This is a genomic window from Streptomyces sp. NPDC094448 (genome assembly GCF_044763775.1).
GTDB lineage: Bacteria > Actinomycetota > Actinomycetes > Streptomycetales > Streptomycetaceae > Streptomyces.
In genome coordinates this window covers 342,991-400,661 of sequence record NZ_JBIWGU010000007.1, presented here as the reverse complement: position 1 = coordinate 400,661, position 57,671 = coordinate 342,991, and the positions used below count along the sequence as shown (strand labels likewise).

Annotated in this window: 39 protein-coding genes and 1 other RNA gene (2 of these 40 only partly in view); 28 read left to right on the top strand and 12 right to left on the bottom strand. The window is 70.9% G+C overall.

What is annotated here, in order from left to right:
- Nucleotides 1–317: the end of a preprotein translocase subunit SecA gene (secA, locus tag ACIQ9E_RS16465; RefSeq protein ID WP_403707368.1), read on the top strand. It extends 2,512 nt beyond the left edge of the window; the window shows 317 of its 2,829 coding nt (coding positions 2,513–2,829); its start codon lies beyond the left edge, outside the window; its stop codon occupies nt 315–317.
- A 261-nt stretch (nt 318–578) separates the two neighbouring features.
- Here the strand turns inward: secA and ACIQ9E_RS16460 are convergent, their stop codons facing one another.
- Nucleotides 579–983, bottom strand: a complete 405-nt coding sequence (locus ACIQ9E_RS16460; protein ID WP_403707366.1) for an Rv3235 family protein — start codon at nt 981–983, stop codon at nt 579–581.
- Nucleotides 984–1,595: 612 nt separating this feature from the next.
- On the opposite strand from ACIQ9E_RS16460, the gene ACIQ9E_RS16455 reads away from it, so the two are divergent.
- Both ACIQ9E_RS16455 and ACIQ9E_RS16450 read left to right on the top strand, forming a co-directional pair.
- Entirely contained in the window at nt 1,596–2,108 is a 513-nt protein-coding gene (locus tag ACIQ9E_RS16455) for a DUF6912 family protein (RefSeq protein ID WP_403707364.1), read from the top strand.
- Nucleotides 2,109–2,181: 73 nt separating this feature from the next.
- Complete coding sequence (locus tag ACIQ9E_RS16450; protein WP_403707362.1) at nt 2,182–2,877, top strand: HAD family hydrolase; 696 nt, start codon at nt 2,182–2,184, stop codon at nt 2,875–2,877.
- A 287-nt stretch (nt 2,878–3,164) separates the two neighbouring features.
- Here ACIQ9E_RS16450 and ACIQ9E_RS16445 read toward each other — a convergent pair whose 3' ends face one another.
- Both ACIQ9E_RS16445 and ACIQ9E_RS16440 read right to left on the bottom strand, forming a co-directional pair.
- Entirely contained in the window at nt 3,165–3,395 is a 231-nt protein-coding gene (locus ACIQ9E_RS16445; RefSeq protein ID WP_403707360.1) for a hypothetical protein, read from the bottom strand.
- A 134-nt stretch (nt 3,396–3,529) separates the two neighbouring features.
- Entirely contained in the window at nt 3,530–4,087 is a 558-nt protein-coding gene (locus ACIQ9E_RS16440) for a DJ-1/PfpI family protein (protein WP_403707358.1), read from the bottom strand.
- Between the two features lie 422 nt (nt 4,088–4,509).
- Between ACIQ9E_RS16440 and ACIQ9E_RS16435 the strand changes: the two genes are divergently transcribed.
- Nucleotides 4,510–9,486: an NAD-glutamate dehydrogenase gene (locus ACIQ9E_RS16435; protein ID WP_403707356.1), complete on the top strand. Its 4,977-nt coding sequence runs from the start codon at nt 4,510–4,512 to the stop codon at nt 9,484–9,486.
- A 197-nt stretch (nt 9,487–9,683) separates the two neighbouring features.
- Here the strand turns inward: ACIQ9E_RS16435 and ACIQ9E_RS16430 are convergent, their stop codons facing one another.
- The 3 genes from ACIQ9E_RS16430 to ACIQ9E_RS16420 all read right to left on the bottom strand — a co-directional run bounded on the left by ACIQ9E_RS16430 (nt 9,684) and on the right by ACIQ9E_RS16420 (nt 12,884).
- Nucleotides 9,684–10,919, bottom strand: coding sequence for a glycosyltransferase 87 family protein (locus ACIQ9E_RS16430; protein WP_403707354.1), 1,236 nt, complete (start codon nt 10,917–10,919; stop codon nt 9,684–9,686).
- Nucleotides 10,920–11,134: 215 nt separating this feature from the next.
- A complete protein-coding gene (locus ACIQ9E_RS16425) occupies nt 11,135–11,971 on the bottom strand; it encodes an ABC transporter ATP-binding protein (RefSeq protein WP_403707434.1) in 837 nt (278 codons plus the stop codon).
- Nucleotides 11,972–11,978: 7 nt separating this feature from the next.
- A complete protein-coding gene (locus tag ACIQ9E_RS16420; RefSeq protein ID WP_366260822.1) occupies nt 11,979–12,884 on the bottom strand; it encodes an ABC transporter permease in 906 nt (301 codons plus the stop codon).
- A gap of 299 nt (nt 12,885–13,183) precedes the next feature.
- On the opposite strand from ACIQ9E_RS16420, the gene ACIQ9E_RS16415 reads away from it, so the two are divergent.
- Nucleotides 13,184–13,807 carry a TetR/AcrR family transcriptional regulator gene (locus ACIQ9E_RS16415; protein ID WP_403707352.1) on the top strand — a complete coding sequence of 208 codons (624 nt, stop codon included), beginning with the start codon at nt 13,184–13,186 and terminating at the stop codon, nt 13,805–13,807.
- A 55-nt stretch (nt 13,808–13,862) separates the two neighbouring features.
- On the opposite strand, the gene ACIQ9E_RS16410 is transcribed toward ACIQ9E_RS16415, so the two are convergent.
- From ACIQ9E_RS16410 to ACIQ9E_RS16395, 4 genes are all read right to left on the bottom strand, one after another.
- The gene (locus tag ACIQ9E_RS16410; RefSeq protein WP_403707350.1) at nt 13,863–14,768 is read right to left on the bottom strand and encodes a carbohydrate ABC transporter permease; all 906 of its coding nucleotides are present in this window, start codon (nt 14,766–14,768) and stop codon (nt 13,863–13,865) included.
- Entirely contained in the window at nt 14,765–16,117 is a 1,353-nt protein-coding gene (locus ACIQ9E_RS16405) for a carbohydrate ABC transporter permease (protein ID WP_403707348.1), read from the bottom strand. Before ACIQ9E_RS16405 ends, ACIQ9E_RS16410 begins: the two co-directional genes overlap by 4 nt.
- Nucleotides 16,118–16,123: 6 nt before the next feature.
- Nucleotides 16,124–17,473: an ABC transporter substrate-binding protein gene (locus tag ACIQ9E_RS16400; RefSeq protein ID WP_403707346.1), complete on the bottom strand. Its 1,350-nt coding sequence runs from the start codon at nt 17,471–17,473 to the stop codon at nt 16,124–16,126.
- A 380-nt stretch (nt 17,474–17,853) separates the two neighbouring features.
- On the bottom strand, nt 17,854–20,901 hold the full coding sequence (locus tag ACIQ9E_RS16395; protein ID WP_403707344.1) for an FHA domain-containing protein: 3,048 nt from the start codon (nt 20,899–20,901) through the stop codon (nt 17,854–17,856).
- Nucleotides 20,902–21,894: 993 nt separating this feature from the next.
- Between ACIQ9E_RS16395 and ACIQ9E_RS16390 the strand changes: the two genes are divergently transcribed.
- The 7 genes from ACIQ9E_RS16390 to ACIQ9E_RS16360 all read left to right on the top strand — a co-directional run bounded on the left by ACIQ9E_RS16390 (nt 21,895) and on the right by ACIQ9E_RS16360 (nt 38,833).
- Nucleotides 21,895–23,631, top strand: a complete 1,737-nt coding sequence (locus ACIQ9E_RS16390) for a serine/threonine-protein kinase (protein ID WP_403707342.1) — start codon at nt 21,895–21,897, stop codon at nt 23,629–23,631.
- A 239-nt stretch (nt 23,632–23,870) separates the two neighbouring features.
- Entirely contained in the window at nt 23,871–25,133 is a 1,263-nt protein-coding gene (locus tag ACIQ9E_RS16385; protein WP_403707340.1) for a serine/threonine-protein kinase, read from the top strand.
- A gap of 147 nt (nt 25,134–25,280) precedes the next feature.
- Nucleotides 25,281–26,387, top strand: coding sequence for a peptide chain release factor 2 (gene prfB / locus ACIQ9E_RS16380; protein WP_403707338.1), 1,107 nt, complete (start codon nt 25,281–25,283; stop codon nt 26,385–26,387).
- 351 nt (nt 26,388–26,738) lie between these two features.
- Nucleotides 26,739–30,383 (top strand): LamG-like jellyroll fold domain-containing protein, encoded by a 3,645-nt coding sequence (locus ACIQ9E_RS16375; protein WP_403707336.1) that lies wholly within the window; start codon nt 26,739–26,741, stop codon nt 30,381–30,383.
- Between the two features lie 330 nt (nt 30,384–30,713).
- A complete protein-coding gene (locus tag ACIQ9E_RS16370; RefSeq protein ID WP_403707334.1) occupies nt 30,714–37,028 on the top strand; it encodes an RHS repeat-associated core domain-containing protein in 6,315 nt (2,104 codons plus the stop codon).
- Entirely contained in the window at nt 37,025–37,615 is a 591-nt protein-coding gene (locus ACIQ9E_RS16365) for a hypothetical protein (protein ID WP_403707332.1), read from the top strand. Before ACIQ9E_RS16370 ends, ACIQ9E_RS16365 begins: the two co-directional genes overlap by 4 nt.
- A gap of 360 nt (nt 37,616–37,975) precedes the next feature.
- On the top strand, nt 37,976–38,833 hold the full coding sequence (locus tag ACIQ9E_RS16360; protein ID WP_403707330.1) for a hypothetical protein: 858 nt from the start codon (nt 37,976–37,978) through the stop codon (nt 38,831–38,833).
- A gap of 97 nt (nt 38,834–38,930) precedes the next feature.
- On the opposite strand, the gene ACIQ9E_RS16355 is transcribed toward ACIQ9E_RS16360, so the two are convergent.
- Nucleotides 38,931–39,122, bottom strand: coding sequence for a hypothetical protein (locus ACIQ9E_RS16355; protein ID WP_006349024.1), 192 nt, complete (start codon nt 39,120–39,122; stop codon nt 38,931–38,933).
- Nucleotides 39,123–39,399: 277 nt separating this feature from the next.
- On the opposite strand from ACIQ9E_RS16355, the gene ftsE reads away from it, so the two are divergent.
- The 12 genes from ftsE (at nt 39,400) to ACIQ9E_RS16295 (ending at nt 52,812) form a co-directional block, all read left to right on the top strand.
- Nucleotides 39,400–40,089, top strand: a complete 690-nt coding sequence (ftsE, locus tag ACIQ9E_RS16350) for a cell division ATP-binding protein FtsE (protein WP_146480273.1) — start codon at nt 39,400–39,402, stop codon at nt 40,087–40,089.
- Between the two features lie 50 nt (nt 40,090–40,139).
- A complete protein-coding gene (gene ftsX / locus ACIQ9E_RS16345; RefSeq protein WP_403707328.1) occupies nt 40,140–41,057 on the top strand; it encodes a permease-like cell division protein FtsX in 918 nt (305 codons plus the stop codon).
- A 67-nt stretch (nt 41,058–41,124) separates the two neighbouring features.
- Entirely contained in the window at nt 41,125–42,297 is a 1,173-nt protein-coding gene (locus tag ACIQ9E_RS16340) for a S41 family peptidase (RefSeq protein WP_403707326.1), read from the top strand.
- 18 nt (nt 42,298–42,315) lie between these two features.
- Nucleotides 42,316–42,795 (top strand): SsrA-binding protein SmpB, encoded by a 480-nt coding sequence (gene smpB / locus ACIQ9E_RS16335; protein ID WP_006349028.1) that lies wholly within the window; start codon nt 42,316–42,318, stop codon nt 42,793–42,795.
- A gap of 191 nt (nt 42,796–42,986) precedes the next feature.
- Nucleotides 42,987–43,381, top strand: a transfer-messenger RNA (tmRNA) gene (ssrA, locus tag ACIQ9E_RS16330).
- Between the two features lie 373 nt (nt 43,382–43,754).
- Nucleotides 43,755–45,095 carry a serine hydrolase domain-containing protein gene (locus ACIQ9E_RS16325; protein WP_403707324.1) on the top strand — a complete coding sequence of 447 codons (1,341 nt, stop codon included), beginning with the start codon at nt 43,755–43,757 and terminating at the stop codon, nt 45,093–45,095.
- A gap of 182 nt (nt 45,096–45,277) precedes the next feature.
- The gene (locus tag ACIQ9E_RS16320) at nt 45,278–45,946 is read left to right on the top strand and encodes a CGNR zinc finger domain-containing protein (protein ID WP_403707322.1); all 669 of its coding nucleotides are present in this window, start codon (nt 45,278–45,280) and stop codon (nt 45,944–45,946) included.
- Between the two features lie 396 nt (nt 45,947–46,342).
- Nucleotides 46,343–46,936, top strand: coding sequence for a sigma-70 family RNA polymerase sigma factor (locus ACIQ9E_RS16315; RefSeq protein WP_078902341.1), 594 nt, complete (start codon nt 46,343–46,345; stop codon nt 46,934–46,936).
- Nucleotides 46,933–47,754 (top strand): zf-HC2 domain-containing protein, encoded by an 822-nt coding sequence (locus ACIQ9E_RS16310; protein WP_403707320.1) that lies wholly within the window; start codon nt 46,933–46,935, stop codon nt 47,752–47,754. Before ACIQ9E_RS16315 ends, ACIQ9E_RS16310 begins: the two co-directional genes overlap by 4 nt.
- 135 nt (nt 47,755–47,889) lie before the next feature.
- Nucleotides 47,890–50,295: a HelD family protein gene (locus tag ACIQ9E_RS16305; protein ID WP_403707432.1), complete on the top strand. Its 2,406-nt coding sequence runs from the start codon at nt 47,890–47,892 to the stop codon at nt 50,293–50,295.
- A 459-nt stretch (nt 50,296–50,754) separates the two neighbouring features.
- A complete protein-coding gene (locus ACIQ9E_RS16300) occupies nt 50,755–52,188 on the top strand; it encodes an NAD-dependent malic enzyme (protein ID WP_006349038.1) in 1,434 nt (477 codons plus the stop codon).
- Between the two features lie 342 nt (nt 52,189–52,530).
- The gene (locus ACIQ9E_RS16295; RefSeq protein ID WP_004571953.1) at nt 52,531–52,812 is read left to right on the top strand and encodes an HU family DNA-binding protein; all 282 of its coding nucleotides are present in this window, start codon (nt 52,531–52,533) and stop codon (nt 52,810–52,812) included.
- Between the two features lie 371 nt (nt 52,813–53,183).
- Here the strand turns inward: ACIQ9E_RS16295 and murA are convergent, their stop codons facing one another.
- Entirely contained in the window at nt 53,184–54,527 is a 1,344-nt protein-coding gene (murA, locus tag ACIQ9E_RS16290; protein ID WP_403707317.1) for a UDP-N-acetylglucosamine 1-carboxyvinyltransferase, read from the bottom strand.
- A gap of 194 nt (nt 54,528–54,721) precedes the next feature.
- On the opposite strand from murA, the gene ACIQ9E_RS16285 reads away from it, so the two are divergent.
- The 4 genes from ACIQ9E_RS16285 to ACIQ9E_RS16270 form a co-directional block, all read left to right on the top strand.
- Nucleotides 54,722–55,282, top strand: coding sequence for a YqgE/AlgH family protein (locus ACIQ9E_RS16285; RefSeq protein WP_403707315.1), 561 nt, complete (start codon nt 54,722–54,724; stop codon nt 55,280–55,282).
- A 97-nt stretch (nt 55,283–55,379) separates the two neighbouring features.
- Nucleotides 55,380–55,661, top strand: coding sequence for a DUF3039 domain-containing protein (locus tag ACIQ9E_RS16280; RefSeq protein WP_040916167.1), 282 nt, complete (start codon nt 55,380–55,382; stop codon nt 55,659–55,661).
- Nucleotides 55,662–56,196: 535 nt separating this feature from the next.
- Nucleotides 56,197–57,501 (top strand): extracellular solute-binding protein, encoded by a 1,305-nt coding sequence (locus tag ACIQ9E_RS16275; protein ID WP_403707313.1) that lies wholly within the window; start codon nt 56,197–56,199, stop codon nt 57,499–57,501.
- 38 nt (nt 57,502–57,539) lie between these two features.
- On the top strand, nt 57,540–57,671 hold the 5' portion of the coding sequence (locus tag ACIQ9E_RS16270; protein ID WP_403707311.1) for a carbohydrate ABC transporter permease. 864 nt of this gene lie beyond the right edge of the window; 132 of the gene's 996 nt are visible here — the first part of the coding sequence; it begins with the start codon at nt 57,540–57,542; its stop codon lies beyond the right edge, outside the window.

Genomic DNA, 57,671 nt, shown 5'->3' with positions numbered 1-57,671 from the left:
ACCTGGAGGTCCAGGTCGAGCAGCAGGTCGAGGAGGTTCCGGTGCAGGACACGGACGGGGGGCCGTCGCTGGAGAAGAAGGACGCGGTGCCCGCGGCGCGTCCCGAGATCCGGGCGAAGGGCCTGGAGGCCCCGCAGCGCCCGGACCGGCTGCACTTCTCCGCTCCCACGGTGGACGGTGAGGGCGGTGTCGTCGAGGGTGACTTCGAGACCGGCGAGACCCGCGCGACGGCGGCCGCGGCCGGTGACGGGATGACCCGTGCGGAGCGGCGCAAGGCGCAGAAGGGCGGGAGCGGCGGGCGCCGCCGTAAGAAGTAGCCGATACGGGGCGGGGCGCGGGGCGGACCCCGGCCCCGCCCGGTACGGCGCTGGGCCGAAGGGCCTGCGCGTAGGGCCGGACACCCGGGACGGGGTCCGGCCCTACTGTGTTTCCGGGGTCCGGGGTCCGGGCCGGGGTCCGGGGTGTGGGACTGCGGGTTTGCGGGGTCGTTTCGGGGTGTTCCCGTACGGCCGTGTGGTGCCGGTCCGTTCGGTCGGTACCGTTTCCCCGTGATCCGCTGTGGTGTGCGGGCCGCCGGATCAGTCCTCCGGGCCGCAGGTGCCTTCGTGGCCACCGAGGTCCACCGCGGCGCAGCGCCAGCGGCGGTCCTCGGGGCCCTGCTCCAGCCGGAACGCCATCGCGCGGAGCCGTCCGCCGCCGGTGATCAGGGCGAAGGCCTCGATGACTCCGGGGCGGGGATGGAACTCGCCCCATTTCCGGATCGTGGGCATCGCCCGGTTCGCGGGGAGCAGCGGGGTGCCGTCCGCGATCCGTACCAGATGGTCGTAGGCGTCACCGAGGGTGTGGCCCAGCATCCAGTGGACCGGACGGCGCCCGCTGAGGACGGCGAGCAGCCGCTCGGCGAACCAGTACGGCGGTTGTTCACGGCGCCGCGCGTCCAGCACCGGCGGTGCGGGAGCGGCGGCCCGGGGCGGCCGCGCCACGGTTTCCGTACCCCTGGTCGTACCGTCGGCCGTACTGCTGCCTGGGCCGCCGTTGGTGGTCCCGCCGGCCGTCTCGGCCCGGCCCGGACCGGCTGCCCGTCCCGGGCCCCGGCCGCCGGGGCGCCGGGAGTCGCTGCGGCCCCCGGGCCGGGCCGCCCCGGCCGCCGTCCGGGGCGAGCGCGGCCGCGACAGCACCGTGCCGGCGCGCTCCTGCTCCCTGTTCTCCGCACTCTCCGTCCCCGTGTCCGTCGTGTCCGTTGTGTCCTTCTGCTGTTGCGGACGGCTTTCCGCCGCCCTGTCCGCCCTGTCCGTGCTGTCCATCCGTACCGCCCCCGTCGGTCGGCCCGGCTCCGTGAATACCGGGCAGTAACAACGCTGGGGATCTTCTACGGGGCGGCGCGCGGCGGTCGCAATGGGTCACCGGTCCGGGCGCCGGTGGCCGACGGATTCACCTATCCGGGTGGATTCGGACGCTCTGAGCGCTGGGCCGTGGTGACACCCGGTGTCCGGAGTGGACGGCTCCGCAGTGGGCCCCGACGGTCCGAAGGGGGACCTCGGCCGGGCGGCGCACGTATTCTGAAGTGCGTCTTCCGACTACGAAAGCGGTCTGCCATGCGCGTGTACGTCCCCCTGACCCTCGCCGGACTCGCGGAGGCGCACACCAAGGGCGAGCTGGGCCCCGGGCCCCTGACCGCGTACGGGGTCACGCCGTCCCTGCGCGAGTGGTACGTCTCGGACGATCTCGAAGAGCTGGAGTACGCGGCCCTCAGCCGGGCCGCCGCCGCATCGCTGCGGCTGATCGCCGGGGATCCGGGCGCGGCCCGCCGCCGGGTCGTCGTCGCCGCCGATGTGGCCGACCGGGATGCCGTCGCCGACCCCGACCGGGCGCTCGACGCCTCGTCCCTCGGTGAGCTGCGGATCGCGACGGCGGTCCCGCTGCGCCTGGCCGCGGCCGTGCACGTGGACTCCGACGACGCCCTCGACGATGTGTCCGCGGCCGTGGACGCGCTGGGCGCCGCGGACCACGGCGACGAGGACGCACGGTTCACCGTGGACGGCGCGGAGGACCACGAGCTGCTCTGGTACGGCGTCCAGGAGATCCCCGCGATCGTCACGGAGGCGTAGGCCCCGCTTCCGGATTGTGCCGGGCGACCTGCGCGGCCGGGCGCTGTCGGAGGGGGCGGGTACGGTTTTCAGCATGGGCACGGACAGGGGGAAGTACATGGTGGAGCAGGCCCCGCATCTGGTCTGGGACTGGAACGGCACGCTGCTGGACGACATGACGGCCGTCGTCGGCGCGACCAACGCCGCGCTGGCGGTCGTCGCGTTCGGCCCGATCACGGTCGAGCAGTACCGCGCCTGGTACCGCATACCGATTCCCCGCTTCTACGAGCAGTTGCTGGGCCGGATCCCGACGGACCAGGAGTGGCTGGACATGGAGGTCGCCTTCCATGCCGCCTATCTGGAGCGCCAGGGCGGCTGCGGCCTCACGGTGGGCGCGGCGGAGCTGCTGGTGGAGTGGCGGGGCGCCGGGCGCAGCCAGTCCCTGCTCAGCATGTACGGCCACGAGGAACTGGTTCCGGCGGTACGGGAGCGGGGTATCGAGTCCCACTTCGTCCGGGTGGACGGGCGCCGGGGGCCGTCGGGGGTGTCCAAGGCCGAGTCCATGGCACGCCATCTCCGGGCGCTCGCGAAGACCGTCTCGCCCGAGCGCACGGTGGTGATCGGTGACGCGGCGGACGATGCGCTCGCGGCGGCCCATGTGGGAGCACACGCGGTGCTCTACACGGGGGGCTCGCATATCCGGGAGAACCTGGAACCGGTGGGCGTGCCGGTGGTGGACTCCCTGGCCGAGGCGGTCGAGCTGGCGGCCCGCCTCGTCGACCGGGTCTGACGCCGGGACCGGCTCACGGGCCGTGCGGGGGCGCCGGTGCAGGTGCGCGGGCAGGTACCGGCAGGCACGCGGGTACAGGCCGACTGTGCGGGTACGAGCGTGCGTGCGGGTACGGGCGTGCGCGCAGGTACCGGCGGATGCGCCGCCCGAGCCCGGCTGTACCGTGCCCCATTTCCGCGTATCGCCCGTGACCCGGCCCTGTCCCTTCCGGGTCGGACCGCTGGGCCGTACGGCCCCCGCCCCAGGGCCTGCCGTGTGCCGCTGTCCGGCACCGGAGGGGGTGGGACTCAGGGGCTGTCGTTTCCGTCGCCCCTGTTCACATCCCGGGCCTGGCGGGACCGCGTGGGTGCCTCCCGCCAGGGGCCGCCGCCTTCGATCTTGCTCCCGATCACGATGAAGCCGAGGAAAAGGGCGAGCCCGAGGACGATCAGCAGCTCCGTCCGGATCGCCGGTACGAAGACGATCAGGGCTATCAGCACCAAGAGATTGCCACAGCCCCACTGCAGTCGGCGTGCCATGGAGAACCTCCGCTCGGGTCGGCGGCCCGTCGGCGGACGGCCGGGCCGGATCACCGCGACGGACGAGGGAACGCGCCACCGCGGTTCCCGCACCCGGCGCGCCGTCCCCGCCCGGCCCGTACCCCGCCCCCGTATCAGGCGCGGCTGCGGAGCAGTTTGAGGAATTCGCGCATCCAGGCCGGGTGGTCCGGCCAGGCGCGGGAGGAGACGAGGGCGCCGTCGACGACCGCCTCCGTGTCCTGGAAACCGGCGCCCGCGGCCTGCATATCCGGCTCCAGGGCCGGATAGGCGGTCACCCGCCGGCCCTCAAGACCGCCGACGGCCGCCGTCAGCAGCGGGCCGTGGCAGATCTGCGCCACCGGCTTGTCGGCGTCGAAGAAGGCCTTGACGATCTTCCGCAGCTCGGGGTCGTTCCGCAGATACTCCGGCGCCCGGCCGCCCGGGATCACCACAGCGGCGTAGTCCGCGGGGGCGACTTCGGAGAAGGCCAGGTCGGCGGGCCAGGTGTAGCCCGGCTTCTCGGTGTAGGTGTCGTAGCCTTCCTCGAAGTCGTGGACGACGAACCGCAGCGTCTTCTTCGTGGGCGCCGCGATATGGACCTCGTACCCCTCCTCCAGCAGACGCTGATAGGGGTAGAGCACCTCCAGGGACTCGGCGGCGTCCCCCGTGACGATCAGGACCTTCGTGGCCATCTCTGCTGCTCCCGTGACGGACCGTACGAGGCACCGGACCCGGGCCTCCGGAAGCTTCCTACCCCGCGAATCCGCCCCGCCCCTGTCGCTGTGCAGACTGTCAAACTTCCGACCCCGCTTTTGTACACATAAGGACCATGACGGTACCGGGGGCGGGGGAGATAGCCTGGAGCCGTGATCAGCGCGATATGCCCTGGGGGCAGAGCAGCCCCCGGTCCTCGCCCGGAGCGCCACCGCGCCCGGGCGATCGCTGGTCCCCGCACACCGGCCCGTTCGTCGAGTTCCGTCGAATTCTTCCGATTGCGGCTCGGAGCACTCTCATCGCGGCATAACGTCGACCCCGACCGGACACCCCGGGCCGTGGCGTTGCGTCGCTTCTTTCCCCTACGTCACGCAACGGCGCGCGACAGGAGCCAGAGGACATGCAGACCAAGCTGGACGAAGCCAAGGCCGAGCTGCTCGCACGGGCGGCCCGGGTAGCCGAGAACGGTCCGGGCGGCGGTCATCACCCGGCCGGGCCGGAGCAGGGCGGGCGTCCGGACCAGGACACCCTTCTCGCGTACCTCCAGCGCTACTACCTGCACACCGCGCCCGAGGACCTCACCGACCGTGACCCGGTCGATGTCTTCGGCGCCGCGCTCTCCCACTACCGGCTGGCCGAGAACCGTCCCCAGGGCACCGCGGGCATCCGGGTGCACACCCCGACGGTCGAGGAGAACGGCTGGACGTGCAGCCACTCCGTCGTCGAGGTCGTCACCGACGACATGCCCTTCCTCGTGGACTCCGTCACCAACGAGCTGTCCCGCCAGGGCCGCGGTATCCATGTCGTGATCCATCCGCAGGTCACCGTCCGCCGCGATGTCACCGGCAAACTGCTGGAGGTGCTCTCCACCCAGGCCCGCTCCGGCAGGGACGGCAAGCCCCTCCCGCACGACACGCTCGTCGAATCGTGGATCCACGTCGAGATCGACCGCGAGACCGACCGCGCCGACCTCAAGCAGATCACCGTCGATCTGCTGCGCGTCCTGTCCGACGTCCGCGAGGCCGTCGAGGACTGGGAGAAGATGCGCGATGCCGCGCTCCGGATCGCCGAGGACCTGACCGCCGAACCGGTCGCCGGCGATATCGCGGGCCAGGAGGTCGACGAGGCCCGTGAGCTGCTGCGCTGGCTGGCCGCCGACCACTTCACCTTCCTCGGCTTCCGGGAGTACGAGCTGACCGACGGCGACTCCCTGTCCGCCGTCGCCGGCACCGGCCTCGGCATCCTCCGCTCCGACCCGCACCACAGCGAGGACGAGGCCCACCCCGTCAGCCCCTCCTTCAGCCGGCTGCCCGCCGACGCCCGCGCCAAGGCCAGGGAGCACAAGCTCCTCGTCCTCACCAAGGCCAACAGCCGCTCCACCGTCCACCGGCCGAGCTACCTCGACTACGTCGGGGTGAAGAAGTTCGACGTCGACGGCAATGTGATCGGCGAGCGCCGTTTCCTCGGACTGTTCTCCTCGGCCGCCTACACCGAATCGGTCCGCCGGGTGCCGGTGATCCGCCGCAAGGTCGCCGAGGTCCTCGACGGCGCCGGGTTCTCGCCCAACAGCCACGACGGCCGCGATCTGCTCCAGATCCTGGAGACGTACCCCCGCGACGAGCTGTTCCAGACCCCCGTCGACCAGCTCCGCTCCATCGTCACCAGCGTCCTGTACCTCCAGGAGCGCCGCCGTCTCCGGCTCTATCTGCGCCAGGACGAGTACGGCCGCTACTACTCCGCCCTCGTCTACCTGCCCCGCGACCGCTACACCACCGGTGTCCGGCTGCGGCTGATCGACATCCTCAAGGAGGAGCTGGGCGGCACCAGCGTCGACTTCACCGCCTGGAACACCGAGTCGATCCTCTCCCGGATCCACTTCGTCGTCCGGGTCCCCCCGGGCACCGAGCTGCCGCACCTCACCGACGCCGACACCGAGCGGATCGAAGGCCGGCTGGTGGAAGCCGCCCGCTCCTGGGCCGACGGCTTCGCCGACGCCCTCAACGCCGAACTCGGCGAGGAGCGCGCCGCCGAACTCCTCCGCAGCTACGGCTCCGCCTTCCCCGAGGGCTACAAGGCCGACCACTCGCCGCGCTCCGCCGTCGCCGACCTGGTCCACCTCGACGATCTGACCCGCTCCGGCCGCGATTTCTCCCTCTCCCTCTACGAGCCCGTCGGCGCAAGCCCCGGCGAACGCCGCTTCAAGATCTACCGCGCCGGCGAACAGGTCTCCCTCTCCGCCGTCCTGCCCGTGCTCCAGCAGCTCGGCTGCGAGGTCGTCGACGAGCGCCCGTACGAGCTGCGCAGCACCGACCGCGGGAACGCGTGGATCTACGACTTCGGTCTGCGGATGCCGATTCTGGGCAACGGCGGGAACGGCAACGGCGACTACCTCGCCGACGACGCCCGCGAGCGGTTCCAGGACGCCTTCGCCGCCGTCTGGACCGGCGACGCCGAGAACGACGGCTTCAACGCCCTCGTCCTGCGCGCCGGGCTGACCTGGCGGCAGGCGATGGTGCTGCGCGCCTACGCCAAGTACCTGCGGCAGGCCGGGGCGACGTTCTCCCAGGAGTACATGGAGAACACCCTCCGTACTAATGTCCACACCACCCGGCTGCTGGTGTCCCTCTTCGAGGCCCGGATGTCGCCCGGCCGCCAGAGCGCCGGCACCGAGCTGACCGACGGCCTCCTGGAGGAGCTGGACGGCGCCCTCGACCAGGTCGCCAGCCTCGACGAGGACCGCATCCTCCGCTCCTTCCTCACCATCATCAAGGCCACCCTGCGGACGAACTTCTTCCAGCGCACCGGCGACGGCGGCCACCACGGCTATGTGTCGATGAAGTTCGACCCCCAGGCCGTCCCCGATCTGCCCGCGCCCCGCCCCGCCTTCGAGATCTGGGTCTACTCGCCCCGGGTCGAAGGCGTCCACCTGAGGTTCGGCAAGGTCGCCCGCGGCGGGCTGCGCTGGTCCGACCGGCGCGAGGACTTCCGTACGGAGATCCTCGGCCTGGTGAAGGCGCAGATGGTGAAGAACACCGTCATCGTCCCGGTCGGCGCCAAGGGCGGCTTCGTCGCCAAGCAGCTCCCCGACCCGGCCGTCGACCGCGACGCCTGGCTGGCCGAGGGCATCGCCTCGTACCGCACGTTCATCTCGGCGCTGCTCGACATCACCGACAACCTGGTCGCGGGCGAGGTCGTACCGCCCGCCGACGTCGTCCGCCACGACGAGGACGACACCTACCTCGTGGTCGCCGCCGACAAGGGCACCGCGTCCTTCTCCGATATCGCCAACGAAGTCGCCGTCGCCTACGACTTCTGGCTGGGCGACGCCTTCGCCTCCGGCGGCTCCGCGGGCTACGACCACAAGGGCATGGGCATCACCGCCCGCGGCGCCTGGGAGTCCGTCAAACGGCACTTCCGCGAACTGGGCCACGACACCCAGACCGAGGACTTCACCGTCGTCGGCGTCGGGGATATGTCCGGCGACGTCTTCGGCAACGGCATGCTGCTCAGCGAGCACATCCGGCTGATCGCCGCCTTCGACCACCGGCATATCTTCATCGACCCCGACCCGGACGCCGCCGTCTCCTACGCCGAGCGCCGCCGGATGTTCGAACTGCCGCGGTCGAGCTGGGCCGACTACGACAGCAAGCTGCTCTCCCCGGGCGGCGGCGTCCACCCCCGTACCGCCAAGTCGATTCCGGTCAACGCGCAGATGCGGGACGCCCTCGGCATCGAGGCGGGGATCACCAAGATGACGCCCGCCGAGCTGATGAAGGCGGTCCTCCAGGCCCCTGTCGACCTGCTGTGGAACGGCGGTATCGGCACCTACGTCAAGGCGTCCGCCGAATCCGACGCGGATGTCGGCGACAAGGCCAACGACGCCATCCGGGTCAACGGCGACGAACTCCGCGTCAAGGTCGTCGGCGAGGGCGGCAACCTCGGCCTCACCCAGCTCGGCCGGATCGAGTTCGCCCGCACCGGCGGCCCCGAGGGCACCGGCGGCCGGGTCAACACCGACGCCATCGACAACAGCGCGGGTGTCGACACCTCCGACCACGAGGTCAATATCAAGATCCTGCTCAACGGGCTGGTCGCCGACGGCGATATGACCGTCAAGCAGCGCAACGCCCTGCTGGCCAGGATGACCGACGAGGTCGGCGCCCTGGTCCTGCGGAACAATTACGCCCAGAACGTCGCCCTGGCCAACGCGGCCGCCCAGGCGCCGTCCCTGCTCCAGGCCCACCAGCGGCTGATGCGCCGCCTCGGCCGCGACGGGGCGCTGGACCGGTCGCTGGAGTTCCTCCCCAACGACCGGCAGATCCGGGAGCTGCTGAACACCGGCCGCGGGCTCAGCCAGCCGGAGCTGGCCGTCCTCCTTGCGTACACCAAGATCACGGTGGCGGAGGAGCTGATCGGCACCGGACTGCCGGACGACCCCTACCTCGCCCGGCTGCTGCACGCCTACTTCCCCAAGCCGCTGCGGAAGAAGTTCCCCGAGGCCGTCGACGGGCATGCGCTGCGCCGGGAGATCATTACGACCGTCCTGGTCAACGACACCGTCAACACCGGCGGCTCGACCTTCCTGCACCGGCTGCGGGAGGAGACCGGGGCCTCGACCGAAGAGGTGGTACGGGCCCAGGCCGCGGCCCGCGAGATCTTCGGCCTCGCCACCGTCTGGGACGCCGTCGAGGCGCTGGACAACGAGGTCTCGGCCGGGGTCCAGACCCGGATCCGGCTCCACTCGCGGCGTCTGGTCGAACGCGGTACGCGCTGGCTGCTGGGCAACCGGCCGCAGCCGCTCCAGCTCGCCGAGACCGTGGAGTTCTTCGCCGAGCGGATCGCGCTGGTCCGCGGTGAGCTGCCGAAGCTGCTGCGCGGCGCCGATCTGGAGTGGTACCAGGGCATTCTGGACGAGCTGACCGCGGAGGGGGTGCCGGAGGAGCTGGCGATGTGGGTGGCCGGGTTCTCCTCGGCGTTCCCGACGCTGGACATCGTCGCCATCGCGGACCGCACCGGCAAGGACCCGCTGGAGGTCGCCGAGGTCTACTACGACCTCGCGGACCGGCTGCGGATCACCCAGCTGATGGACCGGATCATCGAACTGCCGCGGGCCGACCGCTGGCAGTCGATGGCGCGGGCGTCGATCCGCGAGGATCTGTACGCGGCGCACGCCATGCTCACCGGGGACGTCCTCTCCGTCGGCAACGGCACCTCGACTCCGGAGGAGCGGTTCAAGGACTGGGAGATCGAGAACGCGTCGATCCTGGGCCGGGCGCGGGCCACCCTCGACGAGATCCAGGGGTCCGACACCTTCGACCTGGCGAATCTGTCGGTGGCGATGCGGACGATGCGCCAGCTGCTGCGGACGCACAGCTAGCGAGCGCGAGCGCGTGGGGTACGAGGGGCCTGTTCCCGGCTTGTCGGGGGCAGGCCCCTCGGCGTACCCGGTGCCGTACCGCCGTACCGCCGTACCGCCGTGCGGCCGTACCGCGGAGCCGTACCGGGACTCGTACCGCGGGGGCCGTGCCCCGGTGCCGTACCGCCGTGCCGTGCCCGGTACCGGCCCGTGCGGGTTCAGACGGTGGCGCGCCAGAGCCGGCGGCAGGCCAGGAAGGCGGCCGTCAGCAGCAGCCCGTTCCGGACCAGCATCAGCGCACACCCCAGTGGGGTCCCGTCGACGACGTCCTGGTAGTGCAGGGGGTACGCCAGGGCGCTGACCGCCGCCGCCGGGACCATCAGCAGCACGGCCGGGCGCTGGACGGTGGTCCGGGCCGTGAGGCAGACCGCGGCCAGCCCCAGCAGCCAGATCAGATACTGCGGGCTGATCACCCTGCTGGTGACGGTGAACAGGAGGACGGCGGCGAACGCGGCGTCGTACGGTGTCGCGGGGCTCCACCGCCGGGCCCTGGCCCGCCACAGCAGCAGCCAGCAGAAGGCCGCGGCCGTCAGCGCGAGGGAGAGCCGGGCGACGGAGGAGACGTACGGCCCGGCGAACTCGAAGGCGCCGTACTGATAGCGGACCTCGCCGCTCCAGCCCACCACCCGGGCGAGCTGGAGCGCGGTGCCGCCCAGTGACTCGATCTGGACGCCCCGCGCGCTCTGCTGCCGCAGAAAGTCGAGGGTGTGGCCGAAGCAGAGGACGAGTACGGCGAGGAGCGCGACGGCCGTGGCCGCGGCCGAGCCCCAGGCGGCCCGGGTGCGATGCCCCCGGGGCGTCCCCAGCAGCGTCAGCACCGGCCAGACCTTGATCATGGCGCCGAGCCCGGCGAGTGCGCCGCCCGCCCCGGGCCGGTGGGCCAGGGCGAGCAGACCGAGCACGGCGACCGCGGTGACGGGGACGTCGTACCTGGCCAGCGGCAGGTTCAGCAGCAGCGGCAGGGAGCAGACCCAGAACCACGCGCCGGGGAGCCCGGCCCGTGCCAGGGCCCGGGTGATCGTCGCATCGGCGACCAGGACGATGACGACGAAGGCCTGGAAGTACGTCAGCCAGGGCAGGGCGGCGGGGGAGAGCAGCACGAGCGCGGCGCCCGGCGGGTACTGCCAGGTGGCGTCGTCCACCGGGAAGGAGCCGTGGACGAGCTGCTCGAACCAGCCGCGGTAGAGGGTGTGGACCTCGCCCGCGACTCCGCTGTCGCCCAGCCGGTCGACGACCAGCAGGGCGAGCATCCCGGCGCGGGTGACCGCCCAGACGGCGGCCAGGGCGACGGTGTCCCGGGGCCGGGCGGTGTCGTGGTTGTCCGCGGCGCGCAGGGCGGGGCGCGGGGAGAGCCGGTGGCCCGAGGGCAGGGGGGTGATCCGTTGCGGAGTCATCGCCCGGTACATTAGTCCGCTTTGTTGCGGTTCGCGGCTTCCGCCACCCCCGGGGCGGGGTGCGCCCGCCCCGGGGGTCGGGTGGTATCCCCCGAGGGCGGGCGAATGGGCTGAAGGGGCGCGCTGGGCCCCAAGCGCCCCCGGAGGCGAACCGAGCCCCGGGAGAGGGGCCCTGGAAAGGCCCCGGGAAAGGAGCCCCCGGGAAAGGGGACCGGTTACTTCTTGCCGCTGGTGAAGGCCTCGTACGCGGCGACGACCTCCTTGGCCGGGCCGTCCATCCGCAGCGTCCCGGCCTCCAGCCACAGGGCCCGCTCGCAGGTCTCCGTAATCGTGGTGTTGCTGTGGCTGACCAGGAAGACCGTGCCGGCTTCCTTGCGCAGTTCGGTGATCCGGGCCTGGCTGCGGCGGCGGAACTTCGCGTCACCGGTCGCCAGCGCCTCGTCGATCAGCAGGACGTCATGGCTTTTGGCCGCCGCGATGGCGAACCGCAGCCGGGCGCCCATGCCGGAGGAGTACGTCCGCATCGGCAGCGAGATGAAGTCGCCCTTCTCGTTGATTCCGGAGAAGTCGACGATGCCCTGGTAGGCCCGCTGGATCTCATCCCGGGTCATGCCCATGGCGAGGCCGCCGAGGATGACGTTCCGCTCGCCGGTGAGGTCGCTCATCAGGGCCGCGTTCACTCCGAGGAGGGACGGCTGGCCCTGGGTGTAGACGCGCCCTTCGGCGGTGGGCAGCAGTCCGGCGATCGCCTTGAGGAGGGTGGACTTGCCGGAGCCGTTGGAGCCGATCAGCCCGATGGCTTCGCCCTTGTACGCGGTGAAGGTCACGCCCTTGACCGCGTGCACCTCGCGTACGCCCGGCGCGGGCTTGCCCGATTTGCGGGCCTTGCGCTCCTTGCGGGAGATCAGTCGGCTCAGTGCGGCGGTGGCGCTGCCCCTGCCGCCACGGCCGCCGTTCACCCGGTACTTGATGTGGACCCCGTCCACGACGACCGTCGGGACCCGCTCCGGGACCGAACCGGCCGGGGTTTGCACTCGGTCCGCTGTCGTCATCAGGTTCTCAGCCACGGCCGTACCGCTCCTCCGCCTTCCAGAAGTACATGAATCCGCCCACCCCGAAGAGCGCGGCCCAGCCGAGGGCGACCGCCCAGACATGCGGCGGAAGCTGGGCCGAGGTGTAGCTGTCGATCAGTGCGAAGCGCACCAGGTCGATGTAGACCGCCGCCGGGTTGTACTGCAGGCCAAGCATGACCCACTCCGGCAGGTCATGGCCCCTCAGGACGGTGGAGATGCTCCACATCACACCCGACGAGTACATCCAGGTACGCAGGACGAAGGGCATGAGCTGGGCCACATCGGGCGTGTGTGCCGAGATCCGGGCCACCATCATCGCGACCCCGGTGTTGAACACGGTCTGGAGCGCGAGCGCGGGCAGCACCAGCAGCCAGGACGCCTGGGGGAGCTGGCCGAAGCCCACCAGGATGACGGTCAGGACGCCCATGGAGAACAGGAGCTGCTGGAACTGCTGCATCGCGAGGGCGATCGGCAGCGACGCCCGGGGGAAGTGGAGTGCGCGGACCAGCCCGATGTTCCCGGTGACCGCCCGGGTCCCCGCCATGACCGAATTCGAGGTGAAGGTCCAGATGAACACCCCGGTGACCAGGAACGGCACGAAGTCCGGGACGTCCTTGCTGGTCCCGAGCAGGATGCCGAAGATGAAGTAGTAGACCGCCGCGTTCAGCAGCGGGGTCACCAGCTGCCACAGCTGGCCGAGCTTGGCCTGGCTGTACTGGGCGTGGGTCTTGGCGGTGGCGAACGCGGTGATGAAGTGGCGCCGGGCCCAGAGCTGCCGTACGTAACCGGGCAGCGTCGGGCGTTCCCCGCTGACCGTGAGCCCATGGCGCAGGGCCAGCTCGCGTGGGGTCTCGGCGCGGGCTCCCGCGGGGCCGCCGATGCCCGTCGGCATCGGTGGGGAGATCGTCTGGCTGCTCACTCTGGTCGCTTTCGCCGAGGGCGGGCAAGGGGGGACTGGCCGGAAGGCGCGGAACCCGGGGGCGTACCGGCCGTACGGGTGGGTACGCGCCGGTTCCGGCCCGGCGGGCGCGGTCCGGGTGGCCGCTCCGCCGTTCGTCTGAATCACCCGTCCGCCCGCCGGTGGGGCCGACGGATGAACCGAATCCATGACGACGGGACGGGTCCGTTTCGTCGCTACGGCGAGAGTAGGGCGTACGTGCGTCGCAACGCAACCGTTTCGTCGTCACGGGTATGCTCCTCGCCATGACCACCGACCCGGACCCGCGACCTCCACGACGCGCGCCCGCGGGTGCCGCAGTGCTCCGCGAGGAAGTGACGGAGGCGATCCGCGCCGCCGTCTTCGAGGAGCTGGCCACGGTCGGCTTCGCCCGGATGTCGATCGAGGGCATCGCGCGCCGCGCGGGCGTCGGGAAGACGGCGGTCTACCGCCGCTGGAAGTCCAAGCTGTCCCTGGTCGTGGACCTGCTGTCGGCCTTCGCCGTCCAGGGTCTGCCCGCGCCGTCCACCGGGTCGCTGTACGGGGATGTACGGGCGCTGCTGGAGGTCGCGTCGCATGCCCTGCGCCACCCCGTGGCCTCGCAGATCATCCCGGATCTGATCGTCGAATCCGCCCGCAGCCCGGAGATCGCCGATGCGATCAAGGCCGCGCTGGTGGACAGCCAGCGGGGGATGGCGGCGATGATCGTGCGGGACGCCGTCGCCCGCGGCGAGCTGCCGCCGGGCACCGACGCGTACCGTCTGCTCGATGTCGCGGTCGGGCCGCTGTACTGGCGTCTGGTGGTGGTGCGCGAGAAGCTCCCGAAGGGCTATCTGGACGTCCTGGCGCGCGGGGCGGTGGCGGCGCTGCGGGTGTGACACCGGGGCCGCGCGGGCCCCGGCGCCCTCCCCGTACCGCCGCCCCGGACTCGGGCTATTTGACCGCCCCGGCCATCACCCCCGAGACGAACTGCCGCTGGAAGGCGAAGAACACCACCAGCGGGACGACCATCGACAGGAACGCCCCCGAGGCGAGGACGTCGATGTTGTTGCCGAACTGGCGGACCTGCCGTTGCAGGACGACCGTGACCGGCGCGCTGTCGGTGTCCGCGAAGATCAGCGCGATCAGCATGTCGTTCCACACCCACAGGAACTGGAAGATCCCCAGCGACGCGATGGCCGGACCGCCCAGCGGCAGCACCACCCGGGCGAAGAGCCGCAGCTCGCCCGCGCCGTCCAGCCGCGCCGCCTCCAGCAGCTCCCGCGGGATCTCCGCGAAGAAGTTCCGCAGCAGGAAGATCGCGAACGGCAGTCCGAAGGCCACATGGAAGAGGATCACCCCGAGCGTGGTCTCGAAGATCCCGATCACCCCGAACAGCTCGGCGACCGGCACCAGCGCCACCTGCACCGGTACCACCAGCAGCGCCACGACCAGCAGAAAGCACCAGTCACGGCCGGGGAAGTCCATCCAGGCGAAGGCATAGCCCGCCAGCGCCCCGACGGCCACCACCAGCACCGTAGACGGAACGGTGATCATGAGACTGCTGACCAGGGAGTCGGTGACCGCCTCGTTCTTCAGCAGCTGGGTGTAGTTCTCGGTGGTGAGCTGCGCGGGCGCGGTGAACACCGACCACCAGCCGTCGGCCGCGATATCGGCGGGGCCGCGCAGCGAAGAGATCAGCAGGCCGATGGTCGGCAGCAGCCAGAACAGACCGGTCAGGATCAGCAGGACCCGGACCCCGCCGGAGCCCGCGCGGGCCGCGATCCGGGCCGCGAGCGGCCGCCGGGCCGGGCCGTACCCGGCGGTGGGTCCCGCTGCCCGCGGGCGGGTCGCCGTCATCGCCGGCCCTCCTTCCGTATCCGCCGGATGTTGACCACCATCACCGGTACCACCAGCAACAGCAGCAGGACCGCGATGGCGCTGCCGACGCCGAGATCGGCCGCCGTCCCGAAGGACGAGCGGTACAGCTGGAGCGCCAGCACATTGGCGTCGTCCTGGGCCGAGCCGGGCGCGATCACGTACACCAGATCGAAGATCTTCAGTACGTTGATCATCAGGGTGACCAGCACCACCGCCAGGACCGGTGCCAGCAGCGGCACGGTGATCCGGCGGAAGACCTGCCATTCGCCCGCCCCGTCGACCCGGGCCTGCTCCAGCAGTTCGCGCGGCACGCTCGCCAGTCCGGCCGCGATCAGCACCATCGCGAACCCGGCCCACATCCAGACATAGCTGCCGATGATCGCGGGGGTGACCAGCGACGGGCCGAGCCAGCTCACACCGTTGTACGCCTCACGGAAGTTGGCCGCCGGCAGCCGCAGCACCGCTCCGTCCGCCTCGGCGGGCAGGGTGAACACGCCGTCCGCCCCGGCCCGCGCCTTCGCCACCACCTTCCCGTCCTTGACGGCCTCGACGGAGATCCCCTTGAGCCCCAGCTCCTGCGGATCGGTGACATTGGGCTTTCCGCCGCCGCCCCGGGTGAAGTCGAGCCACGCGGTGCCGGTGATCCCGCCGTCCGGGTCCGGGGCCGGGGTCCGTGCGGGCCGGGCGTCCGACGGCATCCGATCCGGTGCCACTCCGACCAGCGGCAGCAGTACGGGCGTCCCCGCCGACACCGGCGCCCTGGTGACGAACGAACCGCCGCCGCCCGGCTCCAGCGGGTGCACCGGCAGCGGCCGGGCCCGGGGGAAGGCCGAGGACTCGGTGAAGGTGTCGTGGACCCCGACCCAGACCGCGTTGGCCAGCCCGCGGTCCGGATCCTGCTCGTACACCAGCCGGAAGATGATCCCCGCGGCCAGCATCGAGATCGCCATCGGCATGAAGACGACCAGTTTGAACGCGGTGCCCCAGCGGACGCGTTCGGTGAGCACGGCGAAGATCAGCCCGAGGGCGGTGGTCACGGCGGGGGCGAGCACCACCCAGACCGCGTTGTTCTTCACCGCAGTGAAGATTGCCTCGTCGGTGAAGATTTCCCGGTAGTTGTCGAGCCCGGCGAAACCGGTGCCCGCCTGGTCGAAGAAGGAACGGTAGACCGAGTACCCGATCGGGTAGACCACGAGCGCGCCCAGCAGCACCAGTGCCGGCAGCAGAAAGCCGGCCACCAGGACGGTCCGGGTGCCGGTCACGCTCTTGCGCGGACCCGCGGGGGGCTCCGGCCGGGCCGGGCCCCCCGCCTGCACTGCGGGGGACACCTGCCGTCAGCCCGCGTAAGCCTTCGCGGCGTCGGATTCCAGTTTCGCCTGGATTCCCGCCGTGTCCTTCGGGTTCTTCAGGAAGTCCTGGAGAAGTTTCCACAGACCCTTGCCGGGTGTCCCGCCGAATGCCTGCGGCATCTGGTCCGACATATCGAAACGGACGCCGTCGCCCGCGTCGATCAGCGCCTTCGCGATATCGCGCTGGACGTCGTTCGGATACGCGGCCGGGTCGAGGGATTTGTTCGGCGAGACGAAACCGCCCGCCGCGGCCTGGATACGGGCCGCGTCCGGCGAGGCGAGGAAGGTCAGCAGCGCCTGGGCGCCCTTGCTGTCCTTCAGGGCGACCGCCGCGTCGCCGCCGCCGACCAGCGGGGCCTTCGCACCCACGGCCGGGAACGGGAACACCTTGGCGTCCGTGCCGATCTTCGCCTTGGTCTCGCCGATGGTGACACCGACGAAATCGCCCTCGAAGACCATCGCCGCCTTGGCCCGGTCGCCGCCGGTGAACGTCTGGCTGACCGACGCAGGGAACTCGGTCTGGAGCGCGCCGTCCGCGCCGCCCGCGATCAGCTCGGGCCTGCCGAACAACTGGGCGAGGGTGGTCAGCGCACGGGTCACCGACGGATCGGTCCACTTGATGGTGTGCGCGGCGAGCTGGTCGTACTTCTCCGGGCCCGCCTGGGAGAGGTAGATGTTCTCGAACCAGTCGGTCAGGGTCCAGCCGTCGGCGCCCGCGACCGAGACGGGGGTGACACCGTACGCCGATACGGTCTCGGCGGCGGTCAGGAACTCCTGCCAGGTGGTGGGCTCCTGGACGCCCGCCGCCTCGAAGACGGCCGTGTTGTACCAGACCAGGGACTTGTTGGCGGCCTTGTAGTAGACGCCGTACTGGACGCCGTCGACCTGGCCCGTCTTCTGCCAGCCCGCCGAGTAGTTCTTCGCCAGTTCGGCCTTCGCCTCCGGGCCGACGGGTTTGGCCCAGGCGCGCTGCACGGCCTGGCGGATGGCGCCGGGCTGGGGGAGCAGCGCCACATCGGGCGGGCTGCCCCCGGCGATCTTCGTGCCGAGGAAGTTGACGATCGGGTCCTGCGCGGGCACGAAGGTGACCTTCGCGCCGGTACGCCTCTCGAACTCGTCGAGGACCTTGACGAAGTTCTCCTGCTCCTTGCCGCTCCAGACCGCGGCGACCTGCACGGTCTGGCCGTTCAGCTGCGGGAGCCGGACGGCGGATTCGCTGCCGCCGCCTCTTCCGGTGTCCTTGCCGTCGTCGCCGCCCTTGTCGTCACCGCAGCCCGCGACGGTGAACGCAAGGACGACGGTGCAGGCCACCGCCGCTTTCACGGTCTTGCTCATGCGGAGAGGTGTATGCATTGCTGCCCCGTTCTCTCAGCCGGCGCTGACGTGGTGCGTGTCAGGTCTATGCCTGGGGGGAGGGGTTCGCAATCCGTTGGGAAGAGCGGACGGCTCTTTCGTGATTCCTCTGTGATGTGATGTCCGGTCAAACTCCTGGGCAGTGAAGGAAATCGGTTCTTTCTACGGGGGAGCGGTGGGGAACCGGCGAGGGAGCGCACACCGTTCGTCCGCCGGGTTGCCGGGTTGCCGGGTTGCCGGGTTGCCGGGTTGCCGGGTTGCCGGGTTGCCGGGTTGCCGGGTTGCCGGGTTGCCGGGTTGCCGGGTTGCCGGGCCGTCCGGATTTCTGGCTTTTTGTGCGGTGGTCCTTCGGCGCGGCGCGGTCAAGAGGGGACGGGGGCCAGCGGCGGCAGCGGGGCCGCGTCCACCGAGCCCGCGGCCCGCTCCAGCGCGCTCGCCAGCAGCGCCAGGTCGGTCGGCCCGTTCCCCAGCTCCCGGACCGGTCTGCGGGTCGGCGGATCGCCCATCCGCTCCCACTCCAGCGGGACGACGGTCGGTCGCAGGGTCGCCGTCCGCGGGATCCGGCCGGTGACCCGGCCCCCCTGGAACTCGGTGACCCGGCCGTCCGGCCGGCCGAGCCGCCCGCGGCCCGGGAGCGGGGCGTCCGGTCCCGCCTGCGCCGGGGGCTGGTCGAGGACGGCACGCAGCCCGCCGGAGCGCGCCAGCGCCGTATCGGCCGTCCGGTCCGGGCGGGCGGAGGCGGCGACCAGATGGACTCCGAGGCGCTCGCCGTCCCTGGCCACGGCCTCCAGCGCCCGCACCACGGAACCGGCCGACGGCCGGCCCGTACTGCCGAGGGCCGGGGCGACCAGGGCGTCGAAATCGTCCACCAGGACCACCAGCCGGGGCAGCGGGCCGGGGGCGGGGGCCGGTCGCGTACGGCCGCCGGGGCGCAGCCGTAGCGTGCTGCTCGGCGGGGATTCGAGATCGCCCCGGCCACCCGGGAGGCCCGGCTGGGCGGCGCGGGCGGCGGCCGTACGCGCTCCGACAGCGGCCGTGCCGCCCTGCTCCCCCGCGCTCGGCGAACGCGGGCCCACGACCCGCCCGGCGGTCCGCTGCCCGCCGCCGGTCCGGCCCACGGCGTGCCAGCCGGCGAAATCGGTGCCTTCCAGCAGTTCGGCCCGCCGCTTCAGCTCCGCGCCCAGCGACTGGGCGAAGGTCCGCATCCGCACCGGGTCGCTGGCCACCAGATGGTCGGTGACATGCGGCAGATCCGTGCAGGCCGCGAGGCCCGCGCCCCGCTCTCCGCCGCCCGCGCCGTCGACCAGCAGCAGCCCGAGGCGGTCGGGGCGTCCGGCGGCGGCCAGTGAGGCGGCGACCGAGCGCAGCAGCTCCGTACGCCCGCTGCCGGGCGGTCCTTCGATCAGCAGATGCGGGCCCTCCGCCGCCAGATCCACCGCCAGCGGGCCCTGCGGGCCCGCGCCCAGCACGGCGACCGGCGCCGGCACCTCCCCGGCCGCGGCCCAGCGGGCCATCAGAGAGGCGGGCGTGGCCCGGGCCAGGCCCAGCTCGTCGAGGAGCCGTGAGGAGCGGGGCAGTGCCGCCGCCCGGCCGCCGGAGCCGTCGTCATCGCCGGTCTCTTCGGTACGCAGAGGGGCGAGCGCCCTGGCGAACCGCTCGGCCCAGGCCGCCGACACCGCGTCCGCCACCGCGAGCGTGCCCTGTCCCGAGGGCAGCCCGGCGGACGTCCGCAGCACCCGCAGCCCGGTCGCCACATCGCCGCTGAGCATCCCGACGGCCCCGCACTCGCGGAACGGCAGCGACGCCGCGCACGCGGTCTCGTACACCGCGGCGACCGGGGCCGCCGGAGAAGCCGCGGGCGTTTCGGCCAGCACGATCAGATGGATTCCGGCGGACCAGCCCGCGCCCGCCAGCCGGGCCGCGGTCTCCCGCAGCGCGGCGGACCCGGGGTCGCCGTCGACGATCACGACCGAACGCGGTCCCTCGTACCGCGCGGCGGCCGACGCCAGGGCGGTACGGTCCGCGCTCGGCCAGCCGGGGCCGAGCGGCCCGTCGTCCAGCCGGCGGGTCAGCTCGGCGGTCCGGGCGGCGGCCTGGTCGCGGTCGTACGCCAGCAGCAGCCGGCAGTCCTGGCCGTGCGCCGGACGCAACTGGGGCAGCCAGCCCAGCCAGGCCCAGTCGGCGCGGCGGGCCTCCGCGGCCCGGCTCCGGTCGGCGGAGATCAGCACGATCTCCAGCCCCGCGGGGGAGTGCAGGGCGGCGAGCTGGGCGACGGCCCAGCGGGCGGCGCCGGTGAGCCGGGGCCGCGGACCGGCGATCCCCAGCGAACCGGCCTCCCGCAGCCCGACCGTCACCGGCACGGACGGCAGACCGTCGCGGTCCGCGGTGCCCAGACGCAGCACCAGGGACTCCGGATGCCAGGCGTCGCGCTCCCAGAGCCGGGGGCCGGGCCCGAGGGCGGTCAGCAGAACGGCGGCGGGGTCGGGCCAGGTCTCCGGCACGGGCCGGGCGGGCGGTACGGCCTCGGGGCCGGGCGCGGTGGACAACTCCTCGCCGTCCGGCCCGGGTGACGCTTTGAACCGCCGGGCCCAGGCACCTATACCGCCCTTGCGGCGCGCCGCGGCCTCCGCGGGCTCCGGCTCCCGGACCGCCGGAGCGTCCTCGTGCACCGCGGTCTCCGGGAGCGCGGCGGGAAGGCCGTCACCGGTGTGGCCGGGTCCGTCGTGAGGGAGGTACGTCCCCCGGGGGCGGGCCGGGATCCGGAGGCGGCCCTCGCCGTCCGGGGCGGTCGGCAGGGGCGCGGGGAGCGTGCCGGGGGCGGCCAGCCGGAGCGTCGACTCCCCGATCCGCAGCAGCGCCCCGGGGCGCAGGGGCACCGGCCGCTCGCCGACGGCCCGGCCGTCGAGGGCGGTGCCGTTGGTCGAGCCGAGGTCGGCGACCGTGATCCGGCCGTCCTCGCCGACGGTCACCGCGCAGTGCAGCCGGGAGACGTCCGGATCGTCCAGCGGAACATCGGCGTCTGCGGAGCGGCCGACACCGATCCGGCCGCCGTGCAGCAGATGGACGCCGCCGGAGTCCGGACCCGCCACGATATGGAGCTGCGGCTCCGCACCGGCGTCCGCGGGGCCGCTGTCACCGGGCGACTGGAGCGCGAGCACCGCGCCGTCCACCAGAGGGGGCTCGCCGAGGATCCGGCGCTGGGCGTCCAGCCGCTCCCCGCCCGCGTACAGCACAACGGGACCTGAGGTCTCGGCGCCGCCCGCGACGGCCGCCGCCAGACCCGAAGCCACAGCGGACAGCGCCGTCCCCGCGGGGGCGGTGACCAGCACGTCGCACGCGCGCGCACCACCCGCGTGCCCCGCCGCGGCCTGCCCGCCGCGCGGCACGGACACGGTCAGCCGGATCTGCATCGCCGTCAGCAATCCCTTCTGCACGGATGCCGGCGGGGGCGGGGGAACCGCCTCGTCGCCCCCACCCGGCCGGGTCGGCACGCCCGGGGCTCCCCGCCCCGCGTACGCGCGCTGGGGGAATCCTCGCACCTGCCACTGACAACACGCCCGGGTATCGCCAAGAAGTGATCATGATTGGTCCCCTCCGGCCGGAGAAATGCGTGGTTACGTCCTCAACGGGCCCTCCGGAGGCCTCCATGGCGCGGCACCCTCCGGCCGGGGCGCGCGGGCCCGAGGGGCCCGCGGGGCGCCGCGGCCCGGTCCGGCCGCACGGCCGCGACCCCCTCCTTCCCGCGCGGCTTGCCAGACCCCTCCCGGGCGACGGACGCGCGGCCGGACCGGTGCGGTGGCAGCCGTACGGCGGGGTGTGCGGCCGCCCTCCACCCGGACGCGGACCGCCGGATGCGGCGGGTCGGCCGGGCACGCGCGCGTCGGCGGGCCCGAGTCAGGGTCAACAGCTGGTACCCCTCCTGGACGCCGGCCACGCGCGCGTCCGCGGGCCCGGGGACGCGCGCGCGTCCCCGGGCCCGCCCGCCACGGCTCAGGCCGGGAAGGATGCAGCCGGGAAGGGGGTCCGGACGGTCGCCGGGGCCGCGACCGAACACCCACCCGGGCCGCACGGCCGGGTTCCACGACCGGGTTCACAGGAGATGGCGGCAACCCCGCGCGCCCCGGTGGCGTCTTGTAAGCGAACGGCGTTCAGCGGCGCCCGTACCTGCTGGTACGCGGCCGTACACGGTCACGCGTGCCTGTTTCCGGGTCCGGCGCGTCCGGAGGATCCGCCCCCGTACCGGTCGTACCGGCTCCGCGGCGCCTGTGGACAACCGAACGTCCTACCGGCCCGCCCCACTAAAGTGGGTCGGAACGCCGACCTTCCGGCGCCCCGGACCCCGGGAGTGCCGGGGCCCCGGTGCCGGACCGGGCAAGGACCACGATCAGCAGGGAGCGCAAGACGTGCGGCCTGTAGGCAGCAAGTACCTCCTGGAGCAGCCGCTCGGGCGCGGAGCCACGGGCACCGTCTGGCGTGCCCGGCAGCGGGAGACCGCCGGGGCGGAGGCGGCCGTGCCCGGCCAGCCGGGCGAGACCGTGGCCATCAAGGTCCTCAAGGAGGAGCTGGCGAACGACGCGGACGTCGTGATGCGCTTCCTGCGCGAGCGTTCCGTGCTGCTCCGCCTCACCCACCCCAATATCGTGCGGACCCGCGACCTCGTCGTCGAGGGCGATCTCCTCGCCCTCGTCATGGACCTGATCGACGGCCCCGATCTGCACCGCCAGCTCCGGGAGAACGGCCCGTTCACCCCCGTCGCCGCCGCCCTGCTGACGGCCCAGATCGCCGATGCCCTCGCCTCCAGCCATGCCGACGGCGTGGTCCACCGCGATCTGAAGCCGGCGAACGTCCTGCTGCGCACCGACCCCGACGGTCACTTGCACCCGATGCTCACCGACTTCGGGATCGCCCGCCTCGCGGACTCGCCCGGCCTCACCCGTACCCATGAATTCGTCGGTACGCCGGCCTATGTGGCCCCCGAATCCGCCGAGGGCCGTCCGCAGACCTCCGCCGTCGACATCTACGGCGCGGGCATCCTGCTCTACGAACTGGTCACCGGCCGTCCGCCGTTCGCCGGGGGTACGGCTCTGGAGGTGCTCCACCGCCATCTCAGCGAGGAGCCCCGGCGCCCCAGCACCGTGCCGGAGCCGCTGTGGACCGTCATCGAGCGGTGCCTCAGCAAGGAGCCCGGCCGGCGTCCCAGCGCGGAGAACCTCGCCCGCGGTCTGCGGGTCGTCGCCGCCGGTATCGGGGTGCACTCGTCCGCGGCCCAGATCGACGCGGCCCTCGGCGTCGGCGCGCTGCTCGCGCCCGACCCGGCCCCGGCGCCCGTCCCGGACACCCCCGGTGCCGCCGACCCCACGCAGGTCCTCCCGCACAACGCCGGCGCCTACGACCCCGCGGCGGCGACGAGCGTGCTGCCGCACACCGCGGGACCGGCGGGGGCCGCCGATGCCACCAGCGTGCTGCCGCGCCCGGACGGTCCGCCCGGCGGCCCCGGGCCGGAGGATCCGCACCCCTGGCAGTCCCAGCTGCGGGCCGCGCGCGACCGCAACGAGCAGACGCAGGTCCAGTACCTCGACCCCGGTCAGGACCCCCTGCGCCGCAGGCCGCAGCGGCAGCAGCCGCCCCAGGGCCCGCCCCAGCACCAAGGGCCCCCGCAGGGCCCGCCCCAGCACCACCAGCAGCAGTACGCACCCCAGCCGTACCAGCAGCGTCCCCAGCCCCAGCCGCCGCAGCGACAGCAGTACGCGCCTCCGCCGCAGCAGGTGCAGCCGTACACCCCGCCCCAGCCGCCGCAGCAGCCTCAGCAGCCCGAACCGCCCGCGCGTCAGCCCCGTGAGCCGCGGCCCCCGCGGCAGCGCAGCGCCAATCCCATGCGGATCCCCGGCCTGGGCTGTCTCAAGGGCTGCCTCTTCTCCGTGGTGATGCTCTTCGTCGCCGGCTGGCTGGTCTGGGAGCTGACTCCGCTCCAGGACTGGGTGGCCCAGGGCAAGGGCTACTGGGAGGCGATCGGCGACGGCGTCTCGACGGTCTCGGACTGGATCTCCGACCTCACCGGCTCCGACAGCGGCGGTTCCGGCACAGGTGGTACGGGTGGTACCGGCGGCAGCTCCGGCACGGGCACCGGCACCGGCGGATAGCCGGTACGACAGCGCACCGGACCACCGCACCGGGTGGGCGGGCGGCCGTACCGGCCGCCCGCCCGGTGAGTCTCTTTATCGACTTCCTCAAGGGTGAAATCGGCCGCCTTTTTCCCGGGTATGTCCTGGAATGGCCGTCGAATTCGCCTCGGGTGGGCGTCGTCCGGGGCCATCCGGGGCACATCCGCCCCCGTCAGCCGCGTACGTTATGCGCAACGCCAGCCGCTGAGGGAGCAGTCTTGGCACGGAATATCGGCAGCCGGTACACGGCCCATCAGATTCTCGGACGGGGCAGCGCGGGCACGGTGTGGGCCGGAGAGGGCCCCGAGGGGCCCGTCGCCATCAAACTGCTGCGCGAGGACCTCGCCGCCGACCAGGAGCTGGTCGGACGGTTCGTACAGGAGCGCACCGCCCTGCTCGGGCTGGACCATCCCCGGATCGTCTCCGTCCGCGATCTCGTCGTCGACGGCAACGACCTCGCGCTCGTCATGGACCTCGTCCGCGGCACCGATCTGCGCACCCGCCTCGACCGGGAGCGCAGACTCGCGCCCGAGGCCGCGGTCGCGATCGTCGCCGATGTCGCAGACGGACTGGCGGCCGCCCACCGCGCGGGCATCGTCCACCGCGACGTCAAACCCGAGAACATCCTCCTCGATATGCAGGGCCCCCTCGGCCCGGCGGGCTCCCACCCGGCGCTGCTGACCGACTTCGGCGTAGCCAAACTGATCGACACCGCCCGGCGCACCAAGTCCTCGAAGATCATCGGCACTCCGGACTATCTGGCGCCGGAGATCGTCGAGGGCCTGCCGCCGCGCGCCGCCGTCGACATCTACGCCCTCGCCACCGTCCTGTACGAACTGCTCGCCGGGTTCACCCCCTTCGGCGGCGGCCACCCCGGCGCCGTACTGCGCCGGCATGTCACCGAGACCGTCGTCCCGCTCCCGGGCATTCCGGACGATCTGTGGCAGCTGATCGTCCAGTGTCTGGCCAAGGCCCCCGCGTCCCGGCTGCGCGCCTCCGAGCTGGGCGTCCGCCTCCGCGAGACCCTGCCCGGTCTGGCGGGCCTGCCGCCGCTGGACGTCCGGGACGTCGACGGCCCCGGCGACGGGGAGGGCGACGACGGCCCGGCTACCGAGCGGTACGAGACCGGTACGCCGGACCTCGCCGCCCCCGCGGGCGCGCCCCGCCGCCGGGGCGCGGTCCCCCTGGTCCCCGGCGCCGCCCCCGCGGACGCCAACCGCGATACCCACACCTCCATGCGGGTCCCCGGCCCCGAGGAGCTGTCCGGCGGCGCCCGCGGCACCGCCCGCGCCCCCCGGACCCCGGGCCAGCGCCGTCCGGGCTCGGCCCGCAACAAGGGCAGCCGCCGCTCGGTCCGGGTGCGCCGTGGGGTGGCCGTGCTGCTGGTGGCGGTGGTCGTGGGCGTCGGCGGCTGGCTGGCCACCTCCGACGCGGACGCCCTGCCACGGCCCGCGGAGCCCGGCAGGGCCGCACCCCGGTAGCCGCGACGGGCCCGGCTGCCCACCCCGTTCCCGCCGGGCCCGCCCCCGCCCCCTACCGGGCCCGGAGCCCTCCGGCGGGCCCGTCCGCGACCGGTGTCCGCGACCTGGCGGACCGGGTCGGCGCGCCCAGCCGTTACGCTTGGACGCGTGGCAGTCGTCGATGTATCCGAAGAGCTGAAGTCCCTCTCCGCGACCATGGGGTCGATCGAGTCCGTTCTGGACCTCGACAGGATCAGGGCAGACATCGCCGTGCTCGAGGAGCAGGCCGCGGCCCCGTCCCTCTGGGACGACCCCGACGCGGCGCAGAAGATCACCAGCCGGCTCTCCCACCTCCAGGCGGAGCTGCGCAAGGCCGAGCACCTGCGCGGCCGCATCGACGACCTCGCGGTCCTCTTCGAGCTGGCGGAGGCCGAGGACGACGCCGACACCCTGGCCGAGGCCGAGGCCGAGCTGGTCAGCGTCCGCCGGGCCGTCGACGAGATGGAGGTCCGCACCCTCCTCTCCGGCGAGTACGACGAGCGCGAGGCCCTCGTCAGCATCCGCGCCGAAGCGGGCGGCGTCGACGCCTCCGACTTCGCGGAGCGCCTCCAGCGGATGTACACGCGCTGGGCCGAGCGGCACGGCTACTCCACCGAGATCTACGAGACCTCGTACGCGGAGGAGGCCGGCATCAAGTCGACCACCTTTGTGGTGAAGGCCCCCTACGCCTACGGCACCCTCTCCGTCGAACAGGGCACCCACCGTCTGGTGCGCATCTCGCCCTTCGACAACCAGGGCCGCCGCCAGACGTCGTTCGCCGGTGTCGAGGTGCTGCCCGTCGTCGAGAGTTCCGACCACGTCGAGATCGACGAGTCCGAACTGCGCATCGACGTCTACCGCGCCTCCGGCCCCGGCGGCCAGGGCGTCAACACCACCGACTCCGCGGTCCGGATCACCCATATCCCCACCGGAATCGTCGTCTCCTGCCAGAACGAACGCTCCCAGATCCAGAACAAGGCGAGCGCGATGAACGTCCTCCAGGCGAAGCTCCTGGAGCGCCGCCGCCAGGAGGAGCAGGCCAGGATGGACGCCCTCAAGGGCGACGGCGGCAACTCCTGGGGCAACCAGATGCGCTCGTACGTCCTCCACCCCTACCAGATGGTGAAGGACCTGCGCACCGAGTTCGAGGTCGGCAACCCGCAGGCGGTCCTCGACGGCGAGATCGACGGCTTCCTGGAGGCGGGCATCCGCTGGCGGAAGCACCAGGAGAAGTAGCCACGGAGGGGCTCGCCCCCGCCCGTATACGAGGAGCGCCGCCCCACGGGGTGGCGCTCTTCTTGTTTCACCGCCCCCTCATGGAGTTATCACGTAATTTTCATGAGTTGCTTACATTTCAGCCAATCCCAAGATCCTTTGGAATGGTCCTTGCCCTGGCTGCAGCGCTGGGGAGGGGATGGGAATCAGCCGCTCCGTCCGGCGCGCCTCAATTGTCGATCCATTACTTCATTGACGTGATCATGTTCGCGTCGTGAGGATGCGCGCACAGTGACATGAGTGACCTACGGGGGGTGGGCGATGTCTGTGCCTGGCATGCGCATGCGGACTTTGCGCCGAAGAGTCGTAACGGTGGCACTGAGCGCCGCTCTGGTCTGGACCGGAGCTCCGGCCCTCGCCACGGCAGAGCCCGTACGAACCCCGGGAGTCACCGCGGGGACGGGTGAGGACGAGGCCCGCGCAGCGCTGCGGAAGGCCGCCGATACCGGGGAACGTGTCGAGGTCGTCGGTGCCCGCACCGAATTCGAAACCACCTACGCCAACCCCGACGGCTCCTCCTTTCGACTGGAGCAGTCCGTCACCCCGGTCCGGGTTCGAGCCCGCAACGGTTCCTGGACCAAGCCCGACCCCACTCTGGAGAGGCAACCCGACGGAACCCTGCGCCCCCGGGCGGCCGCGGTCGGCGTCACGCTCTCGGGCGGCGGTGACGGGGCCGGCCTGGTCAAGATCACCCGCGACGGCCGCACCCTGGGCCTCGGCTGGCCCGGGAAGCTGCCGAAGCCCGTACTCGACGGCGCGAGCGCCCTCTACCCGGACGTCAGGCCCGGTGTCGACCTGCGGATGACCGTGACCGCCGAAGGCTTCCGCGAGGTGCTGGTCGTCAAGACCCCGAAGGCCGCGGCCGATCCGGCACTGAAAAAGATCACCTTCTCCACCGAGGTGAACAGACTCAAGATCACCCGGACCGAGGGCGGCGGGATGGCCGCCGTGGACGACAATGCGACCAAGGTCTTCACCGTCCCGCCCGCCCGGATGTGGGACTCGTCGGGTGCCGCCGCGGCGAACCGTGCCGGAACACCGTCACCCGGGACCCGTACGGCACCGCAGGGCACGGCCCCGGACCCTGCCGCTGCACTGGACACCGCTCCAGAATCCGGCCCCCTCCCCGGCTCGGACCTGGCCGAACTGCCCATCAGCGTCGCCGAGGACCGCATCAGCTTCGTTCCCGACGCGGCCCTGCTGAAGAAGACCGACCCCGCCGCCTTCCCCCTCTACATCGACCCGATCGTCTCCTGGGGCGAGGCCGAGCGGACGCTGCTGCGCTCCGACGGTCACACCGATTACGGCTGGGACAACGGTTCCGACGACCGCGGCAAGGGCGCCGGCAAATGCGGCAGCTGGGGCGGCTACTACTGCGGCCCGGGCTATGTGCAGCGGCTCTACTTCGAGTTCTCACCCGCCGCCCTGGCGGGCAAGCACATCCTCGACGCCACCTTCCGGATCACGGAACCCTGGGCCTTCCAGTGCGACCCCCGCTGGGTCGACCTGATCCGCACCAACAACATCTCCTCGGCTACGACCTGGTCGAGCCGCCCCGCCGATCTCGATCTCCTGGTCGACCGGAACGTCTCCGCGGGCCGCGGTTCCCTGTGCGACCCGGACTCCCCCGACGCACCGATCGACTTCAAGGACAACCCGGAGGAGACCAACGAGAACCTGACGGCGACGGTACGCAGTTTCGCCGCGGGCAAGTTCTCCCACCTCACCCTGATGATCCGGGCCCACGACGAGACGGACACCAGTGCCTGGAAGCGGTTCAAGAACGACGCGACTCTGGTGGTCGACTATGTCGGGCTTCCGTACGCCCCCCGCAAGGTGGGATTTGTGACCGGCTCGGGCGTGGCGTGCTCCACCAACGCGGCCGACCCTTCGACGATCAGCGATCCCACACCTCAGGTGACCGCCATCGCCCAGACCGCTTCGGGCGGATCGGCGGAGGCCCGGCTGCGGGTGCAGTTCCGGGTGGACAAGCAGGTCGGTACCGCCTGGACTCAGGCCGTACCGGCACTCGTCTCACCGACGACCGGACATCTCGTCAACCAGCAGGCCACCAATCCGACCGTGCCCCAGACGCTGGTGGAGGGCACCCTCTACCGGATGCAGGCGAAGTCGCTCTCGTACTTCAACAACTACGTCAGCGTTCTGACGTCCGGCGGCAGTGTGCTCTGCTACTTCCGGATCGACCCCACGGCACCGAAGGCGCCCACCATTACCCCGGGCACCGTGTATTCGCTCTGCACGACTACCGCATGCGTTCCGGCGGGCGGTCCTGGCGTCAAGGACACCTTCACCTTCGCCCCCGCTGCCGGTGACACCAACATCACCGCCTATCAGTACAAGTGGTCCAACTCCGCCGTCTGGTCTGCGCCGGTCCCGACCTCGGCCCCCACCCTCCGGCAGCCGATCGCCCCGCCCGAGTCCGGCACCTACCAACTGGAGGTCCGGGCCAAGGACACCGTCGGCCGGTGGGGCGCGTCGCAGGTCGTCAGCTTCCTGGTGAAGGAGGGCGACGGACCGGTCGGCCGCTGGCGCTTCGACGAGGCGACCGGGGCGGCCGTCGACACCTCGACCACCGTCCCGGCGCAGCAGGACAACGCGACCCTGGGCGCGGGCGCGGTACGCGACGACCGGGGGCGGCGCGGGGAGATCTGGTACGACGCGCAGGGCCAGCCGCTGGCGCAGCCGCGGAACGACCGGGGGCTGAAGCTGGACGGAGCGTCCACCACGACCGTGGCGACCTCTGGCCCCGTGTTGGAGACCCGCTCTGCCTACAGCCTTGCCGCCTGGGTGCGGCTGGACAATCCCGCCATCGGCGGGACGATCGTCTCTCAGGACGGGGCGAACTTCAGTCCGTTCCGGCTTGCTTACCATATGCCGTCGCGTAAGTGGTATTTCGGAGTGAAGGAGACAGACACCTTCGATGGGAAGAGCTTCTGGGGACCGGTGTCCACGGAGACGGCCGTGGCTGGTGTCTGGACGCATGTAGCCGCTTCCTACGACCCCGCGATCGGGCGTCAGGCCCTCTATATCAACGGTGTTCACCAGAAGACGGTGCACAACCCTGGGTCTTGGTCGTCGTCCGGGCCCCTTCAGTTCGGTCGCACCAAATGGGAGGGCCAGCACGTCTTCGGCATGATCGGGTCCATCGACGAGGTCGCGGTCTGGCAACGCATCCTCACTCCCGAGGAGATCGCCCGCGAGGCCCGTACCCTCTCCACCCGCACAGGCTTCTCGGATGTCGAACTCGTCGCCGACTGGAAGGCCACCGGGGCGACCGGAACCGCCGTCGCCGACACCACCTCCGGCTACGGCCGGGGCCTGACACTCGCCGGAGGCGCCGCTCTCGACGGGGAGGCGATCGCCCTCGACGGCGCCGACGGCGCCGCCACCACCGCCGGTCCGGTGGTCGACGAGACCGGGGCCTTCACTGTCACCGCGGTCGCCGAACTCGACCGCGCCAAACTGCTTACCAAAGAGATCGGCTACACGGGCCAGGTCGTCGGGCAGCGCACCGCCGACGGATCTTCCTGGGGTGTCTGGTTCGAACTGACCGGCAAGGAGAACCGGCCCGACGACGAAGGCGTCGCGAGGCCCCATCCCGTGGGCTTGTGGCGGTTCGGACGGATCAACGCGGACGGCACCAAGTCCTGGGTCAGCTCGGACGTGGAGGCCGATGTGGACACCCCGGTACGTCTCACCGGTGTCTACGATCCCTTGGCCGACGGCGGACCCGTCATCCGCCTCCATGTCGGGCACACCCAGAACGACATCGACCAAGCGTACACCGCCCGCCCGGGCTCCGGAGATCTCGCCGTCGGGAAGGGCTTCTCCGCCACCGCGTGGAGCCACTTCCTGCCCGCGAAGGTCCGTGAGGTCCGTATGTGGGCCGGGGCCATGGCAAGCGAGGAACAGGTCCAGAGCGTCATCGGCGACTGACCAGTGAGGGCTGCCGTCGCCGCAGGGCGCGGCGACGGCAGCCCTGCGCACCCGGCACCGGCATCGCACCAACACACCCCGGGCAGCCACGGCGCGAGCGCGCGCCGCTGCCCCCGTACGCGACAACGTGGGGGTTCGTCCATGCTCAAACGCACGATCAGAGGCACGGCAAGAGGATCCGGACCGGGCCGGACACGCATCTGGGCGATCCCGCTCCTCGCAGCGGTCCTCGCCGTACCCGTGGGACTCACCCCGCTGACACCAGCGGCACAGGCTGCCGGCCCGGGCCGCCCCGATGTCCCGGACCAGCGCGTCAGCAAGGTTCGCAGCATGGACACGGCCGGGGCGAAGAAGGCCCGGGAGCGCGTCGCGAAGGAACGGGCGGCCGACCTGGCCGGCATCAACAGGGCCGCGCAACAGCAGAACGCGTCCCGTTGGCCCGCCGCCGGAACCGTCACCGTACCGCTGTCGGACAGCCCCCGGACCGCCAACGCGGGCGGCCTCGCCTTCGGAGTGAGATCCACCGACCGGAAGCGCACGACACCCGTGAGTGCCACGGCCCGTCTCACTGTCCTCGACCGGCGGGCCACCGCGGCGGTCGGTGTCGACGGCGTTCTGCTGACCGCCCGGACGGAGCAGCCGGTCACCACCGATCTGTCGGTCGACTACTCGTCCTTCGCCTCCGTCATCGGCGGCGGCTGGGCATCGCGGCTGAAACTGTGGCAGCTCCCCGCCTGCGCTCTCACCACCCCGAAGGCCCCGGACTGCCGCAGACTGACCCCCCTCGACACCCGTAACGACATCCGTGCCCAGCGCCTCACGGCCAAGGCCCCACTGGCCGCGAACACGGTCCTCGCGGTGGCCGCCACCGGCCCGGGGCAGTCGCCGTCCGGCGCCGGCGACTACTCCGCGACCCCCCTTTCTGCCTCGTCCACCTGGACGTCCGGCGGTTCCTCCGGAGCCTTCACCTGGTCGTACGACATGGGGGTGCCCGCACTCGCCGCCGGACCGGTGCCCACCCTCGGCCTGTCCTACGACTCGGGCAGCATCGACGGCCGCACCGCCTCCACCAACAACCAGGGCACCGAGGTCGGCGAGGGCTTCGACCTCACCGCCGTGTCGTACATCGAGCGCAAGTACGACTCCTGCCACAAGGACGGGCACGACAAGAAGTACGACCTCTGCTGGAAGTACGAGAACGCCTCACTCGTCCTCAACGGCAAGTCCACCGAACTGGTCAAGGACGACACCAGCGGCGTATGGCGGCTCAGGGACGACGACGCCTCGATCGTGACCTACAGCGTCGGGGCCGACAACGGCGACGACAACGGCGAGCGGTGGACCGTCACCACCGGCAACGGCACGAAGTACCACTTCGGCAGGGACAAACTGCCCGGAGCGGGCACCGAGCGCACCAACTCGGTCTGGACCGTGCCCGTCTTCGGCGACGACACGGGCGAGCCCGGATACGACGCGGGCAATGCCTTCGCCAACCGCTCGCTCAACCAGGCGTGGCGCTGGAACCTGGACCTCGTCGAGGACGTCCACGGCAACGCCATGACCTACTGGTACACGGCCGAGACCAACCACTACCGCAAGAACAAGGCCTCCACCGCCGACGCGAAGTACACGACCAGCGGCTATCTGCACCGCATTCGCTACGGGCAGCGGGCCGACACCCTCTTCAGCGAGACCGCACCCGGCGTTGTCGCCCTCACCCACGCCGACCGCTGCACCGCCGCGGACTGCGCCCCACTGACCGAGACCACCGCCAACAAGTGGCCCGACGTCCCCTTCGACGCCCTGTGTACCGCGGGTGAGAACGACACGGACTGCATCGCGGAGAGCCCGGCGTTCTTCTCCCGCAAACGCCTCACCAAGGTCGAGGTGTCCGTGCTCAGCGGCACCGCCTATGCACCGGTCGACTCCTGGACGCTCGGCAACCGCTTCGTCGACAACGGCGACCTCGCGGACCCCTCGGACCAGACCCTCGTCCTGGAGAGCGTGCAGCGGACCGGCCACACCGGCACGCCCATCACCCTCGACCCCGTCTCCTTCACCTACCACCGCCGGCCCAACCGGGTCGCGGGCGGTACCCAGCCCGGCGGCGGCAACATCCTGCCGCTGACCCGCCCCCGGGTCGCTTCGGTCACCACGGAGACGGGTGCGATCACCAACGTCTCGTACAACGACCCCGAATGCGTCCGCGGGTCGGCTTCCATGCCTGCCGCGGAGGACTCCAACACCAAGAGCTGCTATCCCCAGTACTGGAACATCAACGGCGCCACCGACGCTTCCATCGACTGGTTCCACAAGTACCGGGTCGTCGCCGTGACCGCGTCGGACCCGGCCGGACACGGCGAGCCCGTCGAGTACGCGTACACCTACGAGAATCCGGCCTGGCGGCACAACGACAGCCCGTTCGTCCCGACCGCCGAACGCACCTGGTCCCTCTGGCGCGGCTACGGAAAGGTGACGGCCTGGACCGGCGCGACCAACGGCACCCGTTCGCGGACCGTCACCGGCTACCTCCAGGGCATGCACGGCGACCGGATCAAAGCAGGCGGTACCCGCACGGTCAGCGCACCCGGTATCGACCTGACCGGGCTGAACGTGCCCGCCGTCAGCGACTCCGAGCAGTATGTGGGCTTCCAACGCCAGCAGATCACCTACGACGGAACGACACCGGTCTCCGTCACTGTGAGCGACCCCTGGTCGGCGCGGACCGCGACCCAGCACAAGTCGCACGCCGACACCGAGGCGCACTATGTCCGCACCCGCACCACCTACCAGCACACCTATCTGCCACTGAAGCAGTCATGGCGTACGACGTCGTCCACCACGGACCACGACTTCTACGGCATGCCGGTGAAGGTCGCCTCCGCCGGTGATATCGCGAAGACCGGGGACGAGACCTGCACCCGCACCTGGTACGCCCGCAACCCCGGAGCGGGACTCACCAGCACGGTCTCCCGCACCCGTACCGTCGGCAGCGTCTGCACCACGGACGAAGCCGATCTGAATCTGCCTGCCTCCACCGCCACCCGTGGTGATGTCATCTCCGACACGGCGACCGTGTACGACATCACCCCGACCGAGACCACCACCTGGACTGCGGACCAGACCCCCACCAAGGGCCTGGCGACCTGGACCGCCCGTGCGTCCGCCTACCCGCCGACGGTTACTGGCGGCGAACGGCCCCCGTCCGCATGGCAGCGGCAGGCCACCACTGCCTACGACACGCTCGGTCGGCCCCTGTCCGTGATGGACGCGGCGGACCGCACGACCACCACCGCGTACACGCCCCCGGGAGCGGGAGCCACGACCAAGACCGTCGTCACCAATCCCAAGAATCACACCGTTACCACCTACCTCGACGGTCTCCGCGGTCTCCCCCTGCGCATCCACGATGCCAACAACAAGAAGACCGAGCAGGTCTACGACTCCCTCGGCCGCGTCACCGGAGTCTGGCTGCCCAACCGCAACAGGGCCGCCGCCCAGAGCGCCACTACGAGCTTTGCCTACACCCTGCGACGTGGTGTGGTGCCGTCCATCGCCACCTCCACCATCAAGTCATCGAGCACAGTGATGACCTCCTACGAGATCTTCGACTCGCTGCTCCGTCCGCTCCAGAAGCAGACCTCCACCCCGCTCGGCGGGCGGCTGCTCACGGACACACGGTACGACTCGCGGGGCCTGGCATACGAGTCGTACGCCGGGATCTACGACACGACGAGTGCGCCGAACAGTACGTACGTTCGTGCGGAGTTCGGCGAGGCACCCCGGCAGCTCCAGACCGTTCTCGACGGCGCTGGGCGCGCTCTATCCAGCAGCCTTCTCGTCTTCGGCGTGAAGAAGTGGCAGACGACCACGGCCTACACCGGCGACTCCACGGCGACCAGCGCCCCCTCGGGCGGGCAGGCCGTTCGCGTCGTCACCGACGCGCTGGGCCGCACCTCTGAGCGGCGAGAGTACGCCGGTACAGGCTTCGCGGACGCTGACTTCGGCGGTGGTCTCGGCAGCGGTCGCACCACCACCTCGTACACCTACACCCGGGACGGCAAGCAGGCGACTGTCACCGGACCGGACGGCGGCCAGTGGTCGTACACCTACGACCTCTTCGGACGAAGGCTCTCCGAATCGGACCCGGACAAGGGCACGACCCGCACCGGATACACCGTCCTCGACCAGGCGGACTGGACCAAGAACTCCGAAAACGGCCAGCTCCTCTACGATTACGATGAACTGGGCCGTAAGACCGGTCTGTGGTCCGGTACCGAGCGCAGCAACGTGAACAAGCTGGCCGCCTGGACATACGACACCCTTGCCAAGGGGCAGCCCGACGGTTCCGTCCGCTACGACGGCGGTACGGCGGGCGAGGCGTACGGCAAGAAGATCGTCGCCTATGACGCGCTGTACCGCGCCACACAGACCCAGGTGACCCTCGCTGCTACGGACGATCTGGTCATCGCGGGTGCGGCGGCCACCAGCTACTCCTTCTCGACCTCGTACGACCTCGACGGCTCCGTCGGCTCCAGTACGGAACCCGCAGCCGGCGGTCTCGCCTCGGAGATCATCTCTTACCGCTATACGCCGACCGGCCAGCCCGTCGGGATCTCCGGCTCCTCCGGCTATCTGCTGGACGCGACCTACAGCGCCCAGGGACAGCCGCAGCAGCTCGTCCTCGGTCTGTCAGGGGCGACCGAGGCGAAGAAGACATACATCGACAAGCGGTACGAGCCGGGAACCGACCGGCTGACCCGGTCCTTCGTCACGACGCCCCAGACCGCGCCGTTCAAGCCGCAGGACCTCAGCTACACCTATGACGACGCGGGCAATGTCACCAAGATCGCTGATACACCGAACGCCGATCCGTCGCTGAAGACCGACATCCAGTGCTTCAGTTACGACGGTCACCGTCGGCTCACCGAAGCGTGGACCCCGTCGACGGACAACTGCACAAGCCGTACCCTCGGCGGCGCAGCCCCCTACCGCACCGCCTTCACGTACAACGCCTCCGGTCAGCGGGCGACGGAAACCCGGACCCCGGTCACGGGCACGGCGACGACCACGAGCTACTGCTACCAGGACCCTGAGCGCCGCCACGCACTGACCCGGACCACGACCGCCACGGAGTGCGGAACACCGTCGGCCGAGGCCATGTACGCGTATGACAAGACGGGTAACACCACCAAACGGCCTGCGCCCGGCACCGGAACGCAGGCACTGACATGGAACGCCGAGGGCAAGTTGATCGAACTGGTCCAGGGTTCCCGGAAGACCGGCTATCTGTACGACGCCGACGGCACTCTGCTGATCCGGCGTGCCATGACCGGTGACGGGGAGAGTGTCCTCTATCTGGGGGCCACGGAGATCCACCACAAGGTCGTGGGCACCACGAAGACGACCTGGGCGACGCGTACCTACGTGGCCGGAGGCATCACCGTTGCCCTGCGCTCCACCGAGTCCGGTACCTCTCGTGTGTCCTTCCTCGCGGCCGACCGGCACGGCACCGCGAGCCTGGCTCTCGACGCCACGACGCAGGCTGTCTCCAAACGCTTCACGACGCCTTTCGGCGCGCCGCGAGGCACGGCCGTCGGCACCTGGCCCGACGACAAACGGTTTCTGGGCAAGCCGGTGGACACGGCCACTGGGCTGACCCATGTGGGAGCACGTCAGTACGACCCGGCGATTGGTCAGTTCATCAGTGTTGACCCGCTGATGGAGATGGACAAGCACCAGACGCTCAACGGATACACCTATGGTGCGCAGAACCCGGCGACTTTCTCCGACCCCTCCGGTCTCGGCTTGGCATGTGGCAAGAAGGACATGCCTGCTTGTCCGAAGCGGCCTGACGGGACTCCGGGGAACGGCCGTCCCGACGAGGGTGTGGACCACTCCAAGCCGAAGCCAGGTAGCAGTGGTGGCCATGGCGGCGGCAACGGCCGAGGTGGTGGCAGCAGTGGTGGCGGCACCCACTGCTACTCAGGCAACATGTCCGCAAGCTGCCCCGCGCCGAACAGGGGGGCGCCGGCGCCGAATCCCGTCTACGTCCAAATTCTCCAGTTCATGGTGGATGAGATGAACGCCAACGCGAAGTCGGAAACTGCGGCGGCCATTCGGTGCGCCATGATTCCTACCGAGTGTTTCTCTCTAAACGGGTGGATTCCCGAGATCAGTCCCGCCGTCTTGGCCCACACGAGCGCACCGGGCACGGGCTTCATCGCAGGACTGGGGATCTGGACGGCCATGGTGCACAGCGAAGGGCCATGGGACCACAAGCACCAGCTCGACGAGAAGTTCGAGCTGAAAGAGAGAAGGCTTTACCGTACTCCCATTACCACCGATCCGGGGAGTAAATCCGTGCTCTACGACGTCTGGTCGAATATCCACTACGGTTATGTCGGGCGAAAGGCCGCGATCAGTGAGGGGGTTCTTATGAAGGGCTCTCAGGTGAGCGAGCGGGGAGTCGGTCATACCGATGAAGGTGACAACATATCCATTCGTGCTGGATACCGGCTGTTCGAGGAGACGGAAAGTTCCGGGAAGGACGTAACTGTGGAGCAGCTCCATAGGATCGTCATGGAGACGATTCCTGACTGGGAAGCGGCTCCGGGGCTCGGGTGGGGCGAGAAGATAAAGTGATCAAAATATTCACCCGCTCGGGCAAGTGGCTGTCGCTCATGGCGGCCTTCGGGGTCCTCGCTGTGGGATGCGCCGGGAAAATCGAAATCGACGCTCGTCCTGAGAGCCTACTCATGACGGTCAATGATATCCAGGATGATTCTTGCGGCCCTTGGGAATCTGGCGGTGTGCGTCACCAGAAGGATAAACAGGGGGCGGTGGCGGCTGCTGTCATTGACTGGGAAACGCCTGACGGTTGCGAAGTGGGTGTCTCTGTTTTCGCTTACGGCGATGCGGAGGGGGCGGGGAAAACCTTCGAGAGAGGGGGCCCGCGGCATTGGTGGGGAGACATCTGGCCGTATGACCCGGTGAAGGTCGATGTGACTGTCCCGGTGGCCGCGGATGCATATGAACTTCTCTGTATCGGAGGTTCGGGGGAGCAGGGCTGTTTCAACTGGAGCTATTGGGCTCGATATGGTTCCCATTTGGTGGATCTGGAGTCCTTCGGTCTGGACCGGAAGGATCGCTACATCTCCAAGGAGGCGTTTATGAGGACGTTGGGAAACGTGGACAGTCGCATCGCGAGCGTGCTCAAGCGGAGTCGGTAGGGGGTGAGGGGGGCGTCGTCGATGCCCCCCATCCGTGCCACGCGAGGTCGTGGCTGCCCCTTGGCGGGCTGGTGTGATGGCATCTCAATTTTATGTCGACAAATAGGCAATGTCGAATGCAATTGGATGTCGGTGCGCTCTGTGGGTCACAGTTGCATTGCCCTGCCCCAGGCAACAGCCCTCATATCGGGCATCGTTCGCACTGCGCGCTTGACGGGCCCTTCCGAACTGGCAAGGCTGGCACGCGGCATGCGTGTTTCCCGGGGCGAGAGCGAGCGGGGTGAGAGCGGAAGCTCTCCCCTGAGTAGCCGCCCGGGAGACCCGGCTCAATGACGAAAAGCTACTGGGGGTAGCAGGTAGATGACGAAGAAGACGCGTATCCGCGTGGCACGGATCGCCGCCGGCGCGGTGATCGCTGCTGGCGCGTCGCTGACGGTGGCCGGTGCGGCCTCCGCATTCAGCGGGCCGCAGTCCAGCGAGGCCGGCCTGGGAGTGAACGACGAGAAGCCCCCCACCAGCGGCGGGGGTGAGGGTCAGGGAGGCGCCACAGGTGTCATCGCCGGTGGTGAGAACCAGGGCGGTGCTGAGGGCCAGGGCGGTGCTGAAGGTCAGGGCGGTGCCGAGGGCCAGGGCGGTGCCGAGGGCCAGGGCGGTGCCGAGGGTCAGGGCGGTGCTGAAGGTCAGGGTGGCGCTGAGGGCCAAGGCGGTGCCGAGGGTCAGGGTGGCGCTGAGGGTCAGGGTGGCGCTGAGGGCCAAGGCGGTGCCGAGGGCCAAGGCGGTGCTGAAGGTCAGGGTGGCGCTGAGGGCCAAGGCGGTGCGACCAAGGGCGGTACGTCCAGCCAGGGCGGCGGCAACAACGTCGGCGGTGGTGAGACCAAGGGCGGTACGTCCAGCCAGGGCGGCGGCAACAACACCGGCGGTGGCGACCAGGGCGGCAACAACAACGGCGGCAACAGCACCTCCGGTGGAAGCAACACCTCCACCAGTGGCAACGGGTCCGGCGGTTCGACCGGCGGGTCGGCCGGTGGTGGGGACCAGACCGACACCAACAACGCCGGCTCCCAGCCCGTCCAGCAGGGCGAGGCCAAGGAAGAGCTTGCCGAGACCGGAGCGATGGAGACGACCTTCCTGCTCGTCGGCGCCGCGACGATGATCGCCGGTGGAATCGGGTTCCGGATGCTGCCCCGGCTCGTCGGCGGCAACCGCGCGGCCGTCTGAGTGAGACCGTAACCGCTGAAACGCGGAGAGTGACGAGGGGCCCGGGGTGTGGCACAGCACCCCGGGCCCCTCGGCCGTGTCGGCGGGAGGCGGCCGCTCAGGCCGTACGCGTCGCCAGCAGGGCCACCGCGGCGATCAGCAGCACCAGCAGGCCCGCCAGGGCCGCCGGGGTCAGCGCCGAGAACGGGCTCTGCTGCTGGAGCCGCTCACGGTTCGCCCGGCACACCGGGCAGCGGCCCTCGGAGACCGGGGCCGCGCAGTTGGCGCACACCAGACGGTCGTAGGTCATGCGCTCTCCTCTCCCGCGTGTCGGAGCCGCAATCCGCGGACCGTCAGCACACTTCCCGTCCGACAACGCTCAAGGACACGCGACTGTTCCCTACCACTGTGCCAGCTCCTACGCCGTTCGGCGCGCGGCCGGGGGAAGCTCCACCCTCCGGGGGCCGGCCCCGGGCGTGCCACTTGGGCGTGACAATCCACGCATCCCCGGCCGTCGACTGCGTACTCACGCCCCGTTCGCGTAGTGTCACGCACACCCTTTGACCCCGGCCGACATGGTGTGCCCCGTGATCCGATTCGCCCATGTTTCGAAGACCTACCCCAAGCAGAGCAGGCCAGCGCTGCACGATGTCTCCCTGGAGATCGCCAAGGGCGAGTTCGTCTTCCTGGTGGGATCCTCAGGCTCCGGAAAGTCGACCTTCCTCCGGTTGATCCTCCGCGAGGAGCGGGCCAGTCACGGCTCCGTCCATGTGCTCGGCAAGGACCTGGGGAAGATCTCCAACTGGAAGGTGCCGCAGGTCCGGCGGAAGCTGGGCACCGTCTTCCAGGACTTCCGGCTGCTGCCCAACAAGACGGTCGCGCAGAACGTCGCCTTCGCCCAGGAGGTCATCGGCAAACCGCGCGGCGAGATCCGCAAGGCCGTACCCCAGGTGCTCGACCTGGTCGGCCTCGGCGGCAAGGAGGGCCGGATGCCCGGCGAGCTGTCCGGTGGTGAGCAGCAGCGGGTGGCCATCGCCCGGGCGTTCGTCAACCGTCCGATGCTGCTGATCGCCGACGAGCCGACCGGCAACCTCGACCCCCAGACCTCCGTGGGCATCATGAAGCTGCTGGACCGGATCAACCGGACCGGTACGACCGTGGTGATGGCCACCCACGACCAGAACATCGTCGACCAGATGCGGAAGCGCGTCATCGAACTGGAGCAGGGCCGGCTCGTCCGCGACCAGGCCCGCGGTGTCTACGGCTACCAGCACTGAGCCCACCGATCATCCGTACCACCCCGCGCGAGAAAGGCTGACCGCACGCGATGCGCGCCCAGTTCGTCCTGTCGGAGATCGCCGTCGGTCTCCGCCGCAATCTCACGATGACCTTCGCCGTCGTCATCTCCGTCGCCCTGTCGCTCGCCCTCTTCGGCGGGGCGCTGCTGCTGCGCGAGCAGGTCGGCACGATGAAGGACTTCTGGTACGACAAGGTCAACGTCTCCATCTTCCTCTGCAACAAGAACGACGCCCGGAACTCGCCGCAGTGCGCCAAGGGTGCGGTCACCAATGACCAGAAGGACCAGATCAAAGCCGATCTGGACAAGATGAACGTCGTTGACAAGATCCACTACGAGAGCGCGGAGCAGGCGTACAAGCGCTATCAGGACAGTTACGGCGACACCCCCATCGCCGACACGATCACCCCGGACCAGATGCCGGAGTCCTTCCGGGTCAAACTGCACGATCCGGAGAAGTACCAGGTGGTCGCGTCCGCCTTCGCGGGCCGTCCCGGCGTCCAGTCGGTCGAGGATCAGCGGAGCATCCTGCAGAACCTGTTCGACCTGATGAACGGCATGAACGTGACCGCGATCGCGGTGATGATCCTGATGCTGATCATCGCGTTGATGCTGATCGTCAATACCGTCCGGGTCTCGGCCTTCAGCCGCAGGCGTGAGACCGGCATCATGCGGCTGGTCGGCGCCTCCAGCTTCTACATCCAACTGCCGTTCATCCTGGAGGCGGCCATCGCCGGTCTGCTGGGCGGACTGCTGGCCGTGGGCATGCTGATCGCGGGCCGCTACTTCCTGATCGACCACGGTCTGGCCCTCGCCGACAAGATGCCGCTGATCAACTTCATCGGCTGGGACGCCCTGGTGACCAAGCTCCCCCTGGTCCTGGCGATCGGGCTGCTGATGCCCGCCCTTGCGGCTTTCGTCGCGCTGCGCAAGTACCTCAAGGTGTGACATCCGCCCCCGACGCGGTACCGGCAACGGCCCTGCCGCGCCGGGGGCTTGTCCTAGACTCGGCGCCATGCCGGGCCCTGAGTTCTCCCCTCGGCCCCGCCGCATCCGCCGCGGGGCGGCCCTGACATTGGTGTTCGCCGGTGTGCTGGCGGCCGGCGCGGTCACCGACGCCCTGCCGCACGACCGGTCGTCCGGCGACGGGGAGACCCGCCCCGGGGCCGTGCGCCCGTCCGGGCCGGGCGTCGACCGCGACGATCTCGTCCGGGTCGCGTCCGAGGCCGTAGCCGAGGGCGGTTCGGCCGCCCAAGCCGCCGAGGAGGTCGTCAGCCGCAGCGGTGACCGCTGGAGCGCGGTCTACGATCCGCGCGAGTACGAGAAGTTCCAGCAGAGCCTCGACGGCGAGTACACCGGCGTCGGGCTCTGGGCACGCCCCACGGCCGGCGGGCGGGTGGAGGTCGCCCGGGTGCAGCCCGGCGGGCCCGCGGCGAAGGCGGGCATCCGCTCCGGCGACCGGCTGCGGACGATCGGCGGCCGGTCCGTCGAAGGGCGTCCGGTGACCGAGATCGTCGGACTGCTGCGGGGCGAGGAGCGCACCTCCGTCTCCCTGGGCCTCCAGCGCGGCTCCCGGACCTGGACCCGTGAGCTGATCCGTACCACCGTGCCCAGTGAATCCGTCACGGTCGAACAGCTCTCCGGCGGCGCGGTGAAGATCCGCGTCTCGTCGTTCACCCGTGGCTCGGGCGAGCGGGTGAAGGACGCCGTCGAGGACGCCCCGGACGGCGCCGGGGTCCTGCTGGACCTGCGGGGCAACAGCGGCGGGCTGGTCACCGAGGCCGTCACCGCCGCCTCCGCCTTCCTCGACGGCGGACTGGTGGCCACGTACGACGTCGAGGGCGAGCAGCTCGCCCTGTACGCCGAGCCCGGCGGCGACACCGGACGGCCGGTGGTCGCCCTGGTCGACAGCGGGACGATGAGCGCGGCCGAGATGGTCACCGGCGCGCTGAAGGACCGCGGCCGGGCGGTCACGGTCGGCAGCCGCACCTTCGGCAAGGGATCGGTGCAGATGCCGAGCACCCTCCCGGACGGTTCCGTGGCCGAGCTGACCGTCGGCCACTACCGCACTCCCGAGGGTTACGACGTCGACGGCCACGGCATCACCCCCGATCTGACACCCGCCGAGGGGGAGGACCCCGAGCGGCGGGCCGAGACGGTATTGAGTGGCCTCGGCCCCGGGCCATAGTGCGAAAATGACCGCACTATGGCTAAGGAAAAAGGGCGCAAGCTGATCGCGCAGAACAAGAAGGCGCGGCACGACTACCTCATCATCGACACCTACGAGTGCGGTCTCGTCCTGACCGGGACCGAGGTGAAGTCGCTGCGCCAGGGGCGGGCGTCCCTGGCGGACGGGTTCGTCCAGATCGACGGCCGCGAGGCATGGCTGCACAACGTGCACGTACCGGAGTACTCGCAGGGGACCTGGACCAACCACAGCGCCCGGCGCAAGCGGAAGCTGCTGATGCACCGGGAGGAGATCGACAAGCTGGAGTCGAAGTCGCAGGAGTCCGGGCACACGATCGTGCCGCTGGCCCTGTACTTCAAGGACGGCCGGGCGAAGGTCGAGATCGCGCTGGCGAAGGGCAAGAAGGAGTACGACAAGCGGCAGACGCTCCGCGAACGGCAGGACCGGCGCGAGGCGGACAAGGTGATGTCGGCGGTCCGGCGGCAGCAGCGGTCCTGACGCCGGGACCGGACCGGCACCGGACCGGATCGGACCGGAATGGGGCCGCGCCGGACGGGGCCGTCCGCCGCCGCGTGCGGGAATGCGCTGGCACGGGGTCGTGTCGGTCCCGTACGATGGGAACGTCCCTTGGTGAGGGGCGCACCGGGCTGCCGCGAGGCCGCTTCCGGTGATGCTTGAAAAATCAACATGGGGATGATCGGTTTCGACAGCGGCTGTCGAAGCAGGAGAAGCGAGCCGAGGAAGCGGCAATGATCTCGTAAACCATATGTCGCAAAAAATAATCGCCAATAACAAGCGCGATAACTCCGAAGCCTTCGCCCTCGCTGCCTAATAAGCAGTAGAGACGAACCTTCACTCATGGAGCGTCAGCCCGGGGGTGTTCCCGACCCGGATCCTGGCGTCATCTAGGGAACTCAACCTCTAGGCCCGGTCACGGGGTCCTGAGGAACAACCAACAGTGACTGGGCCCGTCGGAGACTTGTCCGCGTGATCTCCGGGGCCGAGAAAAGCGCAGCGGACTGCGCTCGGAGAAGTCCTGATTCTGCACCGTTGGACGCGGGTTCGATTCCCGCCATCTCCACTCATCCCATGTGAGGCACGGGCCCGGCTGTTACGACAGCCGGGCCTTTGTCGTATCCCGGAAGCCGGGACGGAGTGCCGGGGGATCCGCCGTGGCTTTCCGGGAGCGGGCCGGGGCCGGCGCGCCCGGAGCACCGCCGCGGCCAGGCCCTTCGTCGACCCTCCCCGGCGGGACGATCCGCTGGACCGCCGCCATGCCCGCGATCATCGCGGACGCTCACACGCCCGATCCGGGGAAGTGCACCGGGCGAAACGGGAGTTCACCCATGCCGGTGCACCTCTTCCGGTGAAACGTCGTCTACATCTGGTGACGGCGGTCGCGTCCGCGCCGCCGCTCTACGGCCGGTTTGAACGGCCTGAACAGGGAGTACGACCAGATGGTCTCAGCCAAGGTGAGCAGGGGAACCGCGTTCGGTGCCGCGCTGCTGTCGCTGCTCGCGGTCTCCGCGCAGTCCGCGGTAGCCGCACCCGCCGCACCCGCCGCACCCGCCGCACCCGGGAAGCCCGCCGCGCCGTCCGCGCCCGCGGCCCCCGTCCTGTCCGCCCCGGACCCGGACGCCCTGCGCACGGCCCTGCGGGCGGCGCTGGCGAACGGGGCGCCGGGCGCGATGGCCCGGATCGACGATGCGGGGAGCGTGCTCCGGCAGACCGAGGGCATCGCCGACCGGGCCACCGGACGGGCGATGGACACCGACGACCGCTTCCGGATCGGCAGCGTCAGCAAGACGTTCTCCGCGGTCGTCCTCCTCCAGCTCGTCGACGAGGGCGTACTGGCCCTGGACACCCCGGTGAACACCTATCTCCCCGGGCTGCTCGACCCGCGGATCACGGTCCGCCATCTGCTCAGCCACCGCACGGGCCTGTACGACTACACCAACGATATGTTCGCCGCGACCGTGCCCGGCTTCGAATCCGTCCGGAACCGCGTCTACACCTACCGGGAGCTGCTCGACCTGTCGCTGGCCAAGCCGCCGACCGTGACCCCGGGGACCACGTACTCCTACTCCAACACCAACTTCGTCGTCGCGGGCATGCTCATCGAGAAGCTGACCGGGAAGGATGTCGGAGAGGCGTACCGGAAGCGGATCATCCAGCCGCTGGACCTCGACGACACCTTCTATGTCCACCCCGAGACCGCGATCCCCGGCCGCCACGTCAAGGGCTATCTCCGGCCCGACGAGGCCGGCGCGCCGCTGGTGGACTCCACCCGGCAGACCGCCTCCTGGGCGCAGAGCGCGGGCGCGGTCGTCTCCGGCGCCGAGGACCTCAACACCTTCCTGTCGGCGCTGATGCGCGGCAAGCTCGTCTCCGGTGCCGCGCTGGCCGAGATGCGGACCTGGACACCGGTCAACTCCACCCAGGGGTACGGGCTCGGGCTGCGGCGCCGCGACCTGTCCTGCGGGGTTTCGGTGTACGGGCACACCGGTACGGTCCAGGGGTATTACACCTTCGCCTTCACCTCGGCGGACGGGAAGCGGTCGATCACGTCCTTCGCCAACACCTCCAACAACGGGACCGTGCTGAATACGCTGCCGAGGACGCTGGAGGCGGCGTTCTGCGGTGCCACGCCCGTCAAGACCGCGGGCACCGCCAAGACGGCCGGCACCGTCAAGACCGTCAAGACCGCTGAATCTGCGGACAGCGCGCGCAGCGCGGCCACCGGCGGGTCCGCCGTCGAGCGGTACGAGGACATCGCCCCGGGCATCGCCCTGCGGTAGTCCGGCTCCGGAGCACCGCGCGGGGCGGGTACCGGTTCCTGCCGGGCCCGCCTCCGTGGTACGCCCCCGGCCGCCCGGCCCGGGGCCGTACGAACCGGCCTGAACCAGGGGTTCCGGGCGCCGCGCGGCGGGGGCACTCTGGACGGGAGACCCGGCGGCGACCCCAAGGCGGTGAGAGGGGCATGGCGGCACGTGCGGCAGACCCGGCGGAGCGGGTGACCGGCTCCGGTACGGCGGATGGCGCGGACGGACCGGCCGGTCGGCCCTGGCGGTTCGACACCGGACGGCTCTGTCTGGACCTGGTCGCCACCGAGGACCCCGCCCCGGGCGCGGGCCCCCGGGACGAGCCCCTGGCCGGAGCGGGCGGACTGCGGCGCTGGCTGGTCGGTGCCGAACTGGTGCCGCCCGGGACCCCGCTGCCCGCCGACTGCCCCGCCTGGGTCCAGCGGTTCACCGAGCTTCGCGGCCATCTCGCCCAAGTGGTGCGCGCCGAGATCGAAGGCCGCCCCGCCCCCGCGGCCGCCGCGCTGGAGCGGGTGAACGCCCTGGCCGTCGCGGCGCCGCCGGCGGTCAGGGCCGTACGGGACGCCGGTGGCGCCCTGGTCCGGACGCTCGCACGGGCCCCCGAATGCGCCGAACTCCTCGCCGTCGTCGCCCGGGACGCGGTCGAACTGCTCACCGATCCGGCGGCCCGCGCCCTGCTGCGGCAGTGCGAGGGCGAGAGCTGCCGCCGGGTGTACGTCGACACCTCCCGGGGCAGCCGCCGCCGCTGGTGCTCCAGCGAGGTCTGCGGAAACCGGGAACGGGTGGCCCGCCACCGGCGCCGGGCGGCGGCCCTCGCCCGTACCTGAGAGACTCCGGGATCCGCCCGCGACACCCCGACCTGCTAAGGCGCCACACCCCGACCTGCTAAGGCGCCACACCCCGCCCGGCAAAGGCGTCACGGCCCCGGGCAAAGGGCACCACGACACCGCGCAAAGGGTGACACGGCACCGGATCTCCCCCGTGTCCGGAACGTCTTCGCGTCAAGGTGAACCGTTTCACACCTCCCTACGTAAAGCCTGGTGAACGGCGTCTCCGCGGGCGCCGGACACCGGAGGAATGAAGGGCAAAAAGGGCGATCCCCCGGACGCGAGCCGGACCACGGGGGAACTTTTTCCGGTCGGGTTGAGCGCCTCGGCGTTCCCTTCCGTAAAGGACGGGGACAAGCAGTCAGCCGACGCCAAGTCAAGGTCTCGACCGGGAGGTTGCAGGTGCGCAAGGATGCCGCCGTGGCCGATGACCGTCCGCAGAGGGCTCGCCATCGCAGCACGAAGCCACGCCATGCCTCCTCACTGCCTGACGAGGAGTTGGTGCGGGCGCTCTACCGCGAACACGCGGGACCTCTGCTCGCCTATGTGCTGCGTCTCGTCGCGGGCGACCGCCAGCGGGCCGAGGACGTGGTGCAGGAGACGCTCATCCGTGCCTGGAAGAACGCCGGTCAGCTCAACCGGGCGACCGGCTCTGTCCGACCCTGGCTGGTGACGGTCGCGCGGCGCATCGTCATCGACGGCCACCGCAGCCGGCAGGCCCGGCCGCAGGAGGTGGACCCGTCGCCGCTGGAGGTCATGCCCGCGGAGGACGAGATCGACAAGGCGTTGTGGCTGATGACGCTCTCGGATGCGCTGGACGATTTGACGCCCGCGCACCGGGAAGTACTTCTTGAAACGTACTTCAAGGGCCGTACGGTCAATGAGGCGGCCGAGACGCTCGGCATACCCAGTGGCACGGTCCGCTCGCGGGTGTTCTACGCACTGCGTTCCATGAAGCTCGCACTGGAAGAGAGGGGGGTCACAGCATGACCATGCGGGGGCAGGACTCGATTCACGACGCCGTCGGGGCGTATGTGCTCGGGGTCCTGGACGACGCGGACGTCTCCGCGTTCGAGGCGCATCTGGCGGGATGCGATATCTGTGCGGTCCATGTGGAGGAGTTCTCCGGACTGGAACCGATGCTGGCCGCCCTGGCCGACGCCCCCGTCCCGCCCGCCGCCTCCCCCCAGCTCCGCCGAGTCGGGCCCCCGGCGGCAGCGACTCCGCCGCTCCGGTCCCTGCCCGTGCTGCCGGGACCGCCGGGCCCCCGGATCCTCGGCGGGGTGCTGGACGAGGTCGCGGGGCAGCGGGCCGCCCGGCGCAGGCGCGGCCGGTATCTGGTCGCGGCCGCCGCGGCGCTGGTCGTCGCCGTCCCCGTGACGACGTATGCGCTCATCCGGGACGGCGACGCGCCGAAGGGGGGCGTGGCGGCCCACCCCGCCTTCCCGGCCGAGGACGCCTTCTTCCGGCATATGCCCGAGAAGATCCGCGCGACCGATCCCACGACCCGGGTGTCCGCGGCCGTCGGCCTGGAGAAGAAGGGCTGGGGGACGCACGCGGTGCTGGAACTGAAAGGGGTCAAGGGGCCCCTGAAGTGCAATCTTGTCGCCGTGTCCAAGACCGGCGAGGAGGAGGTCATCACCTCCTGGTCCGTCCCCCGATGGGGTTACGGCATCCCGGACGGCCCCTCGGACGCCTCCAAGGCCCCGCTGTACGTGCACGGCGGGGCCGCGATGGACCGCGCGGACATCGACCGCTTCGAGGTACGTACCTTCGACAACCAGAAACTGGTCGAGATAGACGCCTGACCGGCGCCTGACAGAAGGCTCCCCTTCGCGTACGGTTGACGGCTGCCCAGTGCACGTCAGAAGGGGGCCTCGGTGGCCAGGCACAATGCCGCTGCGGACACGGCCGGTGACCCGGCCGCCGATACCGGCGAGGGAATCACCGGTACGGACCAGGGAACGGCCGGTGACTCCGTCCGCGACCGGGAGATCGCCGTCGAACAGGAACATCTCGACCGGGTGTACGTACGCCTGGAGGAGAAGATCCACGAGGCGGAGTTCCTGATGCACGACGCCGCCCGGCTCGGCCAGGTCGGCACCCCCGGCGCGCTCGCCGAGCGCGATGCCCAGGTCTTCCGGGCCGGGGTCCATCTCAACCGTCTGCACGCCGAGTACGAGGACTTCCTCTTCGGCCGCATCGACCTGCTGTACGGCAAGGACGGCAAACGCGGCCCGGACGGCGCCTACACCTCGGTGGAGCCCGCGGACGACGCCGTACGCCCCGACAACACCGCCGATATCGGCGAGACGCTGCACATCGGCCGGATGGGTGTTCTCGACGAGGAGTACGCGCCGCTGGTCATCGACTGGCGGGCGCCCGCCGCCGCGCCCTTCTACCGGGCGACCCCCGTCGATCCGGGCCGGGTGGTACGCCGCCGGGTGATCCGCTCCAAGGGCCGCCGGGTCCTCGGCGTCGAGGACGATCTGATGCGCCCGGAGCTGACCGCGAGCCTCGGCGGCCGGGAGCTGGCCGCGATCGGCGACGGCGCGCTGATGGCCGCGCTGGGGCGGGCCCGCGGCCACACGATGCGGGACATCGTCTCGTCCATCCAGGCCGAACAGGATCTGGTGGTCCGGGCGCCCGCCGCGTCGATCACCTATGTGGAGGGCGGTCCGGGCACCGGGAAGACCGCCGTCGCCCTGCACCGGGCGGCCTATCTGCTCTACCAGGACCGGCGGCGGTACGCGGGCGGCATCCTGATCGTCTCTCCGACGCCGCTGCTGGTCGCCTACACGGAGGGCGTGCTGCCGTCCCTCGGTGAGGAGGGGCAGGTCGCGATCCGCGCCGTGGGCAGTCTGGTCGACGGCGCCGATGCGACGGTCTACGACGATCCGGCGGTGGCCCGGGTCAAGGGTTCGTCCCGGATGGCCGCCGTACTCCGCAAAGCCGCCCGGGGCGCCCTGGAACTGCCGCCCGCCGCCGGACGCGGGACGGAGCAGGGGCAGCTCGCCTTCGGGGACGACGACGGCGACGGCGATGACGAGAACGGCACCCCCGCCCCGGTACGGACGGATCTGCTGCGGGTCGTCGCCTTCGGCCGGCGTCTTGAGCTGGACGCCGCCGAACTGAAGCGCATCCGCGGAACCGTCCTCAGCGGTACGGCCCCGGTCAATCTGCTGCGTCCCAGGGCCCGCAGACTGCTGCTGGACGCGCTGTACGCCCGTTCGGGTTCGGCCGGACGGCACTCCGACCCCGAGCTGGCGGCCGAACTGCGCTCCTCCTTCGACGAGGACGTGACCGGCGAGGACTCCTTCGCCGCCTTCCTCGACGCTTGGTGGCCGGAGCTGACCCCGCGCGCGGTGCTCGCCGCGATGGCCGACGAGCGGCGGCTCGGACGGTGGGCGCGCCGGGTGCTGAACCCCGGAGAGGTCCGCCGGGTCGCCCGCTCCCTGAAGCGCGTGGGCGCGGACGGCGGCGGCCCGCTGTCGGTGCACGACGTCGCCCTCCTCGACGAGCTGCACACCCTGCTCGGCACTCCGGCCCGGCCCCGCAAGAAGCGGGAGTACGACCCGCTGGACCAGCTCACCGGCCTGGAGGAGCTGATGCCGCGGCGCGAGGAGACCCAGCGCGAGCGGGCCGAGCGGCTGGCGGCGGAGCGTACCGAATACGCCCATGTCATCGTCGACGAGGCGCAGGACGTGACGCCCATGCAGTGGCGCATGATCGGCCGCCGCGGACGGCACGCCACCTGGACCGTCGTGGGCGATCCCGCGCAGTCGTCGTGGCCGGAGCCGGAGGACGCGGCGGCGGCCAGGGACGAGGCGCTCGGCACCCGCCCGCGGCGGCGGTTCGAACTGACCGTGAACTACCGCAACCCGGCGGAGATCGCGGAGCTGGCGGCGAAGGTGCTGGCCAGGGCCATGCCGGGGGCGCAGTCCCCGTCCGCGGTGCGGTCCACCGGGGTGGAGCCGCGGTTCGCCCGTGCGGACGGTTCGCCGGGCGCCGGGGAGCTGGGGGCGGTGGTACGGGCGGAAGCCGCGCGGCTGCTGGGCCGGGTCGACGGGACCGTCGGCGTGGTCGTCGCGATGGACCGCCGCGAAGAGGCGGCCGGCTGGCTGGCCGGGCTGGGGGACCGGGTGGTCGCGCTGGGGTCCCTGGAGGCCAAGGGCCTGGAGTACGACGCGTCGATCGTGGTGGCGCCCGCGGAGATCGCGGGCGGCAGCGAGGCGGGGCTGCGGGTGCTGTACGTGGCGCTGACCCGGGCGACCCGGGAGCTGACGGTGGTGACGGCGGACGCCGACGAGCCGGACGCGGCGGGCGTTCCGGAGCTGCTGCGCGACTGAGGTACGCCGTCCCGGGGGACCGGACCCACGGCGGTTGCCCCGGTCGGCGGATCGGTCGGGGCGACCCGGCTGCGAACCGCGATCCGTTTGTTAGCCTTGGGGTTGGCACCGGCTCGATCCAAGCCCCCGGGCCCAACCTTCGTCGCTTCGAGCGACCACTTGCCGCGAGGCGAGCATGGCGGGTCGGTGCTGCTAGTTCATCGGATCAGGTCCGCGTCCCTCCGGGGCGCGGGCCTGATCGCGTTTCCCGGGCGTGGCGGGGGCGGAACGGCGGATGGGAACCCCCGCACCCCACCGGGAATCCCGTATCACGGAAGTGTGTTTCCAAAAACAATACGACCACTATTACCTGCTACTGGCAGGTAGGTGCGACCATCGGAGTGCGCCGCCGAGGCCAGCGTCCCGTACGCGACCTCGGCGGTGGAGCGACAGAGCTAGGGAAAGCAGAGGAATCCGGCCATGGCAACGGCGCCAAGCGTCTCGTACTCGATGACGGTCCGGCTGGAGGTGCCCGCGAGCGGAACCGCGGTCTCCCAGCTCACCACGGCGGTGGAATCCTCCGGAGGATCCGTCACCGGCCTCGATGTCACCGCCTCCGGGCACGAGAAGCTGCGGATCGACGTGACGATCGCGGCCACCTCCACCGCGCACGCCGACGAGATCGTCGAGGGCCTGCGGTCCATCGAGGGCGTCGTCCTCGGGAAGGTCTCCGACCGGACCTTCCTGATGCACCTCGGCGGCAAGATCGAAATGCAGTCGAAGCACCCGATCCGGAACCGCGACGACCTCTCGATGATCTACACGCCCGGCGTCGCCCGGGTCTGCATGGCCATCGCCGAGAACCCCGAGGACGCCCGCCGCCTCACCATCAAGCGGAACTCCGTCGCCGTGGTCACCGACGGCTCCGCCGTACTCGGTCTCGGCAATATCGGCCCCAAGGCCGCCCTGCCGGTCATGGAGGGCAAGGCCGCCCTCTTCAAGCGGTTCGCCGGGATCGATGCCTGGCCGCTCTGCCTCGACACCCAGGACACCGACGAGATCGTGGCGATCGTCAAGGCGATCGCGCCCGGGTTCGCCGGGATCAACCTGGAGGACATCTCCGCCCCCCGCTGCTTCGAGATCGAAGCCCGGCTGCGCGAGGCCCTCGACATCCCCGTCTTCCACGACGACCAGCACGGCACCGCCATCGTGGTCCTCGCCGCGCTGACGAACGCGCTGCGCGTGGTCGGCAAGGCCGTCTCGGATGTACGGGTCGTCATGTCCGGTGCCGGCGCCGCCGGTACGGCCATTCTCAAGCTGCTGATCGCCGCCGGGGTCAAGCACGCCGTCGTCGCCGATATCCACGGTGTGGTCCACGCCGGCCGCCACGACCTGGTCGACGCCGCGCCGGGCTCCGCCCTCCGCTGGATCGCCGACAACACCAACCCCGAAGGCGCCACCGGCACCCTCAAGGAGGCCGTGGTCGGCGCCGATGTCTTCATCGGCGTCTCCGCGCCCAATCTGCTCGGTGCCGAGGACGTCTCCGCGATGGCCGACGACGCCATCGTCTTCGCGCTCGCGAACCCGGACCCGGAGGTCGACCCCGCCGTCGCCCGCCGTACCGCCGCCGTCGTGGCCACCGGCCGCTCCGACTTCCCCAACCAGATCAACAATGTGCTGGTCTTCCCGGGCGTCTTCCGCGGTCTGCTGGACGCCCAGTCCCGGACCGTCAACACCGAGATGATGCTCGCCGCCGCGGCGGCCCTCGCGGACGTCGTCACCGAGGACGAGCTGAACCCCAACTACATCATTCCTTCGGTCTTCAACGACAAGGTCGCGGGTGCCGTCGCCGGCGCCGTGCGGACCGCGGCCAAGGCCGCGGCCGCCGATGTGACGGCTGCCACCCCCGTCTGACCTCGGGTCTTCGGCGCGTCGCGGGGTGCGGCGCGCCTGCCCCCGATCTAGGGTGGCCGGAAGCATGGGCCCGCGTGGCTGCGTTGCGTCCCCGCCGTGTCGACGCAACGTCACCACGGCGGGCCGGTGGCGCTTTTCGTGTGATCCAGGAGGGTGCCGGATTGGCGTTCCCGCCATTGGTGGAGGCAGGATGCTGCTCCGAGGACCCGCGTCCCTGGGGAGATTCCACCGGACAGGGCGGGGCCGCTGACGGACCCCCTGACCGGTGGACTGTCGGAGGGCCCTGGCAGCATCGGCTTCGATCTCACGCCTCACAGGCAAAAGAAACACGGGAGTAAGAACATGAACCGCAGTGAGCTGGTGGCCGCGCTGGCCGACCGCGCCGAGGTGACCCGCAAGGACGCCGACGCCGTGCTGGCCGCCCTCGCCGAGACCGTCGGCGAGGTCGTCGCCAAGGGCGACGAGAAGGTCACCATCCCCGGCTTCCTGACCTTCGAGCGCACCCACCGTGCCGCTCGCACCGCGCGCAACCCGCAGACGGGCGACCCGATCCAGATCCCCGCGGGCTACAGCGTGAAGGTCTCGGCGGGCTCGAAGCTGAAGGAAGCCGCCAAGGGCAAGTAACCCTTCCGGCCGAACGGCCCGAACGGCATCGAGGGGCGGTCACCAGGGCCTGGTGACCGCCCCTTCGCGTACCCGCGCGGCCGGTGCCCGAGGCCGGGTGGGCACATGCGCACGCACTGCCCGCGCCACCACCGCGCCACCACCGTGCCGGTGCCGGTGCCACCGCCGTGTCGTTGCCGTGCCGGTGCCGGGATTTCGCAGGCCGCAGGCCCGTACACCCGTACGGAGCAGTCCGGCCGGCCCCCTCGCATACCTGGTCCTGCGCGCCGCCCGCGGCTGTACGGAGGCGGCCGGGAGCCGCCCGTACGCAAAAGGCCGGGGCGCCCCCCCCTGGAGGAGGAGCGCCCCGGCCGCAGAACGGTCCGACGGGATTACAGAAGCGAACCCGCCTTGGGCAGTTCCACCTTCGCGCCGAGATCGCCCAGTTTGGCCATGAAGTTCTCGTAGCCGCGGTTGATCAGGTCGATACCGTGCACCCGGGACGTGCCCTGGGCCGCCAGCGCCGCGATCAGATACGAGAAGCCGCCCCGCAGGTCCGGGATGACCAGATCCGCGCCCTGGAGCTTGGTGGGGCCGGAGACGACGGCCGAGTGCAGGAAGTTGCGCTGGCCGAACCGGCAGTCGGAGCCGCCGAGGCATTCGCGGTAGAGCTGGATATGGGCGCCCATCTGGTTGAGCGCGGAGGTGAAGCCCAGCCGGGACTCGTAGACCGTCTCGTGGACGATGGAGAGCCCGGACGCCTGGGTGAGGGCCACCACCAGCGGCTGCTGCCAGTCGGTCTGGAAACCGGGGTGGACGTCCGTCTCCAGGGCGATGGCGTTGAGGGAGCCGCCCGGGTGCCAGAAGCGGATGCCCTCGTCGTCGATCTCGAACGCGCCGCCCACCTTGCGGTAGGTGTTGAGGAACGTCATCATCGACCGCTGCTGCGCGCCGCGGACGTAGATATTGCCCTCGGTGGCCAGCGCCGCGGAGGCCCAGGACGCGGCCTCCAGCCGGTCCGACAGCGCCCGGTGGGTGTAGCCGGAGAGCCGGTCCACACCGGTGATCCGGATCGTGCGGTCGGTGTCCATCGAGATGATGGCGCCCATTTTCTGCAGGACGCAGATCAGGTCTTCGATCTCGGGCTCGACCGCCGCGTTGGACAGTTCGGTGACGCCCTCCGCGAGGACCGCGGTCAGCAGCACCTGCTCGGTGGAGCCGACCGAGGGGTACGGCAGTCGGATCTTGCAGCCGCGCAGCCGCTGCGGGGCCTCCAGATACTGGCCGTCGTCCCGCTTCTCGATCTTCGCGCCGAACTGGCGGAGCACGTCGAAGTGGAAGTCGATCGGCCGGCCGCCGATATCGCAGCCGCCGAGGCCGGGGATGAAGGCGTGGCCCAGCCGGTGCAGCAGCGGTCCGCAGAAGAGGATCGGGATCCGGGACGAACCCGCGTGGGCGTCGATGTCCGCGACGTTGGCGGACTCCACATACGTCGGGTCGAGGACCAGTTCACCGGGCTCGTCGCCGGGGCGGACGGTCACCCCGTGCAGCTGGAGCAGCCCCCGCACCACCCGCACGTCGCGGATGTCGGGCACATTGCGCAGTCTGCTCGGTTCACTGCCGAGAAGAGCGGCGACCATCGCCTTCGGCACCAGGTTCTTGGCGCCGCGGACGCGGATCTCGCCCTCCAGCGGGGTTCCGCCGTGGACAAGCAGTACATCGTCTGTGCCGGTCATGAATCTCGCGTTCCGGAGTGGTCGGGCAGGGGGCCAGAGAAAAGGGTAAGGGGCCGGTGCCCCTGCCCGGTCAGGGCGGGGAGGGCCGGACAGGTCATGATTCGGGTACAGCACCCTCGGTCGGCCCATCGTGGCGGAGCGTCACCACCGGGGCCGGGTCCCGCGGCGGGCGCCGATGCGGGATCATTGCCCGCATGGCCGAGGTGTCCTCGCTCACCGGGCGACTGCTCGTCGCCACCCCCGCCCTCGCGGATCCGAACTTCGACCGCGCGGTCGTCCTGCTGCTCGACCACGACGAGGAGGGTTCCCTCGGCGTGGTCCTCAACCGGCCCACGCCCGTCGGCGTCGGTGACATCCTCCGGCCGTGGGAGGACCTCGCGGGGGAGCCCGGGGTGGTGTTCCAGGGCGGCCCCGTCTCCCTCGACTCCGCGCTCGGGATCGCCGTCATCCCCGGCGAGGAGGGTCCGCTCGGCTGGCGCCGGGTGCACGGGGCGATCGGGCTGGTCGATCTGGAGGCGCCGCCGGAGCTGGTCGGAGCGGCGCTCGGCTCGCTGCGGATCTTCGCCGGGTACGCGGGCTGGGGCCCCGGCCAGTTGGAGACCGAGCTGGAGGAGGGCGCCTGGTACGTGGTGGAGTCCGAACCGGGCGATGTGTCGTCGCCGCGGCCGGAGCAGCTGTGGCGGGCGGTGCTGCGACGGCAGCGCAGCGAGCTGGCGATGTTCGCGACGTATCCGGACGACCCCTCCCTCAACTGACGGTCCGGCCGGGGTCCGGCCGTACCGCGGTCCGGGTGCCGTACGGGCCTTGGGGATGGCGCTTCCCCGGCCCGGGACCCGGGTACCCTTGGAGTTCATGAGCACTCTTGAGCCCGGGCAGGGGACAGGGACGGGAACCCTCGTAGAGCCGACGCCGAAGTTGTCCCACGGCGACGGCGATCACGAGCGCTTCGCCCACTACGTCCAGAAGGACAAGATCATGGCGAGTGCCCTCGACGGCACTCCCGTGGTGGCGCTGTGCGGAAAGGTCTGGGTGCCGGGGCGCGACCCCAAGAAGTACCCGGTCTGTCCTCTCTGCAAGGAGATCTACGACTCCATGGGGCCCGGCGGCGACAAGGGCGGCAAGGACAAGAAGTAGGCCGTTTTCCGGACGTGATCCGGGATCCCGCCCGGATTCCGTGCGGATTCCTTGCGGTATCCCGGCTCGCCGGCCGGCCCGGCCCTCGCCGGTCTGCTCCGTCCGCTCCGGTCCGCCTTGGTCGGCACCCGGGCTTCCGGTCGGTCCGGCGCCGGGAGCCGTCCGGGCGCAGGACGGGTGCGGCGGTGTGTGCAGCGGGTACGGCGTACGGCGAGTAAGGCCCGATCGGGGTCGGAATCCGGCCATGATCGGAGCATCGCCGGGGGTGATTTCGGCCCACCCGGGCCCGCTTCCGCGGCGGCTTTAAACCTTCTTCACGGCCCTGGGGGCACGCGACTCGCGTGCCCCCAGGGCCGTTTTTGCTGTCTTCCGGGGTTTTTGTCGTCCGTTGCACAGGATGCTTCGCCCGGTCACAGAGTGGTTGAGACCACTTGTCGATGCGTTTGAGCCGTTCTATGTTCACCGGTGTTGTGCAGCACGAAACACGCGTTGCATATGTCGCAACGCGCTTCGCACTCTCTCCGAGGGACCGCCAATGAAGCTCCGCTCCCGCATCGCCGTACCGGTCACCGCTTTCGTCCTTGCCGGCCTCACCGCCACCGCCTGCGCCCCCCAGACCTCCGACAACAGCTCGTCGAAGGACGAGAAGTCCGGCACGCTGCGGGTCTGGCTGTTCCAGGAGGTCAACAACGACCCCAAGAAGAAGGTCGTGGACGAGGCGATCGCCGGCTTCACCAAGAAGCACAAGGACACCAAGGTCGAGGTCGAGTACATCCCGGTCGAGACCCGTGCCCAGCGCATCAAGGCCGCCTTCAACGACCCGAAGAGCGCGCCCGACGTGATCGAGTACGGCAATACGGACACCGCCGGTTATGTGAAGGACGGCGGGCTCGCCGATGTGTCCAAGGAGTTCGGCGAGTGGGCCGACGCCAAGGACACCGACCCGACGGCCAAGCAGTCCGTCACGGTCGGCGGCAAGGTCTACGGCGCCCCCTTCTTCGTCGGCGTCCGCGCGCTGTACTACCGCACCGACGTCTTCAAGGAGCTGGGCCTCAAGCCGCCGACCAGCCAGGCGGAGCTGATCGCGACGGCCAAGCAGATCCGCAAGGCCAAGCCGCAGATGTACGGTCTCGCGGTCGGCGGCACCTACCTCTACGGCGCGATGCCGTTCATCTGGTCCAACGGCGGTGAGATAGCCACCGAGAGCGGCGGGAAGTACCAGGCCGCGATCAACAGCGCCGAGGCCAAGAAGGGCATCACGGCGTACACGTCCCTCTTCGGCGACGACAACTGTCCCGCCGCCAAGTGCGCGACGATGGGCGGCAACGCCACCGTCACCGCCTTCGCCTCCGGCACCGCCGCCATGGCCATCGGCGGCGACTTCAGCCACGCGGCCGTCGAGGCCGGTGCCGTCAAGGGCAAGTACGCGGTCGTCCCGCTGCCCGGCACCAAGTCCGGCGAGATCGCCCCCGCCTTCGCGGGCGGCAACAACATCGGTGTCCTCAAGAGCAGCTCCCACCGCACCCTCGCGGTCGACCTGATGAAGTCCTTCGCGGACAAGAACATCCAGCGCAAGCTCTTCGACGCCATGGGCTTCCTGCCGACCTACACCGACGTCCGCAACGAGGTCGCCGCCAAGGAGCCCTTCGTCAAGCCGTTCGTCGACACGCTCGCCTCCGGGGCCAAGTTCGTCCCCGCCTCCTCGGCCTGGGGCCAGATCGACGCCTCCACGGTGCTGCCCACGATGTTCCAGGAGATCGTCAGCGGCAAGAAGGACGTCGCGACGGCCGCGGACGACGCCGCCAAGAAGATGGACGCCGCGTTCTCGGCCGCGGGCTGACCGGACCGGACCCCGACGGAACCGGAGAGCACACCGATATGACGCACGAAGCGACAGCGGAGCCGGGCGCGGTGAAGACCGCCGCCCCGGCTGCGGCCGGCGCCCCGGACGGGCGCCGGTCCGGCCGGACCGGCACACGGCGGGGCGGCGCGGGGCGGCGCGGCAGCGGG

What these genes read in the sequence shown, in the direction of transcription:
- ACIQ9E_RS16425 (WP_403707434.1), bottom strand. Translation starts at nt 11,971, where the DNA reads ATGACGACAGCGGACCGAGTGCAAACCCCGGCCGGTTCGGTCCCGGAG.
- ACIQ9E_RS16325 (WP_403707324.1), top strand. Translation starts at nt 43,755, where the DNA reads ATGGTCTCAGCCAAGGTGAGCAGGGGAACCGCGTTCGGTGCCGCGCTG.
- smpB (WP_006349028.1), top strand. Translation starts at nt 42,316, where the DNA reads ATGGCTAAGGAAAAAGGGCGCAAGCTGATCGCGCAGAACAAGAAGGCG.
- ACIQ9E_RS16400 (WP_403707346.1), bottom strand. Translation starts at nt 17,473, where the DNA reads ATGAGCAAGACCGTGAAAGCGGCGGTGGCCTGCACCGTCGTCCTTGCG.
- ACIQ9E_RS16300 (WP_006349038.1), top strand. Translation starts at nt 50,755, where the DNA reads ATGGCAACGGCGCCAAGCGTCTCGTACTCGATGACGGTCCGGCTGGAG.
- ACIQ9E_RS16280 (WP_040916167.1), top strand. Translation starts at nt 55,380, where the DNA reads ATGAGCACTCTTGAGCCCGGGCAGGGGACAGGGACGGGAACCCTCGTA.
- ACIQ9E_RS16275 (WP_403707313.1), top strand. Translation starts at nt 56,197, where the DNA reads ATGAAGCTCCGCTCCCGCATCGCCGTACCGGTCACCGCTTTCGTCCTT.
- ACIQ9E_RS16310 (WP_403707320.1), top strand. Translation starts at nt 46,933, where the DNA reads ATGACCATGCGGGGGCAGGACTCGATTCACGACGCCGTCGGGGCGTAT.
- ACIQ9E_RS16340 (WP_403707326.1), top strand. Translation starts at nt 41,125, where the DNA reads ATGCCGGGCCCTGAGTTCTCCCCTCGGCCCCGCCGCATCCGCCGCGGG.
- ACIQ9E_RS16455 (WP_403707364.1), top strand. Translation starts at nt 1,596, where the DNA reads ATGCGCGTGTACGTCCCCCTGACCCTCGCCGGACTCGCGGAGGCGCAC.
- ACIQ9E_RS16450 (WP_403707362.1), top strand. Translation starts at nt 2,182, where the DNA reads ATGGGCACGGACAGGGGGAAGTACATGGTGGAGCAGGCCCCGCATCTG.
- ACIQ9E_RS16395 (WP_403707344.1), bottom strand. Translation starts at nt 20,901, where the DNA reads ATGCAGATCCGGCTGACCGTGTCCGTGCCGCGCGGCGGGCAGGCCGCG.
- ACIQ9E_RS16360 (WP_403707330.1), top strand. Translation starts at nt 37,976, where the DNA reads ATGACGAAGAAGACGCGTATCCGCGTGGCACGGATCGCCGCCGGCGCG.
- ACIQ9E_RS16420 (WP_366260822.1), bottom strand. Translation starts at nt 12,884, where the DNA reads ATGCCGACGGGCATCGGCGGCCCCGCGGGAGCCCGCGCCGAGACCCCA.
- ACIQ9E_RS16410 (WP_403707350.1), bottom strand. Translation starts at nt 14,768, where the DNA reads ATGACGGCGACCCGCCCGCGGGCAGCGGGACCCACCGCCGGGTACGGC.
- ftsX (WP_403707328.1), top strand. Translation starts at nt 40,140, where the DNA reads ATGCGCGCCCAGTTCGTCCTGTCGGAGATCGCCGTCGGTCTCCGCCGC.
- ACIQ9E_RS16440 (WP_403707358.1), bottom strand. Translation starts at nt 4,087, where the DNA reads ATGGCCACGAAGGTCCTGATCGTCACGGGGGACGCCGCCGAGTCCCTG.
- ACIQ9E_RS16435 (WP_403707356.1), top strand. Translation starts at nt 4,510, where the DNA reads ATGCAGACCAAGCTGGACGAAGCCAAGGCCGAGCTGCTCGCACGGGCG.
- ACIQ9E_RS16430 (WP_403707354.1), bottom strand. Translation starts at nt 10,919, where the DNA reads ATGACTCCGCAACGGATCACCCCCCTGCCCTCGGGCCACCGGCTCTCC.
- ACIQ9E_RS16355 (WP_006349024.1), bottom strand. Translation starts at nt 39,122, where the DNA reads ATGACCTACGACCGTCTGGTGTGCGCCAACTGCGCGGCCCCGGTCTCC.
- ACIQ9E_RS16415 (WP_403707352.1), top strand. Translation starts at nt 13,184, where the DNA reads ATGCTCCTCGCCATGACCACCGACCCGGACCCGCGACCTCCACGACGC.
- ACIQ9E_RS16320 (WP_403707322.1), top strand. Translation starts at nt 45,278, where the DNA reads ATGGCGGCACGTGCGGCAGACCCGGCGGAGCGGGTGACCGGCTCCGGT.
- ACIQ9E_RS16295 (WP_004571953.1), top strand. Translation starts at nt 52,531, where the DNA reads ATGAACCGCAGTGAGCTGGTGGCCGCGCTGGCCGACCGCGCCGAGGTG.
- ACIQ9E_RS16445 (WP_403707360.1), bottom strand. Translation starts at nt 3,395, where the DNA reads ATGGCACGCCGACTGCAGTGGGGCTGTGGCAATCTCTTGGTGCTGATA.
- murA (WP_403707317.1), bottom strand. Translation starts at nt 54,527, where the DNA reads ATGACCGGCACAGACGATGTACTGCTTGTCCACGGCGGAACCCCGCTG.
- ACIQ9E_RS16370 (WP_403707334.1), top strand. Translation starts at nt 30,714, where the DNA reads ATGGACACGGCCGGGGCGAAGAAGGCCCGGGAGCGCGTCGCGAAGGAA.
- ACIQ9E_RS16285 (WP_403707315.1), top strand. Translation starts at nt 54,722, where the DNA reads ATGGCCGAGGTGTCCTCGCTCACCGGGCGACTGCTCGTCGCCACCCCC.